The sequence below is a fragment of the Neobacillus niacini genome, from assembly GCF_031456445.1.
GTDB lineage: Bacteria > Bacillota > Bacilli > Bacillales > Cytobacillaceae > Neobacillus > Neobacillus niacini_I.
In genome coordinates this window covers 1-57,340 of record NZ_JAVDUQ010000036.1, presented here as the reverse complement: position 1 = coordinate 57,340, position 57,340 = coordinate 1, and the positions used below count along the sequence as shown (strand labels likewise).

The following is a 57,340-nucleotide window of genomic DNA, read 5'->3' as shown; positions in this document are numbered from 1 at the left end:
TCGACTTGCATGTATTAGGCACGCCGCCAGCGTTCGTCCTGAGCCAGGATCAAACTCTCCAAGAAAGTTGATGTAGCTCGAATGTTACGTTGGCTCGTGTTCTCTATATAATAGAAGAAACACGATTATTATTGTTTGTTGACGTTTTTGTTTGTTTAGTTTTCAAAGAGCAATTTTTCGAGAAGGTCTTTAGCATACCATCTCACTTACAAAAGTGTCAATTGCTTTTTAAGAATTTTTCTCTTAAATCAGCAGCGTTTATTATCATAACAGAAACAATTAATTAAATCAACTACTTTTTTGAAGTTTAATATTTTCTGTTGGTGACAAGAAGTAATATTACTAGATTATTTTACTGATGTCAACAGTTTATAAATAATTTATTCCCATTCTTAAGGAGCCTTTTCTGGTTTATTACGATTACCTTCGAGAAAAGCTGCCAAGTGTGAAGGACCGTAGACCCGAATTTTGTACAACAGTTTAATTTATTAAAAGGATACGTGAATTTCCCACGTCATTTTTATATTCGTTTTTCCTTCCCCTCTCCTTTGAGAATGACATTGTTTTCAGATTGTTCAACTATTTCCGACATAATCCTGCAATATAATTGCCACGAAGGTAAACGAATTAACATCTCTCTGTTCTTTGTTTCAGAAAAATTCATGTTACGATTATGAAAAATTAGCAACCAAAGAAAACGGAGGGTAAAAGAATGCTTAAAAAAATGATAACAATGATAGCAGTTGCTGTACTCTCAGTAACTGTAAGTGCTAATGTACAAGCTGCAACGATTACGGTACAAAAAGGGGATACCCTTTGGGATCTATCCCGCGTACATAATACATCAGTAGAAAATATCCAAAAGTTGAACCATCTTACTACAGAACTTATTTATCCTGGCGATAAACTAACCGTTGCACAAGAAAAACATCATATTGTCAAACAAGGCGACACATTATGGGACATTGCCATGGAACATGATACATCTGTTTCACTTATTAAAGAATGGAACCATTTAAATACCGATCTCATCCATCCTGGATTAAACCTATTAATCTATGAAGGCATAAATACGAATAACACGGTTGTTACAGAAAAAGCAGTGAAACTTTCTGCACCTTCAGTAAAGGCTGAATCAACACAAGAGGAAAGTGCACCTGCCGTAAAAGCTGCATCCACAAGTAATTCGAGTTCAAAGGAAATTACCGTGAAAGCCACAGCCTATACAGCCTATTGCGAGGGATGTTCCGGTACTACCGCAACTGGAATAAACATTAAAGCAAATCCAGATAAAAAAGTCATCGCGGTTGACCCCTCTGTAATCCCGCTTGGCAGTAAAGTGTATGTTGAAGGCTATGGTGAAGCAATCGCCGGAGATACTGGTGGAGCCATTAAAGGAAATCGAATTGATGTCTTTATTCCTTCTGAACAAAATGCGGTTAATTTTGGAGTAAAACAATTAAAGGTAAAAATATTAAACTAAAAGGTATATCCTGAGAGATCTCTGAATACAAAACACTGCAACCCCAATATATAAAGGGGTTGCAGTGTTTTGCATTTTTGCCGTATCACTTGAAAAAGTTATATATGACACAGGAAAAACGTACCCATATCCCCCTTTGTATATTGTTGAATAAAGAAAAACCTTGAAAGGCATATAGCCAATCAAGGATAAAGGTTATTTTTAATTTACAAACAAACCAAGTCATAATTATCATTTTCTTCTATTTTTCTTAAAAATTTGGTGAAATAAGCCGCATAAAGCAAAAATTCTTTACCGAACATATCTAGTATATGTCCACCAAAGTATGTTCTTGCTCCTGCGCCCAACGGGCCATTTCGAAGAAATCTAACCGGCACAGGGTATGAACATATATCCATCCATACTTGTTGACGTTCACGATCCGTATTCCACGGATAGGTTGCTGGCCAAAAAATACGTGTCACCCCAATCATTCAAATATTATCCAATCAAGGGGAAATATAATTCCACTGAACTATGAATGGCGATTATCTTTAGTACATTTCGCGCTAATATAACAAATTTTGTAATTTATTTACCGTCTTTAGAAGGAAATTTAAATTATACATAAGAAAAGCGCAAGCGCCTTGGTCAGCCCCGATATAGTAAGACTAGTCGATGGTAAGCGTAGCGACCTAGAGGGGCTAGGCGCTGGAGCTGGACAATTCTCAAAGTCGAAATTTTCTTTCTTATCTTTAAAATAAAAAGCCAGGATTTCTCCTAACTTGTACTTTCTTACTGTCCAGAAGTTATTTTCACACCAACAGCTCCTATTATAATACAAATAATTAGTAACAAAACACTTCGAGTGTATACCCTCCAGGTGCCTCAAAAAACTCTTGTTACACAACTGACATATTCAAAATAACGATGACATATAATTTATCAATCACATAGGAAGGAGGAGGAACCAATGGATAATCGGATTTTCTTATTTCTTGCTACAATTTTATCTGGTTTTGCACTTATAAAAGTTCCGTTAGCTGATTCATTTCTTGAAAGCGTTTCACCGGTTACAGATATTATTGGCATTCTAACCGTTATCGTCTTCTCACTCGTCCTAATTTATAAGGGTGTAAAAAGCTTGTTCTCTAAGTAAATCGGATGAATACGGAAAGCACCCTAGATGGGTGCTTTTCTCTTAGGAATTAATAAAATAAGATTATATGGATTACAAACATTAACAAAACAATGGAAAAAAGACTTGCTTCGAAGCAAAAAGGTTCATGTCATTGAATATGAAGCGGAATATAGTAAAGCGGTAGAGGAAGGTCGAATCCAAGCGGAGCGGGATCCTAAATGTTATTTTGTGGATGATGAGAATTCACATGACTGGCGGAAATATGGTTCCTGAAGAAATGATGATGGAATATTATCAAAAAGGATTGGATTATCGTTAGGAGAACCTAAAGGAAAGTAACACGGGGTAGGTGAACCCTGTGTTTCTTATGCTCCCTCTATAAAAGCGAACCATACAAAAAACGCTCATCTCTGAGCGTTTTTTTATGAATGGATAGGGAATTTCTGCCTGTGACTTCCTAAAGTTGAATTAAGATCGTCTCCTTCGATTGCGCAAAAACGATGGAACATCCAGAGAGTCTTTTGACTGTGTGGAGTATCGATCATAATCTTCCTTCGGAGGTTCGGAGTATCGGTCGTAATCTCCCCTCGGAGGTTCAGAGTATCGGTCATAATCTTGAACGGGTTCGCTTCGGTATCTCGGCTCACGTTGTCTCCCCTGTAACCGCTGTTCCCTTTGATATGGATGAGATATTTCTTCCATTGAAGGCTGGGAAGAAGGTTGTTCAAATGGAACCTCCTCCTCCTCATTAAATCCTGTGGCAATGACCGTTACGATAATTTCTTCATTAAGGTTTTCGTTAATGACCGACCCAAAAATCATATTTAATTCTTCGTGAGAAGCAGATGCAACGATGTCGGCTGCTTCCTGTACTTCAAAAAGACTTAAATTACCGCCGCCCGTTATGTTCATGATTACACCCTGAGCTCCATTAATAGAAGTTTCCAATAAGGGACTATTTAAGGCTTTCTTTGCAGCCTCAGCCGCACGATTACTCCCTGTGGCAATCCCAATTCCCATTAGGGCAGTACCTTTATGGGACATGACCGTTTTCACATCAGCAAAATCAAGGTTGATTAAACCCGGCACTGCAATTAAATCGGAAATCCCTTGAACCCCCTGCCTTAGAACATTATCTGCTTCACGGAAAGCTTCTAGCATGGGGGTATTTTTATCAACAATCTCCAATAAACGATCGTTTGGAATAATAATAAGGGTGTCCACCGCTTGCCTGATGGCGTTAATTCCAATTTCAGCGTTTTTAGCACGTTTTTGACCTTCAAATTTAAATGGACGTGTTACCACCCCAATTGTGAGGGCACCCAGCTTACGTGCAATTTTCGCAATGGCAGGGGCTGCCCCTGTTCCGGTACCGCCGCCCATTCCAGCTGTAACGAAAACCATGTCTGCGCCTGCTAACACTTCTTCGATCTGCTGTTTGCTTTCTTCCGCAGCCATTTTTCCAATTTCCGGATTTGCCCCTGCTCCTAAACCTCTTGTCAATGCTCCACCGATTTGCATCGCGATCTCTGCTTTTGATTGATTAAGTGCTTGTGCATCTGTATTAACAGCAATAAATTCTACACCCTCAACTCCAGCTTCAATCATACGATTCACGGCGTTGTTTCCCCCGCCGCCAACACCGATGACCTTGATTGTGGCGAATTGGTCGATATTTGTGTCAAATTCCAACATAATGATTCCTCCTCCTTTATCCAAATTGCTTTGAATTCACTTACCTGGGGTGTATGATCAACATTTTAAATTTTCTGTCTATTTTGTTATATTTAGTAGTTTAAGAGATCCAAATAAAATGGCTAGAATGCCTCTCTTACCCTTTCAAAGTGGTTTAGTTTTTAGTCTACTTAACCTTAATTTTGTTGTCTAGTTAAGATAAACCTATTCAAAAGGTTAAAAAGTGGGCAAAAAAGCACACCATTCACTAATAAAAAATCACTAGGCAAGCATTTACCTGAGGTTCTGATCCGAAAGATTTTTTCCATCCCACTTTTGTAGATATCCTGCTACATTGTTGATATAACCAAAAAATATGTCGATATCCGGCCAATTTGTGTTGATATAATCGAAATCCATGTCGATATCTTTAAAAAATATGTTGATATAATCCGATTTTGTGTCGATATCCGGCTAAATTATGTTGATATCAAAATTCCCCACCTATTTAAAGGAATGAACATACGAAAAAAGCCACCAAAATGGCAGCAGAATCTTGATCTCCAGTTTTTTAACAAGTTTTATTCTCCACTCTTTACCTGAACTTTTTTATAAAAATGCCTCAATAAAATCCCGCACATATCTACAATTCATCCACTCTTACACAAGACATTCCTCGGCTTGATAGTTCTTTAAAGACATCTTTTAAAGCATGAATGGTATTGATGGGAGCATGGGCATCCGCTCCTAAGGTTTCTCCGCAATCATGCAAGAGGATGACATCCCCACTTTTTATCTTCTGCATCAAGATGTTTTTCACTTTTTCACTGCCACCTTTACTTTTCCAATCTTCCGCCATGACTGACCAATGGATAATCTTATACTTTTTCATGAGGAAAAAATCAAATACGTTCATTAACCCCCACGGCGGACGATAATAGATTGTGCGTTCCCCGGTAATTTTTTCAATGATGGAAGCACTCTTCCGCAAATCCCGCCGAATCTTCCAAGGGCTCATGACCCAGTTGGCTTTGTGCACGTAATTATGAATTCCAATTAAATGTCCCTCTGCATGCATTCTTGCGATTAACTCAGGGTATTTTTCCGCTTTCGAACCAACAACAAAAAAGGTCGCTTTGATATCATTTACTTTTAACAGGTCCAATAGCTGCGGTGTGAAAATACGATTGGGACCGTCATCAAAAGTAAAGGCAATTTTTGCGGAAGAATCCTTCCGTTTTAATACCCCAATACCTAAACGGGCTGTAAGAATAAAAGGAATGAACCAGTAAAATGCCAGCAACAACAACACAAGTAAAATAAGCTTAACCATATCCTTGATTCTCCCCTTTAAAGACTTAATCCACTTTTCTCCGTAGGACGATGCTTAAAATAGAAGACAAGATAAAGAGTCCGCCGCCGACGATAAACGGAAGGAATTTTCCATATCTTAACCCGGCAAATAACATACTTACCGATATCGTATACGGCAAGATCCCTAAGGCGGTTGTCCAGATAAAAGCCCTTCTGTTCACTCGCAATAGACCTGCCGCATAATTGATGAAATGGTAGGGAACCAATGGAACAAAACGGATGAACAAAAGACCCAAATCTCCTTGTTTTTGCAGCCAACGGTCTATTTTTTCCAGGTAAGGCTTTGCTAATGGTTCAATGATGGGACGGGCGATCCAATGGGACAAATGATACGCAAGGACTGCGCCTAAGATCCCGCCAATCCAGGAATAGAGTCCGCCTGCAACGGGACCATATAGTTCAATAAGAAAAACAGAGACAAATTCGCCTGGCGCAGGGATTACATTGACAAGCGTTTGGATCAAAATCCCTAAGAGGATCCCGAAAACACCTAAGTGACGAATGGATGCAAGCCAGACTTTTGCCGTTCCGGTATGAACAAAGTACAAATAAATTCCTGTAAGGAGCAAGAAGAAAATCAAACTCCCAATCGAAAGAGAGCGGGCTGTCCGATTCTTTGAGTTAGATGACGCAAACATAGAATTTTCCATCTTTCACCTTCCTAAGGACTTATGAGCCAAATGAATACATGAGGTCCTGTATACGGCTATGGGACTCTTTTGTATCCTTAATAATTTCAACGGATGCAAACGCAGATTCCTTCGGATGAAATTGTTTTGAATTCTCCTTCATCTGTTGAAGCAGTTCTCTATTGCTTAGTAATTTGGCTAAAAGATCGGTTAAATCACGGTCCGTTTCGGCTTGAATCGCCACTCCTGAACGAACTAAAAATTTAGCGTTATCCTGTTCTTGGCCAGGAATCGGTTTGTAAAGAAGCATCGGCAATTCCATGGCAATCGCTTCAAAGGTAGTGACTCCTCCCGGTTTGGTAATCATTAAATCGGAAATCGCCATTAACTCGTGAACATAATTGATATAACCAGTGAGATGGATGCGATGTTTGGAGTCCTTTAGATTTCCCTCTAATTCCATCCGAAGTTTTTCATTATGCCCACAAACAATGATCAATTGAATGGGCTGCGGTAATGCATCCAACTCCTGAAGGGTGGAACTTCCATCTCCAATCAAGCCACAGCCTCCTCCCATCACTAAAACGGTAGGTAAATGCGGTTCTAGACCATGTTTCGCAAAAATTTCATCTCGTTGAAAGGACTGAGAAAATTGCTGTCGAATCGGAATCCCTGTATCAGCAATACGATTCTCTTCAACGCCTAAGTCAATTAAAGAATCACGGACACTCCTTGAGCCGACGATATATTGATCGGTACAAGGATAAATCCAGCAGCTATGGTCGGTATGATCCGTAATCGTTGTAACGGTAGGAACATCGGTTAAACCATAGGATTTCAATTTTGACATCACGGCAGCTGCCAATGGAAACGTACTGACAACAACCGTCGGCTCCACTTCTTCAATTAATTTAACCATTCTTCCGATCCCTGAAGAGAAAATCGTCTTCATCATCCTGGAAAAAGTGTTCATTCTCCGTGTCTTTTGATAAATATAACCATACAGCTGAGGGAACTTTTTTACCCCTTGAAGATAAAGGAAACGGCTTACATGATTAGAATACGGATGGACCCATTCCATAAAATCAAATATCACAGGTTCTAAGGATGGAAATCGAATTTGTATCGCTTCATGTATAGCTTGTGCTACTTGAATATGACCATCTCCATAATTTCCGGTAAGAATTAAAATTTTTCCTTTATTGACTGCCTTCATGGATCTCCACTCCTTTTAAATGTTCTCTATAGGTTTCAAATGCCCACCAGCGGTTCCTCTTTAGGCTATCTTGGCTAGACTGAAAAAGATTTCTCCGCAACAGGTTTTACTTTGCGTTTCGGTACGGATAACCAACGATAAACGATCTCTACCATCTTAAATAAACACTCAACCAATAAAATGGCGGCTAAAACATCGATGATTACATGTTGTTTGATAAACAAGGTGGCAAGGATTATGGAAGTCGAAAAACATCCTATCATCCACCCGATCCACTTGTTTTTCCACGAACGGTTTCGAATCGCCCGTATCAGTAAATAACTGCTCAAGACATGAATGCTTGGAAAGCTATTGTACGGTTGATCCATTTGATATACATACGCCAACATTCGTGATAGAAAGTCATGACCACTGATCACAGGGCGTACGGGCCCTACCGTTTGATAAAAATAATAAATAAGAAAGCAAACCAGTAATCCAAGGTCAAAAACAAGAATCGTTTTGAATCCAAGCGTGCGATCTTTAAAACAAAAGTAAATCAACGTAATCGATATATAAGCAACCCAGGCAACGTAGGGTATCACAAACCATTTCACAACAGGAATGGCGTTATCTAAACTCGTAACAAGCGAATGAACACCACGAGTCGGTGTATTCAAGTATGGATAAACCAACATCATCGCTGGTATACTGAGCAGAAAACAAAGAACACCAACGGTTTTCCATTTTTGATTCATTCCGAATACCTCCTCGTCTGCATGTATGTATCGTACAAAAAACTTCTTAAGGAAAAATATCTTTCTTTCTGAAGAATTTCTTAAGAGTTAAGGGAGAACTTCAGAAAATCTTCAGAATTTCTATCGTTTTTTCTTAAGAGGATTAGAGTAAACTTTAGGCATTAGAAAGGAGAGGTTTACATGTCACAAGAAACCATTCTAATTATTGATGATGAAAAAGAAATTCGTGATTTAATTGGGATTTATTTGACGAATGAAGGATATAACGTGTTGAAAGCAGCCGATGGAATCGAGGGGTTAGAATACCTTGAAAAGGAAAATGTCCATTTAGTCGTGTTAGATATCATGATGCCTCGTTTAGATGGAATTCAAGCCTGTATGAAAATCAGAGAAAACCGAAATGTTCCTATTATTATGTTATCGGCAAAATCGCAGGATATGGATAAAATCATGGGGTTAACAACCGGAGCAGATGATTATGTAACGAAACCGTTTCAACCTTTGGAATTAGTGGCAAGAATTAAGTCGCAGCTTCGCCGTTATCTCCGATTAAATCAAAGTGACGGAAACCCGCAGGCGAATATCGGCGGGCAGATGGATGTGATTTCAATCGATGAGCTTATGATCAACATTTCTACACACGAGGTCACAGTCGAAGGGAAAGAAATAAAGCTAACGCCAAGGGAATTTGCCATTTTAGAACTTTTGGCTCGCAACCCCGGTGTCGTGTTTAGTACGGAAAAAATCTATGAACGGGTATGGAATGAACCCTTTTATGAATCAGAAAACACAGTAATGGTTCATATTCGTAACTTGCGCGAGAAACTGGAGAACAACCCGCGTACACCTCGATATATCAAAACGGTTTGGGGGGTGGGCTATAAAATTGAACAATAAAAAACCTCTTCTTAAAGGGAGCTATTGGGATAAATTAATTTATCCCGTGGAGACAAGCATCCGAATTCAGGTGATATTAGCCTTTGCATTTTGTATTCTGGTTTCACTGCTTGTCGGTTTCGCCTCAAGCCCTTTCTTTGTGAATCAAGATCGGAGGCTTGATTTTACGGAAGGTATTGTCACCATTGATGAAAGTGCACGAAATATGGCTAGACAATTAAATCAAATGAATCAAGATACGAGCGGGCTTGTAAATGAATTAGGGGACGAAGATCCTGTTTTTAAAAATAAGTTTCTCAACCGTCCTCTCCCTCCCTCAAAAGGGAATGGGGAGTGGTTATCCGTTCCAAACGCTGCGAATTCCGTCTATCATTTAACAAAAAATGAATTAATTCAATATGTAATCAATAAAAATAAGCTCCATACCGTCATTACAAATTTAGATGGAAAAGTCCTTTATCAATCGAAAGGCAGGAGCGATACACAAGTAGATCTTCATGATGTGACGGCAGATGCCCAAAAGGCTTTCGTTGGAAAAGAACATGAAGAGCATCCATCGATTACAAGAATTTATCCGATCACCCTTAATGGAGGAAAAAATTATTTAATTGTAAAGGGGGTTCCGAAGTCTACGGCATTTTATGTAGAAGAACCCGGAGTGACTCCCTATCTTCTTGGACTTGTTACGTTTATTCTCTGTTTTTATTTGATCACCCAACGCAAAATGAAAGAAATCGAGGAGATCGCATTAGGGTTAATGGAAATCGCAAAGGGAAAATTACACTATAGGATTCGGGAGAAAAGCAAAGATGAATTGGGAACGCTCGCAACCAATATTAATTACATGGCTTTTGAATTGAACGAAATGATTGAAAGACAAAGACAAACCGAAAAACTAAAGGATGAACTGATCACCAATGTTTCCCATGACTTACGTACACCGCTAACTTCTATTATGGGTTATTTAAGGCTGGTGAAAGACCATCAATATAAGAACGAAACACAATTAGACGAATACGTCGATATTGCCTACGGAAAATCAGAACAATTAAAAAAATTAATTGAGGATTTATTTGATTTTACTCGTTTAAATTATGAGGGTGTACAGCTCAAAAAAGAAAAAGTCAGCCTAAACCAAATGCTGAGACAACTAATGGATGAACTCGATCCCATCGCGAAAGATCACAAAGTGATGTTTCGGGACGAACTTCCAAAAGAACAATTCCTGATGGAGGTGGATCCGAATCAAATGGTTCGGGCATTGGAAAATGTATTGACCAATGCAATCAAATATAGCACGTCCCCTGGAAACATTCATGTGAAAATGGTTAAAAGTAAACAATCGGTTCAAATTTCTGTAGCAAATCCATGTGAATCCCTCTCAGAAGAAGAAGTTACGAGATTATTTGATCGTTTTTATCGAGTCGATCCTTCTCGTTCTTCTAATACATCTGGAGCAGGATTAGGATTAGCGATAACAAAAAGCATCATTGAATTGCATCATGGATCCCTCCAAGTGGATTACAAAAATCAAGTCATTCAACTATCGATTATTTTGCCCTATAATGAAAAACATGACCCCGGTTCCAGATAAAGAACCGGGGTCAATGGATGATTTTACTATGTTAAAAGCAATTCCGGATGAACAGAAAAAGCAGCTTCTGTTTTTTCCTTTACTTCTTCTACCGAAACTCCCTCTTGTGTATCTACTAGGACCATACCTTCCGTAGTAAAATCAAAGACGGCCAGATCCGTGATTAAGCGGTGGACCACCCCTTGTCCTGTTAAGGGAAGAGAACATGTCCTTTTTACTTTTGATTCTCCATGTTTATTGACATGTTCCATGATCACAACTACGCGTTTGGCACCATGGACAAGATCCATTGCACCGCCCATTCCTTTAACCATTTTACCTGGGATCATCCAATTGGCTAAATCCCCGGTTTCAGAAACCTCCATTCCACCAAGAATGGCAAGGTCAATATGCCCGCCCCGAATCATCGCAAACGATTCGGCACTATCAAAATAGGAAGCACCCGGCACAATCGTGACAGTTTCTTTTCCTGCATTGATCAGATCAGGGTCTTCATCCCCTGCAACCGGATAGGGTCCAATCCCTAATAATCCGTTTTCCGATTGAAGCAATACTTGATAATCGTTCGGTATTTCATTAGCTAAAAGCGTTGGCATTCCAATTCCCAGATTCACATTCATCCCATCCTGGATCTCTTGTGCTGCCCGCTTTACAATTCTTTGTCTCGTTTCACTCATGCGTTTTCTCCTCCCAAATAGTTTCTCTATGCGTGGCTAACCGTAAGCCTTTCAATTCGCTTCTCATAGTTCGTTCCGAGGAAGACCCTTTGAACAAAGACACTAGGGGTATGAATTTGATCGGCATCTAACCCGCCAATCGGAGTGATTTCCTCCACCTCCGCAATCGTGACCTTTCCGGCCATCGCGGCAAGTGGGTTAAAATTGCGCGCTGTTTTTCGATAGACTAGATTTCCAAGCGGATCTGCCTTCCATGCTTTTACAAACGCAAAATCTCCGACAATTCCCTCTTCCAAAATATAGGTTCTTCCGTTAAATACTTTATGCTCTTTTCCTTCCGCAATCGGTGTCCCTACACCGGTCGCCGTATAAAATCCCGGAATTCCAGCACCACCGGCACGAATTCTCTCAGCGAGTGTCCCTTGTGGCACTAATTCTACTTCGATTTCACCACTCAAAAATTGGCGCTCAAAAAGCTTGTTTTCCCCGACATATGAGGAGATCATTTTTTTAATTTGCCGATTCTCTAATAAAAGACCAAGACCCCAATCGTCTACCCCACAGTTATTGCTGACAATCGTTAAATCCTTTGTTCCTTTATCACGTAAAGCAAGAATGGCCTTTTCTGGGATACCGGATAGACCGAAGCCGCCAACAATGATTGTTGCCCCATCTTGTATATCGTGAATGGCTTCTTCTATTGAATCGATCGTCTTATACTTTTCCATCAAGTATCATCACCTTTGAAAATAATTTATTTTCTTCTAAACTTTGCCACGCCTTCAGATTGTTCATTGCGTTTAAACTTTAGCCTGTTGTGGAATACCCTCGGCTTTCATTTTTCCAAGTTTAATAAAATTTCGGTCTCGTTCATTCAGCTTTTGGGAAACAATTCGATCATCATATGGATAAATGCCTTCGCCTGATTTTGTTCCAAGCTTTCCCTGTTCAACCAATTCCCGAATGATTTTAGGGGCTTCCACACTTTGATCCAAATCAGGAGCTACATTTTCAAACACTCGCTGCCAGGTATCCAGTCCGCCGAAATCGGCAATTTCAATCGGCCCTGTAAATGCCCAGCGAAATCCTGGTCCGCCCGTGATCGCGGTATCAATATCCCGTGCACTGGCAACACCTTCTTTAAGCAAGTAAAAGGCTTCACGCATTAAGGCCGTCTGCAACCGGTTGGCAATAAAGCCGGAAATCTCTTTCTTTAAGAGAATAGGTGATTTACCGATCCGGCGAATCAGATCCAATGTCGCATCCACAACCTCCTCTTTTGTTTGAGGATGCTTCACCATTTCAACTAAAGGGACTAAATGACCGGGATTAAAGAAATGCGTAATCATCATCCGCTCTGCAAAGGAGACCTTTTCCATTAAACGTGAGATGGGAAACGTCGATGTATTGGAGGCCACGATAGCATCCGCTTTCATGATTCGTTCCAATTTTTCATAAAGCTCCCACTTCCACTCAATGACTTCCGGAATCGCTTCAAGGATAAAATCCGCTTCTTTGACCGCATCTTCTAAATCTGCCGTATAGTGAATATTCGCTAAAACAGCTTGCTTTTGCCCCTCATCCAGACCTGCTTCTTCCACCATCAGTGAAACATTTTCATGAATCCGCTTCTTTGATTTTCGTAACAACTCTTCATTTAAATCATGGATCAGGACCGAATAACCACTAGCCGCAAAAGATTGAGCAATGCTACTCCCCATTACTCCTGAACCAATAATGGAAATATTTTTAATCACTTTGACTTTCCTCCCCAGGCCTTTTCCATCTAGGTGGCATGGCTATTTGATATCGTATAATTTGCATTTTTCATAAAAACTGGTTTTACTAATTCCAAGCTGCTTGGCAGCTTCTAATTTATTTCCATTCGTAACGGCCAGTGCCTGTTGAATGGCTTGTTTTTCAACTAGGGCTAAGGTTTCTTTTAATGGTTGAACAGGTGAAGAAGATAAGTCTGCCATAGCGTTGATCGTTGGTTTTGGTAGGTTTGGAGGATTCCGCTTGGGCTCTTGGTCCCGTAAATACAATGGCAAGTGATTTGGTTGAATCGTTTTGCCGTCCATCACATTAATGCAGCGCTCCAGTACATTTTCCAGCTCACGAATATTCCCTGGCCATGTGTGCTCCATGAGTCTTTCCTGCACTTCATCCGATAGTTCGATTCCTTTTCGGTAGAACCTTTTTTCCAATTTTTTTAAGAGGCTCATCGAAATCAATGGAATATCCTCGTTTCGTTTTCGAAGGGGAGGAATTTCGATCTTTATAACATTTAAACGATAGTATAGGTCCTGACGAAAGTTTCCTTCCTCTACCATCTTTTCTAAATCTCGATGGGTGGCAGCAATGATTCGGACATCCACTCGAATGGATTTATGTCCGCCCACACGCTGCACCTCTTTCTCTTGCAGAACCCTTAAAAGTTTACTTTGCATAGAAAGAGGCATGTCTCCTATTTCATCCAGAAAAAGAGTTCCCCCATTCGCATGTTCAAACTGTCCCATCTTTCCGCCTTTTTTTGCTCCAGTAAACGCTCCCTCCTCATACCCATAAAGTTCTGATTCGAGTAAATGCTCTGGAATAGAGGCGCAATTGATCGCTACAAACGGGGAGAAACAACGAACACTATTAGCATGCATCGCATGAGCAAATAATTCCTTTCCGGTTCCAGACTCGCCAATCAGCAAGACGGAGGAATTACTGTCGGAAATTCTTTTCGCAAGTTCTTTTGCTGCAAGGAACGTGGAATTGGTCCCAATTAAATCATGAAAGCTGTATTTACTTTTCAAGTCCTTTTGAATCTTGGTTTGATAATACTTCAGTTCTTCAACAAGATGCTGAATTTTACTTTGATACATCCGCCATTCTTCAGGGCTGCGAAACATCACGGTCCCCAACGCCCCTACTACTTCCCCTTTTTCAAAAAGCGGAAAACGGTTGGCGATCATTTCACTGCCGTTAATCGGTTGAAGCGCTGCCAGTTCCTTTTCGCCTGTTTTAGCCACGAGGTGCATTCGTGAGTTTTCAATCACATCCCTTGCCGGACGTCCCAGAGCGTTTTCAACCGTTGTTCCGATAAACTCACAATAGGCTTCATTGATATAGAGGATAATGCCCTCCCGATCGACGATGACGACTCGTTCAGCTAATAGATTAATAATTTGCTCATGCCAACTGGAAGGGACTCGTTCAAATCCTTGATTCACTTTCTTTCCACCTCGTCACCTTTTTTACCTTATTATAGCAAAAAGGAAGAACTTCGAAGATAGGAAGAAACGCCATGCATTCATTGCAAACTTTTCACTTAAACACCCGTCCAGCTACAGGACGATAACCGAGTGATTTTCTGAAAAGATAAGAAGGCATAAATTTTTTGTCTTTGAAAATTGTCCAGCTCCAGCGCCTAGCCCCTCGAGGGAAAAAATGAACTGCTTTTTTCCTAGGTTGCTTCGGTCCTGCCGATGAAGTCAAAGAACGACTTCACCGTCAGGACCTCCAGCACTTGGCTACAGAAAGCTAACGCCTTCTGTACGCATTAAGTGCGACTAAGTCTCTGGCTTCGCTACGCTTACCATCGACTAGTCTTACTATATCGGGGCTGACCAAGGCGCTTGCGCTTTTCTTATTGCGCTGTATACCCTCCATCCAAGATAACAGCTTGCCCTGTTACGCCTCTTCCTTTATCACTAGCCAAAAAGACGGCATAGTCTGCAATTTCCGATGCAGATAATAGCCTTTTTTGCGGGATAAGCGGCAAGAGGACTTCTCCGATCACACGGTCCAAGCTTACATTTCTTGTTTTGGCTAAATCAGCTAATTGATTTCTGACCAGCGGTGTATCCACATAGCCCGGGCATAAAGCATTGACCGTAATTCCATGCTCGGCCCCCTCCAATGCTGCCACCTTTGTCAAACCAATCACACCATGCTTGGCACTATTGTAGGCCGCCTTTCCAGCAAACCCGATGACCCCATTAATGGAGGCCATATTGATGATTCTGCCAAATTTTTGCTCCTTCATGAGCGGGAATACGTGTTTAATTCCGATAAATGGAGCCGTTAGCATTACTTCGATTAGTAATTTAAATTTTTCCGTAGGGAATTCCTCAATCGGTGCAACATACTGCATCCCGGCATTATTGACTAAAATATCGATCTTTCCAAAAGTCTTCTGTGCCAAATCAATCCCATTCTTAAAAGCTTCCTCGTCGGTCACATCACACGTTGCAGCCAATACTTCAAATCCCTGCTCCTTTAATTCCAACACCGCTAGTTCACTTTTTTCAGCATTCAAGTCTGAAATCACTACATTTGCTCCTTCTTGGGCAAAGGTTTTGGCAATTTCGAGCCCAATACCACTTGCTGAGCCGGTAATAAAGGCTGTTTTGCCTTCCAATGCTTTTGTCATGCTTGCTCCTCCTTGTAAATTTGAGTTTACGAGTATAATAGTCTTCCCCTTAAACAATGCCGAAGAAGGTGTAAAGGGCAATAATAAAGAAGACAGCCACTGTTTTAATAATCGTTACGGCAAAAATATCTTTATAAGATTGCTTGTGTGTTAACCCTGTTACAGCAAGCAAAGTAATAACCGCTCCGTTGTGCGGCAAGGTGTCCATACCGCCAGATGCCATTGCTACAACACGATGCATAACCTCCGGTGGAATATGGGCAGCGGCAATCGCCTGGTTATATTTATCTGCCATTGCACCAAGTGCAATCCCCATCCCACCGGATGCCGACCCCGTTATTCCGGCAAGCGTACTCGTGGTCACGGCGCCATTGACAAGCGGATTATGGAAGGTCCCTGAAATACCTCCACTAATCTTAGCAAAGCCTGGAAGTGCGGCAATAATTCCACCGAACCCGTATTCCGCCCCGGTATTCATGGTGGCCAAGAGGGAACCACTAATAGACGTGTTTAGTCCCTCCTTCAAATTCTTCGTCACCTTTTTCCAATCATAAAGAAGCGAAGTGAGAATCCCCACGATTAGTGCCATAATAATCGCCCATATCGCTGCAGTCGTAGTCACATCCACTGTATACGTTTTCAAACCAATCGCTGAAAAATCAAATCCGTTTGGATACCATTTCGGGATATAGGTAATAAACACTTTATTCATGACCCCGACAAGGATCAGCGGTACAAAGGCAAAGATCTGTTTTCCAAGTGGCTGCTTTGCCGTTAAATCAGGAACAATCGCTTCGTTTAGATTCTCTTTCGCGCTTTCCAATGCAGCTGCGTTTTCAGCATCAAATCCGTAATAACCTTCACCCGCTTTTTCCGCTTGTTTTCTTCTCATCTCCAAATACAACAGACCGATAATAAAAACAAAAATGGCGCCAATCGTCCCTAGGGTCGGTGCTGCATAAATATTGGTTTTAAAGAAAGCGATCGGGATAACGTTTTGAATTTGAGGTGTTCCTGGTAACGCATCCATTGTGAACGTAAAGGCACCGAGCGCGATCGTGCCCGGAATAAGCCGTTTCGGAATATTTGCCTGTCTGAACATTTGAGCAGCAAATGGATAAATGGCAAAAACAGCGACAAACAAGCTTACACCGCTATAGGTTAAAATGGCTCCCAATAGGACAATCGCTACGATCGCCCGTTTGGCTCCAAGCAGGCGGACAATCGTCTTGGCGATGGATTCGGCAATCCCCGACATTTCGACGACCTTTCCAAAAATAGCCCCCAATAAAAAGACAGCGAAATACGACTTAATAAAGCCCACCATTTTTTCCATAAACACACCGGAAAAGAACGGTAAAACATGACTCGGAGCAACGAGAACAACCGCTAAGAGTGCGCAGATTGGCGCAAATAAAATAACGGAATAACCCCGGTAAGCAACAAACATTAACAGCCCGAGCGCTAGTAAAATGACGAATAAATCCATATAAATCCCCCTTTTAAAGTTCGTTCCTTCTCTTTACGAATTCTTCATCAACCCGTAATGATCATTCTTGTCAATCATAGACCCCACCCCAGTTTCTATGAAAGCGGTATCATTTGGTTCAAAGGAAAGGCTCATCTTCCTTAAGAAAAGCGGACACCAAGTTCTTTGCTGTGATCCCCCATAAATCCATCTGCTCCCTCTAAAAATGGACGAAACTTCTTCCAGTGAAACATGTGTTTCCTGCATGCACCTCCTAAAATGTTCATCAGTCCGTCCGCTATCCCATTAACTTGCAAGTATCGTGCCAATGTAAAAAAGTAGATTTTCAAGGAAACAGTTTCCTATAGCCATTCCGAAAAAACGGAAAATTCCTGTAATCTGGAAATATATTATAAACATTCCTTATTTTCGGAATATTTATAATATAAATTTTGCATATATCGTTTATGGAGGTTGATCGAATCAATTGGTTCGGGCATTGGAGAATGCATTTAAATGGAGATTTCAACTCATAATAAAAGTAGGGAGGTATCCAAACGATGAATATAAATTGGTTGCTTGGACTTATCATTTTATCTCAACAAGTGAATATGCCCGGAAGTTTATTACTCACGAACCATGGGCAGCCTTTGTCTTACATAAACCGTTCAGACCTTTCAATGAACCTACCTGGCCTACCCATTAATATAGAAAAGTTTGAAAAATTTATGGATGAAATCGACAAAAATATTTCGAAACAGCCTAAAAACGCGATGATGAATCATCAAGGGAATATCATCCCTGAACAAGTCGGATCCATTTTAGATCGTAAAATTTTTACAGAACAAGTGTTTTCCTATTATTTTAATAATGGTTCATCAAAATTAGAGGTTCCCATACAGAAAGTATATCCTAGAGTGGACAGTGAATTACTTGGAAACATTCGAAGTGAAAAAATCGGGAGATATGTAACATTCTTCAACCATTATCATAAAGAACGCAACAAAAATATTGTTCTTGCTGCAAAAGCAATTAATAATTTTGTACTATTCCCTGGTGAAACCTTTTCCTTTAATAAAGTGGTTGGAAAAAGAACGGCAGGAAAAGGATATATGGCTGCTCCGGTAATAATTAAAGGGGAATTTTCAGAGGATATTGGTGGTGGAATTTGCCAAGTATCAACTACCCTTTTTAATGCAGTGGACAATGCGGGACTAAACGTTCTTCAACGTCAATCACACAGTAAAGAGGTTTCCTACGTTCCACCTGGACGAGATGCTACCGTTAGTTGGGATGGACCTGATTTAGTCTTTAAAAATAAATACAATCAACCGATTCTCATTCAAGCAAAAACGGCAGAGAACAAACTAATCATTGAGATTTTTTCTTCAGATGTCATTACTTATACACCTAAAAAGGTTCCATACCTTCCCAATGAACAAAATCGCCTGCCCAAGTAAGGGCCCTTACTCTGTTTTACTTATTTGCCAGATTACGAAAAGGAAAAAGCAGAAGGTGATTGAGCCTTCTACTTTCGTCCGTGCCTATCTCGCACTCTTCATTTTATTGCTTGTGAAATCCGCAATCCCACGAGAAACGTCTTCCATTAAATGAGTAAGATAGGTGGGATCCGAAAGATTTTTATCCTCGATTGGGTTTGTCATGAATCCCATTTCAATTAAAATCGCCGGGACCTGAGACCAATTTGTGCCGGACAAATCGTCACGAAGGGAAATTCCATTTACTTGGACATCCCTAGCTTTTTTTACCTCATCGACAATTAATTGGGAAGCCTTTAAACTATCTTTGTAAATAGTTGAAGTATAAGAATTCTTGCTTGAAGGAGTGAGAATCGAAAAACCTCTGACATTCCGATCCGTTGACCCGTCCGCATGAAGGCGAATAAACAATGCCGCCTTATTCCGATTGGCCATTTCAGCTCTTTCTTTATTACTTACATTCACATCGTTCGTGGTTCGTGTATACACGACTTTAAAGCCTTTTTCTTTTAACATTTCACCTAAAATCATAGAAGCCTTTAAGGTCAGTTTATATTCGGGTGTGCCGGTTGTGATTCCCCTCGTTCCCCCTGTTACTTTCGGTTTTTGCAGGTTGGATCTTGGTCCGATTTTTTCAGTCGATAAATCAGCCTTCTGTTGGTGGCCAGGGTCAATACAGATGATGAGAGATTTCCTTTTAGGTTTTGCTGTTATCGGTGGTGCTGGCTTTTCCTTTTTTTCAACTCTAGCTGACGGTTCTTTTTTTTCAACCATTCTAAAACAAACAAATGTGATGAAAACCATCACAAGGATGAAAAAGATAGAACCATATCTTTTAAAAAACGAGTGCACTACAGATGATTCTCTCTCGACTTGATGATGGCTACATTTTGTTTTTCCACTTCAGTTAAAGAGCCATCAAAGGAAGGGTTTGGATGATACCATGATTTATTGGCAAAATATTTTTGTAAATCCTCTGATTTAAAAATATAGCCATGACGGGCGTAAATCTCATTTCTAGCTAAACGCAGCTGCCCTTTTGTAAGAGTTGCAAGGTCTTCTTCCTGCATCACCCTCTTGTCACTAGCAGGCAAAATTGTATCTTTTGAAGAAAGAGTTGAACTTTCGTCCTTTTTCGGCTGTTGATTCTGACTAGGTTTACTTTTATTTTCTACATCTTTATTTTTTGCTGGAGTAATCGTTTTTGTGGCTGCAACATTCGTATTAGGTTTAGGTTTATGAGAACCTTTAACCATTGAGTAAGTAACGCCACTGACGAGCAGCAACGCCATAATCGAGCCAACCCCTGCCATTAATCTCGTTTTGGAACGGGATTTCTTTTTTTCCATGCGCGTTTTTGGGGTTGGGGACAGGTTGTTATCTTTTACCTCTTTTGAACCGCATTTCGTACAAAATCTACTAGATTCATTTATTTTTTGACCACAATTTGTGCAATAATTCATGAAAGCATTCCCCTTTCTATTAAATATTCCTTATCGATCTATTCGGAAAGGACATCAAAAAACGATAATCATACAATATTATAGAACAAAAAGAGGAGTTATTTTTTTCAAATAGATTAATTTGATGTGACATTTGAACTAACGCCAAACCAGTTTTGTAGGTAAGAGTTGCAATATCTTGTAGATATCTTGCACCCACGTCGATAAAATCGAATTTTCTGTTGATATCCGGTCAAAAAGTGTTGATATATTCCGAATTTGTGTCGATATCCCACTAAAAAGTGTTGATATATTCCAAATTTGTGTTGATATCCAGCTAAAATATGTTGATATCCTTAAACCAGACCCGCTTCTCATCCGAAAAATAAGCCTTAAAAACAAATAAACCCTTATCGATCTTTGATAAGGGCTAATGCTTTTTTGTTTTTGCCTATAGTTTGACGTTGTTTTTGTCGATTTCTTTGTAATTCGCTTTGTTTCCATATGTATTTTTGCATATACAGCCTAAGGACATCTTTCATTGACTTCCCATTTCTCTCCACGGCATCCCGAAAATCATCACGAATATTTTCCGGAATTTCAATACATAACCGAACGGTTTTGGTGTTTACTCCCTTTTCCCTTTTTTCTTGACCATTTTGGTGCATGAATGAACCTCCTGTAAGATTTAAACAGTTTTCAAATTAGTTGCTGAAGCGTAAATATTATAAATATTTGACCGTATTCATCTTAACAATTGAAAGCGGATACAAAACTATATACTTTTCGACAAACTTCGACATTTATCCATGTTCAAATAAAAGTAGAATTCTCCTCTTTATTTCAAATGAAAAATTCATTATGTCTAAATAAAAAGAGGCTTTTCAAAAGGTCATTGAATACGACTCTTTTGAATCAGCCTCTATATAACAATTAATCTATAATGGATTGTTTTAATGACTCTAGATTTTTTTTCATCACATCTATATAATCAAGACCTTTTTCTTGCTCGTCTTTTGTTAATCCTTCTAATGGATTTAAGACTTCTGTTTTTGCCCCTATTTCATTGGCTAATGTCTGAGCCACTTTAGAAGAGGTAAGTCCCTCAAAATAAATGATCTTTATATTTTTCTTCTTCGTTAATTCGGCTAATTCAGCCAATTTTCCTAGAGTTGGTTCCACATCAGGAGATAATCCTGCGATTGGGATTTGCTTTAAACCATATTGTTTTGCCAAATATCCAAATGCAGCATGCTGTGTAACAAATTCCTTTTTCTTTGCCTTAGCGATCGTTTCTTTGAATAAATGATCCAAATCGACGAGTTGGGATTTAAAAGCTGAAGCATTTTTTTCATACTGCGCTTTATTTTTAGGGTCTTTCTGCTCTAAAGCCTGTGCAATATTGTCAACCTCTTGCTGGGCTAACACAGGCGAAAGCCAAACATGTGGGTCCTTGGAAGAAGAATTTTCATTAGATTTTTCCTCTTCTGAGTCTATTGCATTCAATAATGGAATTCCTTTCGCTGCTTCAACAACAGTTAAGTTTGATTGATCAAGGCTATCCAGTACTTTCGAAACCCATAATTCAAAGTAACGGCTATTATAGATAAACACATCTGCGTCTTGAATTTTAGCCATATCCTTTGCCGTTGGTTCCCAGTCATGAGGTTCTACACCATTCGGTATTAATAAGTCAACGTCTGCTGAACTGCCAGCCACTTTTTGGGCAAAATAATACATGGGATAGAATGTCGTGACAATATGCAGTTTTTTGGTTCCCCCACTAGCCTTCTCCCCATTTGTGTGAACTGCACTTGAGCAACCACTTAATAACATAGCCAATAAAATTATTGGGTAGACTATTTTTTTCATGCTCTATCTCCCTTCAATTATATCAATTAGGAATCATTACGATTTAAATCGGATCATGAATTAGTATTATTTGAGTTTTTTAGTAAAAGATAAATCGTAAACATTACGAATTGTATCATATAATGATATTTTATTTATGTCAAATTAAATTTACTTTAAGGAACGAAATCTAATAAACTGCTCTTCCTGCGTTCCGGATTAAACTAATAATGTGGTTAGATCTTGATGTAGGTATAAAGACCAAAGGAAAATAGAAGGATTTACTTTCCTCTTTCATACCTTAAAATACATAGATGGAGGTATGTAACCATGTTTAAAAGAGCTATCATTCTTGTTGTGCTCTCATCTATTTTAGTAGCATTAATATTCGTAAAGGATCACACAGCTAATCCTGTTACCAATACCCTTTCTAAGAACAATGACTCCTCAATGTACATCACAAAGGTTTACAAGATTAGCAAGATTAAAGGGGAGAACTACTACGGAAAAGGAGCTGACGGGACCGGGATTCGTTTTTCTTATAAAACAATCGTTTCGGGTGAAAAGATAAAAGTTGATGATGAGGTCATATGTTATTTTGAAAAAAATAATTTGGGTAAGGGCATAGTAAAAGTTGAGAAGAAATAATATCATAAGATGTCTCCTTGAATCGTTCTTACATACTTAATAAAGATGGATTAGAAGACTAGCCCTACTTTTTTCAGGAGTAAAGAAAATGAAGATTTCTATTTTTGACCTTTTATTTATTTGTATCGGGTGTATATACGGTACGTATGAATTATTTATAAACCAGACACATCGAATTAGTTATAAAATTACTGGAATACTATCCATCGTTTTATCCATATGGATGTCTATTTCATGGGTAAAGTCTCTGAAATCTAAAAATAAATCAAAATAAGAGACTCATACAAGATATATGATAGAAAGGAAAATGAATTTGAAGGAATTTACAGTTTGCTATACTTTTGATCATGAAATTATCACTGAAAAAGTGGTGAAAGAATTGGATGTTAGAAAAGAAGAGGTTGAACAAGAGATCATTGAAAGGATGGAACGTTACAAATTCTTTAATGTAAAAAATGATAACGGGAATTATGTGATAAATTCCTATTTAGTACGGTATGTACGGATTATAAATGAAAGGATATTAGTCTAATCAACAAATAGAAGAATACCTTTTATTTTTTTTGTCCATTTAATTGCTCCGCGTTAAAGAATTTAAAAACCATTACCATATCCTGCCCCTTGCTTTCCCATGGCAGTATTAAACTTAAATCCCTCTTGATCGTTTTAGCAATTAAGAAAGTTGTTAAAATGAGTGGCATTTTCAGCCACTCAACACTTCAGACCTTTTATATTGTCTATTTTTGATGATGATAATCAACTTCCATCATATTAATGGTAGCTTTTTTGATTTTTCTTCGTGTATTAAAAAAAGGGATTGAATAGAAAATTTCTATCTTTGCTTCATTATTGCAAAATGAACAGGTGCAATGATTATACTGCACTTTTTTTACATGAGGGACAATAAGAGAATTCAAAGCATTTTTCACATGGTTATAACAAACTAACACTTCATCCCACTCCCCGCTTTTATAAGTATTGATTTAATGCCATTCATGATATAAAGATTTTTTATTTTTCTTATCTCGAAAATTCATTAGATTACATTGTTTATTCAAGTGACATTTACTACATTCATCACTTTCCTTATTCCAATAATACTCTGACTTTTTTATGGAGTCTTTTATAAAATCAAGGTAAATCAAACCTTTTGAAAATTCCTGCTCGTTGGGGTAAAAGGTGAATTTTTCCCCTTGCAATAAAGATATTATTTCTATTTTTTCAGGGAAAACGCCAAATGCTTTAAAAGAAAAAACAGTCATTAAATATTGAAATACTTTAATCATGCTCTCATCCGTATCCAAAAGATACTTTTTAATCATAAAAGCATCGTTCGACCATTCTCCAATGTCAAATGTCAAAGATAGTTCTGTTTCAATTTCCTCAACAAAAATATGTAATTTTTCAAAAAGAAATAATGGGGGATTCTTTTTTGGTGTTAAAGATTGAAGCAAATAATCAGTCACTTTCGCCAACACAGTGTAATAGTGAATCTGATCATCAAAGATATTCATTTTGATGTTTCGCCAATTTTGATCAATTAAATGTAGTAAGCAAATTTTATTCTGTTTAGTAATTGGCAAAGAATAATATTCTTTTATTATGAGATTAATTGATTTCTGAACCTCTTGTCTCCAATGAAACGGGCTATGATTTTTACTTAGAATATACTGATAATAAAATTTATAAGGACAACTTATAAAGGCTTCCAAATGGTAATCAGTTAAAGTTTTTATCCTTACTTCAAGGTTATTTTTAAACATCTCAACCCCCCCTTTTTTTAAAAAGAATTAGCTTTGGTTATATTTATCGGTCAACTTTTTGATAATTCAGTTCTTATTATCAATAATAATTGAAAATGATTATCATTGTCAACAAGATAAAAAATAACATTTTCCACTTATTGGATCTTAAAAATGATGATTGGATACTACCGAGTGCTTTCGTTGAAGACCGCTGGGCTGTTTATGCAGCTCTTTTTTTATAAACGGGCAGGATAACAGAATGAAGCTCAAGAATTTATGAAGATAGGATAAAGAATATAAGCTAAATGGCTACAATGAAGTAGGGATGATCATAAAGGAAGGAAGTGCAAAACGATGGACTTCGAAATGGTTATGCAAGAACTGGAAGCGCTCGGCAAGGAACGAATGAAAAAGACTTACATAAGCAATGGCGCACACGAGCCGCTTTTTGGAGTGGCTACAGGCGCAATGAAGCCGATCGCAAAGAAAATCAAGAAAAATCAGCCTTTGGCCGAGCAGCTTTACGCCACCGGGAACTACGCTGCCATGTATTTTGCCGGCATTATTGCGGACCCAATGGCAATGACGGAGGCGGATTTTGAACGTTGGATGGATACGGCGTATTTTTATATGCTGTCCGATTATGTGGTTGCCGTAACTTTGGCTGAGACCGATATTGCACAAGCGGTTGCCGATAAATGGATCGAAGGTCAATAATAAAATTGGCCGATTGGAGGAAAAATTTAATCACTCGATCGTTAGTCAAGCATTAGTTCAAATACTCTCATTAAGTGAATCCGTTGAATCAACAAGAATTGAAGGAACTCAAGTTACATTTACAGATATGGTCGAAGAGCAAAATGAAAAAAACCCCCGTTGGGAAATTATTGAAGTTAGGAACTATCAACAAGCTCTTATTGAGGGATATGAACGAATTAAAAATGGGTATCCTATTTCCTCTAGATTAATAAAAGAACTTCACGAGATTTTAATGATTGGTGCACGAGGTTCTACACAAGCCTCTGGTCAATTTCGAAAAATACAAAATTTCATTGGGCCGAATAACCGCATTGAAGATGCATCTTATATTCCAATTTCTGCAGATAAAATTGATGAGTATATGCAAAACCTGGAGTATTTTATTAATTTGCATCCATACAATGAACCATTACCTATTAATCATTTAAAGAATGGTGATTATATTTTCAATGAAAATTCTGATCCTTTAATAAAGACAGCCATCATACATGCACAATTTGAATCGATTCACCCATTTCTAGATGAGAATGGAAGATTAGGCCGAATATTAATAGTATTAAACCTGGTTCAGTCAAAAACAGTCACACACCCCTTTTTCTTTGTTAGTGAAGAACTTGAAAAAGAACGACCTCGATATTACGATATGTTAAATGGGGTAAGGGGCAGTAATCCTAATTGGGCAGATTGGATTTTGTTTTTCTTAAATGCATGTAATCGAATGTCGGACCGAATCCACCGTAAATTAGTTGAGGCTGAACAATTAGCTAAAAGCGGCTTGGCCCAATGTAATACGGAATCCGAGAAAAAAGTTTGGGTTTATACTTTTTCTGACCCTTTTACAAACGCAGCAACGGTTTCAAATAAACTTCGTATTTCACCGAATACTGCTCGTAATGCACTTAATTCTTTAGCAGAGAAAAAATTAATATATTCAGATACTGAAGTAAAAAGGAATAAAAAGTATCGCAACTATGATTTAATGAGAATTCTAAGAGACTAAATTATAAAAGGTGCATCAGCACCTCCCTTCTACAGCATTAAAATTTGGTTTAAAAGAAGCGGTCGTCCTGAAGCAAATCCATCATATGGTCATACAAATAGTTAAAAAACAAAAAAGTTGCCCATTTTTTTATAGGCAGCTTTATTTTTCTGATAGATTGGAAATGATCTTCTCAAAAACGTCCAATTGATCAGTCACAATGAAAACAGGGAGAAGCATCATCGCAAGAAATACAACAAGATTCGAGCCAATCCCTATTTTAAAAAAACTAGTTAAAAACTTCATAAAGGTCCCTTCTTAGTTTTAGTGATAGTACATGCTATGCAGAACGATTGAAAGGGATTGGACAACTTGACAAAAATGATGCCACTGAGGTAAAAACTTTTCTTGGGCACTCTCCCCTTTTTCTAAATCCACAGTGGTTTAAGTGAATCATGATGAATAAAATCAAATATTTAAACCAAACTATACTTACCAATTAAAGGGAGGAATTATTCTTGCGTGATAATAACAATTTCGTCGTAATAATCTTTTTTTCAATCTTAAGCATTATTGCAACAACCATTTACAGCGCTATCATCATTTCTCAAAACAACAATATAAAGTCTCAACTTGAAAACAACAAACAAACGTAAAAAACCTTTCAAGGATCCTCTTGAAAGGTTTTTTCCATCTTTCGCCTTTTTATCTATAGGTATACATCATCCAGAATCCAATATCTTCAAAACCAATTCGCTTATAAATGGCCCCAGCTTCCGGGTTATCGTAGAACAAACATAGTTCCTTCCCTTCGTATAAAAGCTGGCTGCAAAGCCTAAGCATACACTTGGTTGCATATCCCTTTTTCTTATAGTTTTCTAAAGTAGCAACACCAACAACCATTGCGGACATTGAATTTTCTGCAGCCGTTGAAGCAGTCGATACCATTTTTCCATCGACCTTTAGAAAAAATGACCTTGAACTTCCATCTTTCAATTCACGATGTTTTCTTTCTAATGTAGTGGTTGAATCACCAAACTCTGGAACGGAGGTTAACAATTCAACAAGTGCTGCTGCATCCTCAGGTGTTGCTTGTTGAATATTTGAAAAATCAATATTAAAAGCATCAACATTTAGTTTAGTACACTTGGCATAATGTGTTTGTCTTTTCCTTTTATAGGATTGATTTAAGAAAGGCTCAATTTGCTCCGTGATTTCCTTTAGTCCGGACATCATCTTAAAAGCAGAATCTATTGACATGATTTCGGCAAATCCTTGGGCATTAAATGAATCTGTCGCAAATGGTATATAGTTTTCCTCGAACTTTAACAAGACAGCAATCAATTCTCCATTTTCGTTAAACTCTCCCCAAAGCTTTTGAAATTCTTGCTCATATCCGTATGACTCAATATCACCAATAATAAACAAGTTTTCTGCAGGTCTGGTCTTTAACAATCTTAGACAAGCCTCATGATCTCTTTTATCTAGTCTTCTTATCATAATTCTCCTCCAAAAATTATATTTTTCTTCATAAAATTTTCCACCTCTAGATTATCTTGTTTAGAGCTATTTTCCAAATATTTAATCATTAATTCTTGACGTCAATTTTTATGAAATAAAGATAAAGGGGAACTCAATGAAGTTCCCCCTTATCTTTCTGGTAAACCAATAGTCGATTTTCTTCCTATTAAAAATTACTAGGTTAAATTTTAGATATTGCTTCTTTAATATATTGGTAAAGATCCCTGTCTACCCCATTTTGCATAGGATTACCTGGATTCTCCCAATAAAAACGTTCTGCTGTTTTTACAATTTCTTGGTCCCCACCAGTAAATTGATGTGTCATCCGCTTCCACTTCTTGGCTAACTCTATTACCTTTGGGTCTTCAGATGGAGTATTTTTCTCTAATTCTAACCGAATATCTGCAACCAATTGAGCCCACTGATTATCCATTTGTTCTTTTTCTTCTGCACTAAATTGATCTGTTTGACTTTTCATTTTTTCTAACTGTTCTTTAGTGAAATACTTTTCAATCATTTGAGTCACCTCGATTAATTGAATCAATTCATTTGCACTTACATTCTTTTGGGAGTTCAAGAGGTGATAGATGGTTTCTAACCTATGGTATTGTCCCTTTTGAACCTCCATCTGTTTCTTAACAATTTGCATATGCATTTTAATGATTTGGATACGATTTAGGTTTTGATTTTCAATCATCTCTTTTATTTCGTCTAACGATAATCCCAATTGTTTTAAAGAGATAATTTGTTGAAGCTTCTCTATATCCGATTCGGAATAAATTCTGTGTCCTGAATCTGAAACCTCTGATGGAGTAAATAACCCAATTTGATCATAATGGTGCAATGTTCTAACGGTAAGGCCGGTAAGTTTAGCTAACTCGCCAATTTTCCAAGTTCGTTCGCCCATAATCATCTCCTCATTTCGTACGAAAGGTTTTGTCGACAATTCCACTATAAAACATGACGTTACGTCAGATTCAAGCCCTTTTTCACTTTTTTTTCAACTTTATCAGCTTTTAGCCGCTAGGTTTGCCTACCTCAATATCATCTTCCCTATTCCCATTTATTCCTTACAATCCGACAAGTTTTGATGCTTATTTGGAAATAGATTGGTAAATAAGGCTTTCTCCCCTCACTTTAATAAAAAGATTGTCAAAATGTGCAGACAAAGAAAAAGGCAAATCATGCGAATATGATATTAAGGATCATCCATCCAGATTTGCTGGGTCAAAAAGAAAATTTCAAACTATCTTTTTACTGCTCCAAATAAGGAGATAAGAAATCTTCAACATATAAACCCGATTCTTCAACCTTTTGGCAGGCTTTCAGACATTCATTATCCGCACCAATGTACATATAATAATCGTATCCGAAATGGACAAAAAACTTCTTTTTGAATCTCAATTTGCACCAAATAACCTCTCGCAAGGTTAATTTTGCTAACTCCTGAATTTCTTTAAGGGTTACGCATTTACCAACCCACATTTTTGATAAAAAGGGAGAAGCATTTTGATTTGGAACTCCATCAGACCATATTTCTAAAGCATCTATATAACCCCGATTCAAACCCATCTCACCCATATAAATAGTGATTGCATTAATATATTTTGATTCTATTCGTAAGTATTCTTCTTCACTTACTTTAGTTCCTACCTCTAAAAAAGATGTCCATTCATAGGCACAAAGGTAATTACCTCTTTCATCTCTGTTTTGGGGATTATATTTTGTTATCCTCCAAGAAAACAATGCCATCACACCCACTCTTTTTATCTTTATTATGTATAAGGAATTTCCCCTTTATGGATGTCCTCCTAGATATCGAGCATTATTGTAAATAGAATCCCAAATTGTGTTGATATAATCAATATCCATGTCGATATCCTCAAAAAGTGTGTTGATAATCTCGCAAACAACCCCAAAACTTGAAAATAACTGCTACCTAATGTATTTTGAAGAGAGCTAAAATTACGTTTTACCTCAGAATAGGAAGTGAAGATCATGATAAAAATTGAAATACCTAATCCAGATGTTGTATTAACGAAACAAAAACAATTGGGTGAAAAAGTAGAAGCAGTCATTAGCAGTGAATATGGTTTTACCGATTATCATCGAATTCCTCGTGATAAAGGCGGGATCATCCTACTTTTTAACGCAGAGGATGAACTGTTATATGTCGGCAAAGCGCGGAAGCTACGTCCAAGGGTAAAGAAACACTTTGAGGATACGGTTTCTCCAATAAAAGCACACCGCGATGAGGTATACAAGATTGCGGTATCCATCGTCGAAGATCCAATGGAAAGAGAAATTTACGAAACCTACATCATCAACAAACAGCAAGCTAAATACAATATCGACAAAGTGTTTTATAAATAAAACCCGTCAACATAAAATCACCTTGCACCATAGGTGCAAGGTGATTTTCACATTTTCTAAATTCCTCATTCGTGCTCAACCGCTTTAAACTTTTGCTGAGTGGGGGTCAGACCCCCGAATTCAGGCCAAATAATAGGTGGATTCCAACTGTAGATCAGTACAAAGATTGTAGATTGTTGCTGACATTCCCAAGGTTTAAATGATTACATTTTTTTTCAGATTTAATTGCATGTCCGTTATTATCCGTACACCAGGATTGAGATTGGAAGGCTAAAAAAATCCCTGCCCATCGATTCTCTTCGGTAAAATGAATAAGGATCCCACCGTCTTGCCAGATTCCATCATCATTTTTCCATCGCCCCACATTCCCCTGATTCATATGAATATCATGGATCCCGTTACCAGGTAAAAAGTGAAAATATTGATCCGGATGATCCTCTTCCGGTCCCCATCTCTCACCATAAGCATAGAGAGTTGCATTTTTCTCCATGGCTTCCTTGATGTAGTACTCTACTTTTTCTTTTAAATCATTATTGAGACCGGGTTTAAAAGGCGGAAGGGCAACCATTTCCTTGGGATCGAATAATCCTCCGCGAATATAGTCGAGGGCAATATCCCGATGGTCGTTCGTGATGGGAATAAAGCCAGAAGGGAGTGATGGCAATTTTGTGATTTGTTCGGAGTTAAAATTCTCGCTAACATAGTAAAGAACTTCCGAGGGGCGCGTTCCTGACTGGATGTTAACCGCGATTCGATAATTCGTCTCTCGGTCATCTTTAAGATGAATTTCAAAATGAGGGTTTCCGGAGCGACCGATGGCAGTGTTCACAACTTTTCCTTTTAAAACGGTATAATTTCGTAAAGGCATTGGCAGATCCTCCTCTAGTAAATTTAATTACTTGATTCTATTTTAGGTCATACTCTTTTTCATCACCACATTCTATTTCCTTATTTTTCTATTACTAGGTTAATACTTTTAGATTATATTAGCGTTCCATTTGGCTGCTCCCCTTAATAAAACTTCAAGAAAACCGTTAATGGAGGTAAGCGTTGTTCGCAGCTCATGAGAGGCATCCGCGATGAAACGTCTCATTTGCTCCTTCGTTTCTCTTTCATACTCAAAGGATTTTTCCAATCTCCCTAACATGTCATTAAACGACTCAGCTAAACGATCAATCTCTTCCTGCCCCTGTTCAACCGGAAGGCGCTCTTCTAAGTTTCCGGCATTGGTTTTCTTCACCGCTTTCACAATCCTTGATAACGGGACAAGTGTTTGGTTCAGCACACGCAGGTAAATTCCTAGTCCACCGGCTAAGACTTTTCAGGAAACCTTCAGCTTTCCTTCAAGTCTCATTCAGGTTGGAGGTGCACAATACAGTCATGGACTAAACAAAACATTTATAACGGGGAGGAGTCATGAAATGGGGAAAAGAAAAATACATCCTTGTGAGTAGAGAAACGATGCGGACGAATAAAAATATAAAAATACTTCTAGTAGATGATGAACGATCCATTTTGCAGTTTTTAGAGCTTGGACTAATAGAGGAAGGATTTGAAGTAAGGAGCGCACAAGACGGTGTTTCAGCCATCGATGTAGCCAAAGTTTTTAAACCACATGTGGTCATCCTGGATGTCATGATGCCGGGAATGAACGGGTTTGAAGTTTGCCGGATTCTTAAAAAGCCGGGAAATATCGCTGTTATTATGCTTACGGCAAAGGGGGACGAGGAGGATCGAATGAAAGGACTCGATCTTGGCGCCGATGATTATATGGTCAAGCCTTTTAGCTTTGGAGAACTTGTAGCGCGAATCCATGCAAAAATAAGAAATCAATTTCCCATTCTATCAGAAGATATCGTTATCGGTCCTTTTAAAATTGATGACCGTCGAAGGGAAATTCGTTTCAATGAAAATAGTCTTAAACTATCTCCAACGGAATATGAACTCCTTAGATTATTAGTGATCAATCACGGACTGGTCCTAAGCAAATCAAATATTTTAAATAAGGTGTGGGGCAATGACTTTAACAAAGAAGAAAATATCGTGGAAGTGTATATCCGATTATTGCGAGAAAAGCTAGACGATCATAAGCGTACTTTAATCCGGACAATTCGCGGAGCGGGTTATCGGCTGGATATAGCATGATAAGCAGATGAATTAAAAATGATTGCAGGTCCATAAAAGGGCGGCAAGAATGAAAGGAATACGAATATGGAAAAATCAAATCTAACAAATCGTTCAGATACATCGCAGACGAATAAAAGAAACATCACTACTTTAAGAGATCAGCCGGGGAGTCCGCCATGGGAACGGCCTGCACTAATGACGTTATTGGTATTAACTGCCATCGCGTATATATGGGGCCTCGGCCAATCCGGCTGGTCCAATTCCTTTTATAGCGCCGCTGTTCAGGCGGGGACGAAAAGTTGGAAGGCGTTCTTCTTTGGTTCGATTGATGCATCCAACTTTATTACAGTCGATAAGCCTCCTGCTTCCTTGTGGATCATGGAATTGTCGGCTCGAATTTTCGGCCTGAATTCCTGGAGTATGCTTGTTCCTGAAGCACTTATGGGGGTAGCTTGCGTTTGGGTCCTTTTCCTAACCATTCGCCGCTGGTTTGGTGCCGGTGCAGCACTGATTGCGGGTACAGTCCTTGCGATGACACCGGTGGCCGCCCTCATGTTTCGTTTTAATAATCCTGATGCGCTCCTAGTTCTATTACTTACGGCAAGTGCCTATGCCTTTACACGTGCCCTTGAGGAAGGTAAGACAAAATGGCTCGTGTGGGCCTCTATCTTCATTGGCTTTGGCTTTTTGACCAAAATGATGGCCGCATTCCTGATCATCCCAGTGTTTGTAGTCCTCTATCTATTGTTTGCTCCTGTATCCGTACGCCGTCGTATCGTGCAAATGGTGATTAGTGCGATTAGCGTTGTGGTATCGGCAGGCTGGTGGGTGGCGATTGTCCAGCTTATCCCGGCTGCGAACCGTCCGTATATCGGAAGCTCTCAGAAAAACAGCATTCTTGATTTGATTTTTGGATACAACGGTGTAGGCCGGCTTACCGGGAATGAGTCCGGGATGAGCCGGCCAAAAGCTTCCAGTGATATGGTAAATCAAGCGGCCAATATGGGCAGACCCGGCGGCGGCTTGGGCGGCAGTTTCAGTGGAAGCACCGGACTGACACGCCTATTTAACTCCGAAATGGGAGACCAAATTTCTTGGTTGATTCCCGCAGCACTCATTCTTTTAATCGTTTCGGTTTGGCTTGTCCGCCGGAATTGGAAAAGTGATCGCACCGTTCCGGCGATGCTTTTATGGGCTGGTACGTTCTTCGTAACCGGTATTGTGTTCAGCTTTAGTCAAGGAACGATTCACCCGTATTACACAGTTGCCCTGGCTCCATCCATCGGTGCCATCATAGGGATTGGCGTCGAAGTTCTTTGGACTAGACGTGAACAATTAGCTGCCCGTTTGGGATTGACAGCAACCATTGCAGCAACAGCAGTTTGGTCTTATGTCTTACTCGACCGTGCATCAACATGGTACCCATGGCTGCGCATTTCCATCTTAATGATCGGCGTTGTTGCCGCTATTGCGATGATGATGGCACCAAAGCTTGGACGAAATCTACTGGTGGGTGCTGCCGCAGCTGGGTTGACTGCCTGCCTGGCTGGCCCGTTTGCCTATACAGTCCAGACCATTGCTACACCACATACCGGATCGATGCCTTCTGCAGGCCCTGCGACAAACGGCGATGGCTTCCCTGGTAATCAAAATGGTTTTCCTGGTAATTTTCAAGGCGGTCCAATGCCTCCCGGAAGCAATTCATCCAATTCGACCACAGGGCAATCTGGGAACTCCAGCTTCGGGGGGCAAATGCCGCCTGGAAACAATTCAACGAATTCGTCATCAGGACAATCCGGGAACTCCGGCTTGAACGGTCAAATGCCGCCTGGGGCAAATTCATCCGCAGGAGGATCCGGAAACTTCAAACAGGGCGTCTTTAATGACAACGCCACACCTGGCAAGAATATCGTTAAATTGTTGAAAAAGGATGCCTCGAAATACACCTGGGTTGCTGCAACGGTAGGTTCACAGTCTTCGGCTCCATATCAGCTTGCAACGGATAAGCCAATCATGGACATCGGGGGCTTTAACGGTAGTGACCCAAGCCCTACACTTGCCCAGTTTAAACAATATGTGAGTGAAGGAAAGATTCATTATTATATTAACGGTGGCAGAGGCGGTATGATCGGTAAAATTGCCAATGATAATAATAATGATGATAAAAATGGAACTACTTCTGAAACTAACTTCCAAAGAGGTCCAATGGGCAGTGGTTCGAATTCTGAGATTAGCAGTTGGGTTCAGAACAATTTTAAATCAACCACAGTCGATGGAGTCACTGTCTATGATTTGACACAACCAAAATCTAAATAACGAAATGGATCAAGCAATTATTGGCTTCGAAACAACAGCAATGTGAGATTCAATGGAAACTCCCACCCTAAAAGTTGGACAATGAGGATTGAACTCTGTATATACAGGGCTCAATCCTTTTTCTTTTGCTTTTTTTGAGCTGTTTTTCGTAAATATGGTTGTTTTTAACTGGGTATTTACGCTAAGAAAGGCTTCTGTAAATGAAAAATTGCAAATTTTTAGCGCATTGAAATCTTTTTTTACAAATCTAGCCCTTTTATCCGCGAATTGAAAGGGTTTATTTGCAAATTGAAAGGGTTTATTTGCGAATTAAAGGGTTTTATTTGCGAATGGGAGGGGTTGCAAATTGCATGGGCTAAATCCTATTCTCTATATACTCGTAACGCTACACGGTTTATGGAGTGGTACGGACTTTCAGGGAACGATTTTGGCAGCTGTGAATATCGCCCCCATCATCCTCTTCGGGGGACTACTTTTTTTCAGTAAGAAAAAGCTTGCAGCTGTAAATGGATAAAAAAAGGGTTTACATTCTAACGGGTTCCGTTATGAGGTGCAAACATTATATTTAGCAGTACAATCGGAGGATAAAATCGCAAAGGTTTTATCCTCTTCGTCTTTGTGGAATTAACACCTTTATTAGCATACTTCTAACAGGAAAACAATAGCTGTTGTCAAGACTTCCGTTTCGATACTAAAACAAATAACAATATTAAAAAAAAGGAAAAATACAGATGGATTGAAAATTATTGAAAAGGCAACATTATCATTATGGATTTTATTTTTTCTAAACTGGAACCAATAAAATTCTAAACCGAAAGAAAAGTTAATCGGAAATTATAGGTTGTAAAACTTCTATCTACTCTTCCTACCTCTAAAAAATTGGAGACTAGACGGATTCATTACATAAACAGTTAAAAAATTCATTTAAGCGGTAAACAACCATTACAGAATTGAGAGGATGTTAAAAAGTGGAGAGAAAGTTGTTAAACCTACTATTATCCCTATGTATCGCATCTTTGCCATTTTTATTTAAAGGTACAAAAATGAGAGAAAATCTCGTCATTTTTTTCTCAAAAGGGGTACTAGCAACTCTTATTGATGCTTACGTTGTTGGAACAAAAAAAATTGAATATCCAGTTCGTCCTATTCCAAAAATTTTTAAAACAAATATTATTTATGACATGTTATTTTTCCCCCTTTTAAGTGTTATATGGGCTAAGATCTCATACAACGATAAATTTTTAAAAATATTACTTAAAAGTTTAATTTTTAGTGTTCCTATGAGTATTGGTCAATGGTTTATGGAAAAGAACACCAGATTATTTAAATGGAATAAATGGTCACCCTTCCATACATTTGCCAGTGTTAGCTTTACTTTATTTACGATTAGAGGGTTAGTTGGTTTATTAAAAATAGTGGATAGGTTTAAAGGTAAGCAAAATATAACCGAAAATTAAAGGTTGATTGTATGAAGAAAACATATAAGTTAGAAGCTGTACTCTGGAGTATCGCTTTTCCAGGCTTCGGTCAACTGTTAAATGGTCACCTAATTAAAGGGATATTGTTTATCGTTTTGGAATTCATTATTAATGTTAATAGTTTATTTAACCAGGCTATTATGCTTAGTTTTCTTGGAAAAATAAACGAAGCAGCAAACGTGGTGGATCACCAATGGCTTATGTTTTACCCTTGTGTTTATATGTATGCCATGTATGATGCTTATAAATTTGCAGAAGGAGAAAATCCCCGGTTATCGTTTGTCCCATTTGCTTTTGGAGCCTATTTTGTCACTATTGGTCTTATGTACTCACCAAATGAAATTTTCGGCATATTTTTTGGGCCAATTTGGCTTCCGATGATGTCTCTTTTTCCTGGATTAGGAGTTGGATTTATCATTCGTCATATTTTATTAAAAATAACTAGTAAACCTAATTATAGTCAGAGATCTTCCTAAAAGGACAAGTGCTGGCTACCTATTGCGAAAATTCGATCTAAAGGTAATTTTACATATTACATTATCTAGAAAAAGCCGACCCTTAAGTCGGTTTTTTTCTTTCTATTGTCATTTCCCTCTAATCGGAACCTGTTATGCGACATCTCCCCTAATTTCAGGAAACCTTCAGCTTATCTTAAAGCTGATTTCAGGTTGCTGGCCCATAATGAATCCATAATCAATGAGATGTTTAATGAAGGAGTGACAGAAATGAGTCAACCTGTTCAATATTCAATTGTCGTGCCAGTTTACAACGAAGAAGCAGTCATTCACGAAACCTACCGTCGATTAACTGAAGTGATGAGATCGACGGGAGAATCTTATGAGCTTCTCTTTGTGAACGACGGCAGCCGCGATCAAACAGCCGACATCATAAAAGAATTCAGCGAAAGAGACCCCGCTGTTATTTTACTGGATTTTTCACGAAATTTCGGCCACCAAATTGCCATCACGGCAGGAATGGATTATTCAAAAGGGCGGGCCGTTGTCGTAATTGATGCCGACCTGCAGGACCCGCCCGAACTTATTTTGGAGATGATTGAAAAATGGAAACAAGGATACGATGTGGTGTATGCCAAACGGACGAAGCGTAAAGGAGAAACACTTTTTAAAAAATACACCGCTAAGCTGTTTTACCGCTTTTTACATTCGATGACGGATATTGATATTCCGCTGGATACCGGAGATTTTCGTTTATTGGACCGTAAAGTATGTGATCAAATGAATAACCTGCAAGAAAAAAATCGATTCGTACGCGGGTTAGTGAGCTGGGTTGGCTTTAAACAAATCGCCGTTGAGTATGAACGGGACGAGCGTTTAGCCGGTGAATCCAAATACCCGCTCAAAAAAATGTTGAAATTGTCGATGGATGGCATTACATCTTTTTCCTATAAACCATTAAAATTAGCAAGCTATGCTGGCGGAGTGTTATCCCTTATTGGATTTTTCTATTTGTTCGTCGTCCTTTATTTAAAAATATTTACCAACACTACCATCACGGGTTGGTCCTCTATTATTGTGATTCAGTTGCTTTTTAATGGGTTTATTTTATTTATTCTCGGAATCACGGGCGAATATATTGGCCGAATCTATGACGAATCGAAACACCGCCCACTCTATATCGTTCAAGATATCTATCAGAAGGAATCAGAAAAGAAAATGATGTACCGATGATGAGGAAATGGCTGTCATTCATCAAATTTGCCCTTGTGGGTGTCGTCAACACCTCAATTGATTTTATCGTCTATGCCATCTTGACTTGGTTCAACGTGAACTACATCCTGGCTCAATGTATTTCCTACAGTGCCGGGGTTTTAAACAGCTATATCATGAATCGGAAATGGACATTTGAACAAAAAGGAAAAGGAAGGAAGCGTGAATTCATCACGTTTATTGGAGTGAATCTGATTACCTTGGTGATGACTTCATGTTTATTAACTCTGTTTTATAAGCATTTGGGGCTTTCATTATGGATTAGTAAGTTACTCGTCACAGCCGTATGCATGGGTCTGAATTATATCGGAACAAAAAAACTTGTATTTACTAAATGGAAGGAAAGAAGGACTAGTCTATGAAAATTAAAAAAGCACTGACCCTCACCCATCCATTTATAAATGGAGGGGGTTCCACCTTTAAATAACTCGGGCACTTCCTTCAAAAAATTTTAAACGAATGAAAAAAATCTCTTCGGCTTCAAGTTGAGGAGATTTTTTATATAGGAAAAAGGAAGAGCTGGATGAACAATTGGAATACGGCCCCTTCAGCCGAGTGGATGCTGACCTCGCATTCCACGATACACATCCGGTACAATAGTCCCGTATCGTTCATCTCCCTTTCCATTATTGGATTGGTGAAATAAATAGGAAATAACCTCTCCTCTTTCCTCTACTAGCCTACTTGTCTCTTTTTGACAATTTTTGTCGAATCTATTCTAATACGAGACATTTTCCCTATAATAGTCTTTGTGCGCCTTTTTATAAATAATACTTACTAGGAGTATTCACCTATCATGAATAATGAATTGTTTGAATTATTACTGTTAAACCAAATAGACGTATTGAAAGAGAAAATGGTTAATCTCGCCAATAGCACTGGTATGAATAGCTATGAAACTTTAAGATGCAGCCAAGAGTTAGATCACTTACTAAATCTTCATATGAAGCATAATTCTAATAAAAATATATTAAGAGATATTTCTTGAATGAAAAATATTTAGCCAGGAGGCTCCTGGCTGTTCTGCTTGAAACAATACGAACAAAAAGCTGGAGAAAAACGAAACGTCTTTCACCAGCTTCTTTATTTTAGGGACTTTTTCCACACCCCATTATTTAATTCGATAATTCAATCAACAAATCACCAGGCTCAATGATATCGCCATTATTGATATAAATCTCTTTAATCGTACCACTAAATGGAGCCTGAACGGTTGTCTCCATTTTCATGGCCTCTGTGATCATAAGATGATCCCCTTTTGATACCGTTTGTCCTTTTTCCACAAGAAGCTTCAAGACGGTGCCCGGCATGGTTGCTCCGATATGGCTTGGATTACCGGGAGCGGCCTTCAATCTTGCTTGAACTGTCGTTTTAATATTCTCGTCTTTAATCAGAACTTCACGCGTCTGACCATTTAATTCAAAATAGAGAACCCGCGTTCCGTCTGCTTTCGCCTCACTAATGGAAACGAGTTTAACAATAAGGGTTTTCCCTTTTTCAATCTCTACCTCAATTTGCTCTCCTAGACGCATTCCGTATAAGAAGGTTGGTGTATCAAGAACGGAAATATCTCCATATTTCTCGACGGTTTGATGGTATTCCTTGAACACTTTTGGATATAAGGCATAGGCCATCACATCATGGCTTGTCACAGGACGATTTAATAACCCATACAGCGTCTCTTTAATTTCCTGAAAATCCACTGGCTCTAATAGTTCTCCAGGACGAACAGTGATTGGTTCTTTTCCTTTTAAAATAATACGTTGCAGCTCTTTAGGAAATCCTCCATGAGGCTGGCCAAGGTAGCCTTCAAATAATTCAATCACCGAGTCCGGAAAATCAAGTATTTCACCGCGCTCAAAAATATCTTCTTCTGTCAAATTATTTTGTACCATATAAAGAGCCATATCTCCAACCACTTTTGACGATGGGGTTACTTTGACAATATCGCCAAACAATTGGTTCACACGGGAATACATCTCTTTTACCTGATCCCATTTGTCCCCGAGTCCTACTGCTTTTGCTTGTTGCTGCAGATTACTATACTGGCCGCCCGGCATTTCGTGAACATATACTTCGGTATGAGGAGCATTCATGCCGCTCTCAAAATCAGTATAATATTTGCGAACATCTTCCCAATAGTGAGAAATTTGCTCCAATCCCTGGATGTCCATCTTTGGTCTCCGGTTATGCCCTTCTAATGCATAATGGAGAGAATTTGCACTTGGCTGTGAGGTTAATCCAGCCATGGAGCTTGCCGCAACATCCACAATATCAACACCTGCTTCAATGGCCTTTGCATACATAAATAGGCCATTGCCGCTTGTATCGTGGGTGTGTAAATGGATCGGAATGTCAACCGTTTCCTTTAAAGCGGAAATCAAGTCATAGGCTGCTTGCGGTTTTAACAACCCAGCCATATCCTTAATTCCTAAAATATGCGCGCCTGATTGTTCCAGCTCTTTTGCCAGATTTTTATAATAATGTAAATCATATTTTCTTCTGGACGGATCCAAAATATCTCCCGTATAGCACATGGCTGCCTCGGCAATTTTTCCATTATCCCTTACAGAATCAATCGCCAGCTCCATCCCTTTTACCCAATTGAGACTGTCAAAAATACGGAAGACATCAATTCCAGCCTCAGCAGACTTTTTAACAAATTCCTTGATCACATTGTCTGGATAATTCTTATAACCGACCGCATTGGATGCACGAAGAAGCATTTGGAACAGCGTATTCGGCATGGCTTGCCGCAGCTTTAATAAACGGTCCCATGGATTCTCTTTTAAAAAGCGGTAGGACACATCAAATGTTGCGCCGCCCCACATTTCAACAGAAAATAAATGAGGAAGTAAACGGGCAGTCGGCTCAGCAATGTGCATCAAGTCATTTGTACGCACACGAGTGGCTAACAAGGATTGATGGGCATCACGGAAAGTGGTATCGGTCAATAATACTTCCTGTTGTTCTTTAATCCAATTTACGACACCCTCCGGACCCTTTTCATCCAGAATTTGTTTGGTTCCGTTTGGAATTGGTTCTAATGGATGAATCTTCGGTACTCTTGGTTTTTCAAATAGAGGCTTGTCCTTTTTAGCCACTCCCGGAAATCCATTTACCGTAACGTTTCCAATATAGGTGAGCATTTTCGTCCCGCGGTCTTTGGAAGTAGGGAAAACAAATAGCTCCGGTGTGGAATCGATAAAGGATGTATTATATTCCCCTTTTAGGAATTTCTCGTGTTTTACTACTTTTTCAAGGAACGGAATATTCGTCCTGATGCCGCGGATCCTGAACTCTTTTAAGTTTCGAACCATTTTCGCCGCAGCCTGATCAAAGGTTAAAGCCCATGTTGTTACTTTTACAAGAAGGGAATCATAATAAGGGGTAATGACGGATCCCTGGAATCCGTTCCCTGCATCCAAACGTACCCCGAACCCTCCACCTGAACGGTAGGCCATAATTCTTCCTGTATCCGGCATAAAATTATTCAACGGATCTTCTGTTGTAACCCGTGATTGAATCGCAAAACCGTGCACCTGGATCTCTTCTTGCTTTGGAATTCCCACTTCATGACTATGAAGAGAATAACCGTCCGCAATTAAGATTTGGGACTGAACAATATCAATACCGGTAATCATTTCTGTGATCGTATGTTCAACCTGTACCCGCGGGTTTACTTCAATAAAAAAGAATTCATCATCCGTAACGAGGAACTCTACGGTTCCGGCATTTAGATAGGAAACGTTTTTCATTAAATGAACCGCCGCTTCACAAATAGACTGGCGCAAGTTTTCAGGCACGGAAAGGCTTGGTGCTACTTCCACGACTTTTTGGTGGCGGCGTTGCACGGAACAATCACGTTCATATAAATGGACGATGTTTCCATCATGGTCACCTAAAATCTGTACCTCAATATGTTTAGGATTTTCCACAAACTTTTCAATATAGACCTCATCGTTTCCGAATGCCGCTTTTGCTTCCGATTTTGCGCGGTCATATGATTCTTCTAAACTGTCTTCACCTCGTACAATCCGCATTCCACGGCCGCCTCCGCCAAGAGCTGCCTTAATCATGAGCGGATATCCATGTTTTTGCCCAAAGGTTTTCGCTTCTTCGAGGCTTTCAATCGGTCCATCAGTTCCAGGAATAACGGGAATATTGGCCTGAATCGCTTGGTGGCGGGCCTTCACTTTATCCCCGAACATCTCTAAATGTCTTGATTTTGGTCCAATAAAAATAATCCCTTCATCCTCGCAACGTTTTGCAAATTCGAGATTTTCTGACAAAAATCCATAGCCTGGATGGATGGCGTCCACTTCATGGGCCTTTGCAATTTCGATAATTCCTTCGATGTCGAGGTAAGCTTCAATTGGCTTTTTTCCTTCTCCCACTAGATAGGCTTCATCTGCTTTATACCGATGGAAAGAGCCGCTATCCTCTTTTGAGTAAATGGCAACGGTTCGAATGTCTAACTCGGTACATGCACGGAAGATACGAATCGCAATTTCTCCGCGGTTTGCAACTAGAATTTTTCTAATTTTTCTGGTTGTTAAACTCAAAAATTATCAATCCTTTCCCATATAAAAAGAATATATAAACAAAAGTTGAATGAGTATGGCTGTTTCTGGTTGTACCTATTGTAACATACTTGATTGTGAAAATTTATACATATTTCACATTAATCAGTTATTTTTTTGTTAGGTAAATAGAGGGATTTGTTAATAATTAGTTATGCCGGTTCGTATTTTTATGTATACAACTTAATAGTTAAGAGTGCGAGGTACCTTTCACCAAGGAAGATACCTCGCACTTTTTTATTTTCTCTGTCAGAAGGTATACCCAAAGATTATCGCCTTATTAAAAAGCATGTCCGTTGTTCTTTAGTTTTAATAAAAAAAGATTTCATTCTTTTCTCTAAGTGTTTTTTCAAGTCTTTTCAACTTTTTAATCGATTCTTCTGATGACCGTTTACCAATTTCAATTACCAATGCCTCGATCAACGCAATAGTAGGTACGACTGAAAATTGTTCTTTACTCACTTCTACTTTCAGCGTTGCAAACGCATATGAAATAATTGGACAGGAGATATAGTCTGTTATCAATATAATTTTATTGCCTAGCTCATGGGCTAGCTTAACGGCTTCGATAATTCGATTCGTGTAGGGTTCGAAGGCAAAAACCACTAAAATTTCATCCTTTTCAAATTGTAAAATCCGATCATAAATTACTTCCGTATCATTGCTTAATTGTCTTATTTTAGAATAGAATTCTCCAAGCAATTGTTCAAAATATAATGCAGTTGCTTTGTACGGTCGAGTACCTAAAATATTGATATAACTTGCTTTTTCAATGATACCAATTACAATTTCGAAATTTTCCATTAATTGAGAGTCTAATGATTTGTTTAATAAATGAACGGATTCTTTCCAGACTTGTACTAAAGTTGGAGCTTTCCCTCCTTCTTTTTGAATTTCTGTAATAGACTTCTTCAATGTCCAAACTGAGTCGGTGGGAAGCGATTCATCGTAGATATCTTTTCGTAGGTCATTAAAATTCTCATACCCTAAGGCATTTATCGTACGCATCACAGTTGAAATTCCAACTTTGGCGTTATCAGAAAGCTCTTTAACTGTTATCAATCCTATTGACTGAAAATTTTTTAGAATATAATCGCATAATTGTCTTTGTTTTTTCGGTAAAGAGTCTTTAATATCAACTATTTTATTAATGGTTGTTTTTGGATTATCTAAACTCATTTAAATCCCCTTTTCACCTTTGATTATCCGTCAAAATGGACCCTCTTTACGTCCATTATATCTCATATTCGAGAAAATGACCCAATTCAAAAAGGACGCCTTCTAAATGGCGTCCGTTCGTATTGTAATCATTTGATTTCATCACTTTATCATCATGTTCAAAATTATGACGACGAAATTTTTATGATGGAAACAGGATTATGGATCGAATCAAGGTATCTTCTAAAGTCTTGGACTGAAAGGTTGACTGTCGCTGTGTTTACATTTGGATGAAAGTTAATGGTGTCTTTATCAAGTAAATCATCGTCAACTACAACCTGCACATGGTTATCCGTATCATTTATTAATCCGAAAGCGCCGACTGCTCCAGGGTAAACGCTTAAATATTTATTCAGTCTTTCCGGAGAACCAAAGCTCAACGGAGTGCTTTCAATAAGCTTCGATAAACTTTTCAAATCTACCCCCTTATCTTCTGATACAATCACTAAAAAATGTTTATCTCCCTTTCGATTTCTTAAAAATAAATTTTTAGTATGTGCTCCGGGAATCGTGATTTCCAAATTACGTATTTCTTCGACGGTGAAAACAGGTACATGCTCATACTCTTTAAAGGATATGTTTAGTTGTTCTAAAACATCATATACACTTTTTTCCTCCTCTAACAATGTCATGTTGTGCTTTCCTCCTTCCACTTGCGACAAGAATGGCTGAATACAAAACCAATGCGATCCCTAACACCTGCCACCCCCTTAGGTGTTCTCCAAGAAAAAATACTCCAGTTAATACTGCAACGATTGGTTCAATCGTTGCTAAAATGGAAGCCTTACTAGCTTCTAAATGTTTTAGTCCTGAAGTATACAAAACAAAAGCTGCAACCGTTGAAACTAACGCTAACAATACTGCAGACATCCATACATCTACATGTTTAAATTGATCAGTCTTTCTTATGATGTCACTTGTCAATAACATGAAAATACTCGTATAAAGAAATGTGTACGTTGTAATGGTCAAGGCAGAATACCGTTTGGTTACAGGTTTACTGAAAATACTGAACAAAGCATAACAAAATCCAGATAGAATTCCCATTAACAAGGTTTTCATCGGTATCCCTTCTTGGCCGAAGGGCAGTATACCTACAACAAATGCACAACCCGTAATAGCAAGAGCAAGTGCAAAGCCTTTACGAATGGTCAAGGGCTCCTTAAAAAAGAACCGAGATAGGATCGTTACAAACAGTGGACCTGTATATAAAAGGGTTACGGCAAGAGATAAACTCGATTGAGAAAAAACTTCAAAATAAAAAAAATTAAAGAAGGCGATACTAAAAATTCCCGCACCAGCGAAAAAAATATGATCTTTTAATCTGGTACGTAACTGATCACGATAAAACGCTGCCATAATTATAATTAAGATAACAAAGGTAAAAATACCCCGAATAGCAACTACATCCCACGCCGTGAAGCCGTGAGCATACAATGGAGCAATAAATAAACCAATAAGTCCCCAACATACCGCACCGGCAATTGTAAGGATGTAAACTCTTAGACTCGACCGTTTTTCCATATTCCTTCACCTCATCTTTAAATGTAGCATCGTTGGCCCCCTTTCCACAAGGCATGGCAAAATTTTTAAAAAAAGGGAATGACGCCGATTAATCACTTTTCCACTAACCGGGTCAAATCCCCCTAGAATTCAATTCGACAAAGATTCTATTTAACCGTTTTTCCTCGCTGCGATGCTTTCCGTCCTTAGTGCAGCTCCTTTGTTTATAGAACTGGATTCTATTAAACTCATATTTTTTGTTTCAGGAGCCATGAATAAAGAGAGTAAGAATCCAATGAAAAACAACGCCCCACAAATATACAATGTTACTGACAATCCATAATTCGTCAAAATGACCGGGAAGAGAAATGTACCAACGGAAGAAGCAGCACGGCTTACGCCTGTGGAAAAGCCCACTGCCGTACCCCGAATATGGGTTGGGAAAAGCTCATTCGGATAAATCCATTCATGCATTCCCATCGCATTATTAAAAATTCCATAGATAATAAAGAGAACCAGGATGAAAATAAATGACATATTCGATCCTGAGAATGCTCCCAATATGAATAAAGAGATGGAAGATATAAAAAATGGCCAAATAAGTGTCGGCCTTCTTCCCCATTTTTCAACCAAATAAAGAAAAGGGACCAAGCCTACAAGATAGAACATATTCATGATCGCGGATCCTAGGAATTCCTTCGTTCCATTAGCAAAACCAAATTGTGCAAGGATCTCAGGGGTATAGGTTCCGATTCCAAAAGTGGGTATGACTTGAAGGGACCAGAAAACCGACACGAAAATGGTCCATTTCCCATTACCATTTCGAAATATATCGAGAAAAGTAGTTTTCACCTTAGTCTCTGGTTCAGCCGACATAACGACATGATCCCCGAATATTTTCTGAATAATAGCGTTTGCTTCTTTTTCCCTGCCATTGTTGGCAAGCCAACGAGGGGATTCTGGCATATTTAAACGTGCGATAAGCAAAAGAAGTACTGGGATAGCACTGCTTGAAAGCATCCATCTCCAACTTGTGTCACCGATGGACAGCATAAAGTATCCGACCAAAAAAGAACTGGCGTAACCGATATACCAAAGTGAATTAATTCCTCCAAGCAAGGCACCACGATTTTTTTTCGGTGAAAATTCCGCCATCAAGGCTCCTGCAATCGGGTAATCTGCCCCTACTGCAATACCTAAAATAAATCGTAAAATAACCAATTGTATAGGATCGTTGATAAAAAACTGAAGGATTGACACAACAAGCATGACAAGCATATCGATGAGAAACATCTTCTTCCGGCCAATAAGGTCTGTAAGATAGCCTCCTATTATTCCACCAAAGAACATTCCCGCAAGAGTAGCCGTTCCAAGCAGACCCACCATGGTTACGGACATATCGAATTGTTTCTGCATGACATAAAGGGCTACGGCAATAATTCCGATAATATACCCATCGAGGAATGCACTCCCACTGGAATAGGTAAACATTTTATAATGGAATCCACTTAAAGGCATTTCTTCCATCGTGCGGACTTTACTCATGAAATTCCTCCTGTTATTGAAATAATTTTTTATTTCAAGTCATCCGTTCTGAAAAGTGTAAAGTAAACGCTTGCATTTTTGTCATTGATCCCCAGACACAGCCTTAAATTTCTTTTCTTTTTGAGATTCATGAAGCCTGAATTCCAGTAAGCTATTAATATTTTGTGCTGCAGTGAATCCTGTCTGAATGGCTGTTTCAGTATATTTAGAGCCTAAATAATCACCTGCTAAGAACAATCGACCCGCAGATTTTGTTAAAATTGGCTGTAGTTCTGCACGACCTGGGAAAATATAAGCGGATCCGAATGGAAATTTCATGACGTGAGCCTCCACTACATGATTACTAAATCCAGGAAAAATTTCATTTAAATCCTTCAATTTCATTTGAATAATTTCATCATCCGATTTATCCATTAGCCGACGTCCACTTTCCCCCGGTGAAAAGGTCATAAAGCTACTTCCTTGTTTCCTCTCCGTTTCCCAAGAACGGACTAGATTCGATTGATGAAGAATAATGTCAAATGATCGTTTAGGCGTAGCAAACGAATATACATTATCCCAAACTTGAGGTCCTGTTTCATTTGTTAAAAATGCTGCACTAACATGTGGACCATATTGAACCTGACCAAGAGCGTTTGTGATTTCTGGGTCAATGTTTCTCGCTATTTTTTTTGTAATGGTGGCAGGAGTCGCGAGTACTGCATAACGTGCTTCCACCACATGTTTCACGCCATCTTGAGTATAGGTTACGACAACACGGTCTTCTTTCTGAAGAACTTCTGAAACGTTTGCATTTAGTTGAACCCGTTCGCCTAATGTTGTTGCAATCGTGTTCGTAAGCGTTGATGGTCCCCCAACAATATTTCTCCCTAACCCATCATCTTTGTTCCATACAGTGTGGAAATATCCTACACCTGATCCTGCAGTCATGGTCTCAGGACTACCAGTCGAACGGCTAACGGTAGGTCTAAAGATGGCATCTGCATCTGGTGGTAATTTACCAGTAAATTCGGCAAAAGTTCGATCATCCATAAATTCTAAAATTCGCTGTTGCTGAACTCTATAGTCCTCTCCCGGACGTTTTTTTGCCATTTTGCCATACCTGATAACGGCTGCCCGCACTTTAGCACCTGCACGTATCATAGCAAATCTAGATTTCCACGACATAGGGGCCCTAAATGGATACAGTTCAACCGGACCATCTAAAAGCAACTTCCCATTCAAAGACATGGCTGTTAAAATTCCAGGTACAGGTAATGCCGTGATTCCTACGGATTTAAATAATTCGTCTGTAGCTGAACCAGGTCCAGCATATAGATGTCCGCCCCAATTTAACCAATAATCTCCTCGGCGTTCAGACCGTACACGCCCACCAATACGATCATCGGATTCTAAAAGTAAAATATCATGGTGTTTAAGCTGCCAGGCAGCAGACAAACCAGCAAGTCCACCGCCTATGATAATTACATCTTTCATTGGATTTCCTCCTATCTCGTGTGTATTTATCATTCACTCAGGTTCAATTAATGTTGTTTCACTCTTAATTCCCCTAATTCATTTAATATGGTTTCAATCTTTGATTTGAACTGTTCGGAAGCAGGCACTAGTGGCAATCTGCTTGGTCCTCCTGAAAATCCCAGCACTTCCAAGCCTGCCTTTAATGTTCCTGGAATCGTTTCTTCTTCAATCGCATTATATAAATCTAGCAGTTCCTGATTTAATTTCGTCGCTTCTTTCAAGTTGTTTTCATTTACGATTAAATCATATAGTTTTGCTATTTTTTTCGGAGCCAAGTTATGGACTACTCCAACAGCACCATGTCCCCCTAATGCTAATGTCGGTAAGATTAAATGCTCAAATCCAGTAAGTACCGCGAAGTTTGGATTGTCTTTTGTCAATGCAATGAGTTTAGAAGTATGGATTCCATCAGCAGTATTTTTAATACCGACAATTCCATCAATTTGACTTATTTCATAGATTAGTTCTGGATCAAGTTCAACGCCCGTAGCATCTGGATAATGATAGATAACAATTCCGATGCTAGAGTTTTCTGCTACTGCCTTGTAATGATCAATAATTCCTTGTCTACTCGTTGTCATATAATAAGGATTAATGACCAAGGCACAATCTGCACCAGCTTCAGCTGCGTACCCCGTAAGTTCAATGGTATCTTCTGTTCGATGACATCCTGTACCCGCCATAACAGGGATTCTACCGTTTGATGTTTCACACACAAATTTAATGACTGCTTTTCGTTCTTCCATGCTCATGAGCGAGTATTCTCCCGTACTTCCTCCCACTAAAAGACAGTGCATTCCTCCATCTATTAAATGTTCAATTAGCTGTTCAATCCCCTTATAGTCGATACTGTTATCCTCTTTCATCGGTGTCGGTAAAGCTGGAATCATTCCAAAAGGTTTAAACATATTTATCCTCCTCAAAAATGTGAATTAAAATGGAATTTCTACAAACAACTTAATAAAAAGATTCGCTATTTTCTGAAATATTTAATTAAGCAATATTCTGAATTATCTTTCAAATAGATAGTATCAGGAAAACGAATTATTGTAAATCATTTTTTTAAAAAGGGAATATTTATTTTCATATTGCATGATTATAAAATTTTCCGGTCTACTTTTGTTTAATATTCACATATACACTTTTCACTTCCGTGTAGTTCTCTAAGCCATACTCTCCGCCCATTTCACGTCCGATACCAGATTGTTTGTATCCGCCGAATGGCATTGTTTCCCACTCTAGACCAACGTCATTAAGCCAAACTGTCCCCGCTTGTAGTTTACGAGCAATATAATGGCCAGTTTTTATATTTTCCGTCCAAACACTCGCTGCCAAACCATAATCGCTGTCATTTGCTCTTTTAATGACTTCTTCAACCGTATCAAAAACGAAAACCGACATGACTGGACCAAAGATTTCTTCACGTGCAATCGTCATGTCATCTTTTACATCCGCAAAAATCGTTGGTTCAACAAAATAGCCTTTATCAAATGTTTTTTCTCCTCCAGCAACAAGACGTGCACCTTCTCTTATTCCTTGCTTGATGTAGCCAAGGACCGTTTGCTGCTGTTTTGCTGAGACGAGTGGGCCCATATCTGTTTCCGGATCCATTCCTGGGCCCAGTTTTAACCTGTTTACACGTTCTGCCAATACTTTTACTACCTGATCGTAATGTTTACGATGAACGTAGATGCGTGTACAAGCACTGCAGTTTTGTCCATGGTTATACATCGTACCATGTAATGCCCCTTCAATGGCTTCTTCCAGGTTGGCGTCCTCGAGGATAATGGCAGGTGATTTACCACCTAGTTCGAGCGTGACTCCTTTGATTTGATCTGCAGCTTTCTTCATGACTTCTTTTCCGACACCTGTTGATCCAGTGAACGACACTTTGTCCACCATCCTATGGGTGATAATGGCTTCACCAGCAACGCGACCGGAGCCAGGGGTGATGTTCACAACGCCGTCTGGAAAACCAGCTTCTTTGAACAGTTTTGCTATATAAAGGAGAGAAAGCGGTGTTTCACTTGCTGGTTTAATCACAACCGTACATCCAACAGCGAGAGCCGATCCCAGCTTCCAAGCAGCCATCAAAAGAGGAAAGTTCCATGGAATAATTTGGCCTACAACGCCGACAGGTTCATGCACCGTATAGTTCACATATTCCGGTGATACTTGTGTCGTTTTTCCTTGAATCTTCGTTGCAAAACCCGAATAATATCTGAAATGTTGGATGGATCCATCAACATCATCTGTTAATGCAACTTTATAGGGCTTACCGTTATCAAGAGCCTCGAGTTGGGCAAGCTCTTCACGGTTTTCTTCCAAAAGGTCTGCGAATTTATAAAGAAGATGCGAACGTGTAGCCGCTTCCATTTCCGGCCATTCACCTTCATCAAATGCTTTTCTTGCAGCCCGGACGGCAAGATCAATATCTTCCGTTTGTGCTTCGCTGACTTGTGCAATGACTTCTTCAGTAGCAGGGTTCAGACAATCGAATGTTTTCCCGTTAACCGCTGGTACGTATTCCCCATTAATATAAAGACCTATAAATCCTTCCAAGAATTCTTTTACTTTTGGTTTTAATTGGTAATCAGTTGCTTGCACTTTCTACACCTCTCCTTTTTTAGTTTTAATATTTTCTGTTTCGAAAGTATAAATAACCAAATTTTTTGAATTATTTATTTAAATAAATACTACCAGCAATTTGATTGATTGTAAATCATTTTTTAAGAAAGGGAATATTTTAGTTCATTTATTAAAATTTATGAATTACACAAATGGCGTTTCATTGCCCGCATGAACTACATTTACATCTAAAAGGGAAAACAAATAAAAAAAGACAATCAAAATAATAGACATTTTGATTGTCTTTTCCTTTACATTCCATTTATAGGCAATATCACTTCAATGTTCGTACCGCTTTCGGTATTCCAAAAATGTAAATTCCCTTTATGATTCTCGATAATTTGTTTAGAAATCATTAATCCTAAGCCTGTACCCTTTTCCTTTGTACTAATAAAGGGCTCACCAATCCTTTTGATAATATGGGGTGGGATCCCTTCACCCGTGTCTTTAAACAATAACCTAATTTTTTTCGTACAGCACTCTTCAACAGTAATCGTGATGTTTCCACCATTCGGCATCGCTTCAATACTATTTTTCAATATATTAATAAATACCTGTTTTAACTGATTTTCATCACAAATAATCGTATCCACTTTTGATTGGAATACAATTTCAACTTCAATATTTTTCATAATCGCTTGAGTATCGATCAGTGACTTTACATGTTCAAGTAATTGCTTTAAGTTGTTTTCTTTCACTTTCATATCTTGTGGTTTGGCAAGGGTCAATAGTTCAGATAAAATAAGTTCAATTCTATTAATTTCTGAACCAATAATCTTAAAATAACTTTGATTATAATTCTCTTCAGAATCCATTAGTTGAAGAAATCCTTTGATAGCTGTTAATGGATTACGAACTTCGTGTGCAATACCAGCGGCAAGCTGCCCGGCTACGGATAGCTTTTCTGAATTCAAAAGAAGCTCTTGTGTTCGTTTTCTCTCCGCGATATCTCGAACAATTAAATGTACAGCTGTTTCATTTTGAAAAATCGTTGGGATTCCCGTTACTTCTGCTTCCAACACATTCCCATCTAATCTATGAAACTTTCGCTCTGAAAATTCCACTGTCATGCCATTACTAATATCCTTCATCCGTTTATGAACCATCTCAACATATTCCGGAAATAGAAAATCGAACACGGATTTTCCAATTAGTTCTTCCTTTTCCGAAGCCCCAAAAAGCTTAATACCTGTGTCATTCATATATACAATCTTACTATCTTTGGCTATGATTACGGCATCAGGCGATTGTTCTACTAGGTTCCTATATCTTTCTTCGCGAATATTCAACTTATCTTCAGCCAGTTTCCTCTGTGTGATATCCCTAACCACACTAATAACTTCTTTTACACATTGAGTTTTAGGGTCTATTATCGGCTTACATTTTGCTTCGATCCAAATAAAACTGCCATCTTTTTTATTTAACCGATACTCACCTGAGTCATTTTGTTTTCCATTTATCGTGGATTGATAATATTGGGATACTCTCAGTTGGTCCTCTTTATGGATTAAATCAAAAAGGATAGTCCCAATTAATTCTTCTTGGGACAGTCCAAGAATAGGTTCACAAGCAGGAGTAGCATACAGGAGCTTCCCTTCTAAATCGGTTCGAATAATGATATCAAGGCTATTCTCAATAAGTAAGCGGTGAATTTCAGTCTCATTCCTATGTATCTCATTCTTTTGTTTTATAGCTGTTATATCCTTAACCACTCCATAAATTCCCAAGATTTCATTATTGGCAATGATGGGAGCATAGGTAATATTGATATCAATCTTTTGGCCATTTTTATGGATGATTTTACAGTCAAAATGATTAAAATGCCCCTGAATAGCATTATTAAACGTGTTATATACTTTCTCCAAATCTTCAATGGGAGTAAGGGTTTGAAGTTTCATTTCCATGAGTTCATTAGAAGAATATCCAAGAATTCTTTCGCAAGATTCATTTAGTTGGACAAAATAACCATTTAAATCCAATATCATAATAGCTTCTAAATTAAAATCATATATGGTTCGATACGCACTATGACTATCCATTAAATATCTTTCTAATAAAAATCTTCTTTTTTTAAAAAGTGAAATAGAACTTTCCATTTAACTCATTTCAGTTCCTTTCCAAAATAGTTTTAGTGCTTTTTCATTCATACCGTCATTTTTTACACAGAATTTCCACAAATCACAATATGTAGTAGATTGTCAAGTATAAGTATACTATATACAACCTTCGAATGAAGTGGTAGTTTGTTCCTATTCATTAAATTTTAATCGAATAATGGACAAAGAAATGACACAAACGGCATGCTTCCTATCGAATAACGAGGTAAAATACACGTCAACCATACACCTGATCCTCTACAAACTGACAAGTTCCGATACTTATTTTTTCAATCAAACGTTTGATTAGAAGCCGAGTAATCCCTTCTAAAATATAGATTTCTTAATAGAAAGATGCAAGAATGTTGTCGTAATATCGGTTCATTGTCACTACGGTACATTTTTATCATAAACTTCAATAATCTTAGTATGAAAGAACTATTGTTAAATAGATAATTTATCCTATAATGATGTTATATTCCATAAATCGTACGACAATGGCAAAACCATTGAAAAATGGTGACGCAAAACTTTAGGGGCTAAAGTCATGCTCATGACCATGCCAGCCAGTTTCCGAATACGGGCCTTACGATTTATGATAAATCAAAAGGGGAGAAAGTTTTTGGGAATCAAGAGGATCATTTCAACAATCAAAATTGAGTGGCATACAGGAAGGAGAAACTACTTTGAATTATTGCAGCACTCCTGTCTTGATAATATGTTAAGAAGAAAATTTCAAAAAAAAATAAACTACCATAATTTAAAATTAAATGACCTTTCTTAAATCGTAAAGAATTGTTTGACAATTCACTATCCCCTTGTTACAATAAATTCCAATAAAAGCACACAAATTCGTTGATGAGAAAAAGTAGCGTTTCGTCTTGATCCACAGAGAGCTGACACTTTGGTGCAAGTCAGTGTTCGAGTGTTGCGTGAATATCCTCTCTGAGAAGTTAGGCTGAACCATTTAAGTAAGCCTAAACGGAAATCCACCGTTAAAAGGAACACGTATGATTGTACGTTGCTAAGTGCTACTCGAGCGAATCAGTAGAATTAGGGTGGTATCACGGTTAACCCCGTCCCTTACTTGGGATGGGGTTTTTGTGTGCTTTTAAAATTATTTATAGGAGTGATTTATATGAACTCTAATGAAAGTAAAAAAACCGTTGTCCACCGTGAAGAACAAATACGAAATTATTGGGGTGAAAATAATACCTTTATAAAATCGGTTCAATTGAGAAACGGTAAAAAACCGTTTGTCTTTTTCGAGGGTCCCCCAACGGCAAATGGATTACCACATGTCGGTCATGCCTTTGGAAGAACGATTAAAGATGTGGTCGCACGGTACAAAACCATGCAAGGCTTCCTCGTTGAAAGAAAGGCCGGATGGGATACACATGGGCTTCCAGTGGAACTTGGTGTAGAAAAACAGCTGGGTATTTCAGGTAAACAAGAGATCGAACGATATGGTATTGAGCCCTTTATCAAAAAATGTAAAGAGAGTGTATTCACATACGAGCAAAAATGGCGTTCATTTACAGAAGAATTAGGTTATTGGGTAGATATGGATCATCCCTATATGACCTTAACGAATGATTACATTGAAAGTGTTTGGAATATTTTAAGTAAAGTTCACAAAGATGGGCTGTTGTATAAAGGGCACCGAGTATCTCCCTATTGCCCTAGTTGTCAAACCACTTTAAGCTCTCACGAAGTGGCACAAGGCTACAAAGATGTAAAAGATTTATCGGCGACGGTTAAATTTAAACGTCTCGATGCCAACAATGAATACTTCTTAGGTTGGACAACGACACCCTGGACATTACCTGCCAACGTAGCACTCGCCATAAACCCAGAATTAACTTATGTGCGTGTAAAAAAAGAGAATGAAGTGTACGTTGTTGCTAAGTCATTAGTCGAAAAAGTACTTGGTAATTCTGTAACCGTGCTAAGTGAACATAGTGGTCGTGATTTTGAGGCAATCGCTTATACCCCACCCTTCAATTATGTAGAAGTTGAAAAAGGACACCATGTAGTCTTAGCGGATTACGTCACTGAACAAAACGGAACTGGAATCGTTCATATTGCCCCTGCTTATGGAGAGGATGACTACAAAACCGTTCAGCAGAATGGTTTATCCTTTATCAATGTTGTTGATCAAAAAGGATGTTACACATCAGAAATTACAGGACTCTCAGGCAGGTTTGTGAAGGACTGTGACCTAGATATTATAAAAATGCTTTCTGATAACGGCACGCTTTTTCATAAGGAAAAATATGAGCACAGCTACCCTCATTGTTGGAGATGCGATTCTCCTCTACTTTACTACGCAACGGATAGCTGGTTCATTAAGATGTCGGCTTTAAAGGATAAGATGCTTGTTAGCAATGCAGCAGTTAACTGGTATCCTGAGCATATCAAACATGGTCGCTTCGGAAACTTCCTTGAAGACCTTCTAGATTGGAATATAAGCAGGAATCGCTATTGGGGTACACCATTAAACGTTTGGGTATGTTTTAATTGTCGTCATGAAGAAGCACCAGGCAGTATCGAAGAACTACAAAAATTAGCTAGAACGTTGATACCCTCTACTATCGAATTGCATAAACCATATATAGATGAAGTCCAGCTCACTTGTCCGCAATGTCAAAGTGTTATGCAACGAACATCTGAAGTTATTGATGTTTGGTTTGACAGTGGTTCCATGCCATTTGCACAGTATCATTATCCATTTGGAGATAAAGAAAAATTCAAGTCACAATTCCCTGCAGATGTTGTCATCGAGGGTATTGATCAAACAAGAGGGTTTTTTTACAGTTTGCTTGCGGTGTCAACACTTTACACTGGAATGGCACCTTATAAAAACGTTTTGTCACTCGGACATGTACTTGATGAACATGGTCAAAAAATGTCTAAAAGTAAAGGCAATGCATTAGATCCTGCCCGGCTTATAAGGGAATTTGGTGCTGATGCCCTCCGCTTCGCTTTCTTAGTTGATAGTTCACCTTGGAATCCTAAACGCTTTTCAAAAAAAATAGTGCAGGATGCTAAATCAAAGTTAATCGACACTCTAGATAATACATGTAAGTTTTATTCCATGTATGCAAAAATAGATGGCTTCGTATATGACAGAAATCAAACTGGAAAGAGAACAACCCTAGATGAGTGGATCCTTTCACGGCTTCACAGTACAATCAAAAAAGTTGAGAATTACATGGAGCATTTTCAGTTTACCCAGGCAACCCGTGTACTGGCTGCACTGGTGGATGAATTAAGTAACTGGTATGTGCGACGGTCGAGAAATCGTTTTTGGGCTAATGGGCTTTCGGAAGATAAACAGGCTGCATATTCTACACTCTTTGAAGTGCTTAGTACAATCAGCCTTCTTTTGGCTCCGTTTGTACCGTATATAGCTGAAGATATTCATTTAAAGCTCCATAGACAGAGTGTCCATCTGCAAGACTATCCCAAATATGATGATTCAATGATTAATGAAGACTTAGAACGAGATATGGAAACAGTCCTGAAAATTGTTGAACTTGGTCGCAGTATTCGGAATGCTCACAACTTAAAGGTTAAGCAGCCTTTGAATCAAATTGTTGTTTGGAGTAATGAAGGAGAGCGTTATTTAAGCCGTTATTCCAATATTATTAAAGATGAGCTAAATCTAAAGAATGTTATCTTCACAGAAGATTTATCACGTTATGAATCAACTATTGTTAAGTTGAATTTTAAAACGGCTGGTGCCGCATTCGGTAAGTTGGTAAACGCAGTAAAAGAATTTGTAGACCATATTCCTGAAAACTTAACAAAGGCCTTATTAGAAAATGGCCAACTACAAATAGTCGTTAATACCCAAACGATAACATTAAAGAAGGAACATATAAATGTCGAGTACCAAGTTCAATCTGGATACGATATGGCTGGAGATCAACAATTGAAGGTGATAATAGATTTAAAACTTACTCCTCAGTTAGTGAACGAAGGCCAAGTTAGAGAATTAATTAGAGCCATACAGGACACCCGTAAAAAACTTGATTTACCAGTTGAGAAATATGTGGGGATTACTATTTCTGCAACTGATTTTAGTAAAGAGATCATTCAGCATTTTGAGGACCTCATTAAGGATAACGTACTTGTTAACCAATTAAGGTTTAGAACACTAGACAATACCGATAAACACTTAGAAGTAAAATTTGGGGATGAGATATTAAAGGTCTCATTAGAATACTAGTTTAACAAATAAGCACTACCAGGAATTGAATTTATAATCTTTGGCAGTGCTTTTTTTAAAATTCTGCTTGTAGCGACCCCACCTTTTGTACCTAAATGCTCAAACCCAGCTTGGCATAATCCACGTTAGTGGAACAAGAAAAAGGGCTGCAGCGACCCTTTTGTTCATACAGATAGGTAAGGGTTTGAAGTTATCGCTCCCTTTTCCCCCCGTCCACACCGTACAAGCGACTTTCACCGCATACGGCGTTCCAACTAT

At 38.6% G+C, this 57,340-nt stretch carries 49 protein-coding genes, 1 rRNA gene, 5 pseudogenes, 1 riboswitch and 1 other annotated feature; of the genes and pseudogenes, 20 read left to right on the top strand and 35 right to left on the bottom strand.

Annotation, left to right across the window (positions count from 1 at the left end):
* Positions 1-65: ribosomal RNA gene (locus J2Y67_RS22730) — 16S ribosomal RNA — on the bottom strand; the annotation flags it as partial.
* A 647-nt stretch (positions 66-712) separates the two neighbouring features.
* On the opposite strand from J2Y67_RS22730, the gene J2Y67_RS22725 reads away from it, so the two are divergent.
* Positions 713-1,483 carry a LysM peptidoglycan-binding and 3D domain-containing protein gene (locus J2Y67_RS22725; protein WP_310177691.1) on the top strand — a complete coding sequence of 257 codons (771 nt, stop codon included), beginning with the start codon at positions 713-715 and terminating at the stop codon, positions 1,481-1,483.
* Positions 1,484-1,761: 278 nt separating this feature from the next.
* On the opposite strand, the pseudogene J2Y67_RS22720 reads toward J2Y67_RS22725, so the two are convergent.
* Positions 1,762-1,950: pseudogene (locus tag J2Y67_RS22720) on the bottom strand (hypothetical protein); the annotation flags it as partial.
* A 485-nt stretch (positions 1,951-2,435) separates the two neighbouring features.
* Between J2Y67_RS22720 and J2Y67_RS22715 the strand changes: the two are divergent.
* Both J2Y67_RS22715 and J2Y67_RS22710 read left to right on the top strand, forming a co-directional pair.
* Complete coding sequence (locus tag J2Y67_RS22715; protein WP_310177690.1) at positions 2,436-2,621, top strand: hypothetical protein; 186 nt, start codon at positions 2,436-2,438, stop codon at positions 2,619-2,621.
* An 87-nt stretch (positions 2,622-2,708) separates the two neighbouring features.
* Positions 2,709-2,855: pseudogene (locus J2Y67_RS22710) on the top strand (D-serine ammonia-lyase); the annotation flags it as partial.
* 216 nt (positions 2,856-3,071) lie between these two features.
* On the opposite strand, the gene ftsZ reads toward J2Y67_RS22710, so the two are convergent.
* The 5 genes from ftsZ to J2Y67_RS22685 form a co-directional block, all read right to left on the bottom strand.
* On the bottom strand, positions 3,072-4,298 hold the full coding sequence (gene ftsZ, locus J2Y67_RS22705) for a cell division protein FtsZ (RefSeq protein ID WP_310177689.1): 1,227 nt from the start codon (positions 4,296-4,298) through the stop codon (positions 3,072-3,074).
* Positions 4,299-4,920: 622 nt separating this feature from the next.
* The gene (locus tag J2Y67_RS22700) at positions 4,921-5,610 is read right to left on the bottom strand and encodes a polysaccharide deacetylase family protein (protein ID WP_310177688.1); all 690 of its coding nucleotides are present in this window, start codon (positions 5,608-5,610) and stop codon (positions 4,921-4,923) included.
* Between the two features lie 25 nt (positions 5,611-5,635).
* Positions 5,636-6,301 carry a TVP38/TMEM64 family protein gene (locus J2Y67_RS22695; RefSeq protein ID WP_310177687.1) on the bottom strand — a complete coding sequence of 222 codons (666 nt, stop codon included), beginning with the start codon at positions 6,299-6,301 and terminating at the stop codon, positions 5,636-5,638.
* 19 nt (positions 6,302-6,320) lie between these two features.
* Positions 6,321-7,496 carry an MGDG synthase family glycosyltransferase gene (locus J2Y67_RS22690; protein ID WP_310177686.1) on the bottom strand — a complete coding sequence of 392 codons (1,176 nt, stop codon included), beginning with the start codon at positions 7,494-7,496 and terminating at the stop codon, positions 6,321-6,323.
* A gap of 74 nt (positions 7,497-7,570) precedes the next feature.
* A complete protein-coding gene (locus J2Y67_RS22685; RefSeq protein ID WP_310177684.1) occupies positions 7,571-8,233 on the bottom strand; it encodes a phosphatase PAP2 family protein in 663 nt (220 codons plus the stop codon).
* A 180-nt stretch (positions 8,234-8,413) separates the two neighbouring features.
* Between J2Y67_RS22685 and J2Y67_RS22680 the strand changes: the two genes are divergently transcribed.
* Both J2Y67_RS22680 and J2Y67_RS22675 read left to right on the top strand, forming a co-directional pair.
* Entirely contained in the window at positions 8,414-9,130 is a 717-nt protein-coding gene (locus J2Y67_RS22680; RefSeq protein WP_310177683.1) for a response regulator transcription factor, read from the top strand.
* Positions 9,120-10,724 carry a sensor histidine kinase gene (locus tag J2Y67_RS22675; protein WP_310177682.1) on the top strand — a complete coding sequence of 535 codons (1,605 nt, stop codon included), beginning with the start codon at positions 9,120-9,122 and terminating at the stop codon, positions 10,722-10,724. Before J2Y67_RS22680 ends, J2Y67_RS22675 begins: the two co-directional genes overlap by 11 nt.
* 26 nt (positions 10,725-10,750) lie before the next feature.
* Here the strand turns inward: J2Y67_RS22675 and J2Y67_RS22670 are convergent, their stop codons facing one another.
* From J2Y67_RS22670 to J2Y67_RS22640, 7 genes are all read right to left on the bottom strand, one after another.
* Entirely contained in the window at positions 10,751-11,401 is a 651-nt protein-coding gene (locus J2Y67_RS22670; protein WP_310177681.1) for a 3-oxoacid CoA-transferase subunit B, read from the bottom strand.
* A 26-nt stretch (positions 11,402-11,427) separates the two neighbouring features.
* Positions 11,428-12,129 (bottom strand): CoA transferase subunit A, encoded by a 702-nt coding sequence (locus J2Y67_RS22665; protein WP_310177680.1) that lies wholly within the window; start codon positions 12,127-12,129, stop codon positions 11,428-11,430.
* A 72-nt stretch (positions 12,130-12,201) separates the two neighbouring features.
* Complete coding sequence (locus J2Y67_RS22660) at positions 12,202-13,158, bottom strand: 3-hydroxyacyl-CoA dehydrogenase family protein (protein WP_310177679.1); 957 nt, start codon at positions 13,156-13,158, stop codon at positions 12,202-12,204.
* Between the two features lie 42 nt (positions 13,159-13,200).
* Complete coding sequence (locus tag J2Y67_RS22655; RefSeq protein WP_310177678.1) at positions 13,201-14,622, bottom strand: sigma-54 interaction domain-containing protein; 1,422 nt, start codon at positions 14,620-14,622, stop codon at positions 13,201-13,203.
* Positions 14,623-15,038: 416 nt separating this feature from the next.
* Positions 15,039-15,824 (bottom strand): 3-hydroxybutyrate dehydrogenase, encoded by a 786-nt coding sequence (locus tag J2Y67_RS22650; RefSeq protein ID WP_310177677.1) that lies wholly within the window; start codon positions 15,822-15,824, stop codon positions 15,039-15,041.
* A gap of 49 nt (positions 15,825-15,873) precedes the next feature.
* The gene (locus J2Y67_RS22645) at positions 15,874-17,313 is read right to left on the bottom strand and encodes a GntP family permease (protein WP_310177676.1); all 1,440 of its coding nucleotides are present in this window, start codon (positions 17,311-17,313) and stop codon (positions 15,874-15,876) included.
* Between the two features lie 140 nt (positions 17,314-17,453).
* Entirely contained in the window at positions 17,454-17,642 is a 189-nt protein-coding gene (locus tag J2Y67_RS22640) for a hypothetical protein (protein ID WP_310177675.1), read from the bottom strand.
* Between the two features lie 210 nt (positions 17,643-17,852).
* Here J2Y67_RS22640 and J2Y67_RS22635 point away from each other — a divergent pair, with 210 nt between their 5' ends.
* Positions 17,853-18,752 (top strand): VanW family protein, encoded by a 900-nt coding sequence (locus tag J2Y67_RS22635; RefSeq protein ID WP_310177674.1) that lies wholly within the window; start codon positions 17,853-17,855, stop codon positions 18,750-18,752.
* Between the two features lie 84 nt (positions 18,753-18,836).
* On the opposite strand, the gene J2Y67_RS22630 is transcribed toward J2Y67_RS22635, so the two are convergent.
* From J2Y67_RS22630 to J2Y67_RS22610, 4 genes are all read right to left on the bottom strand, one after another.
* Complete coding sequence (locus tag J2Y67_RS22630; protein ID WP_310177673.1) at positions 18,837-19,565, bottom strand: N-acetylmuramoyl-L-alanine amidase family protein; 729 nt, start codon at positions 19,563-19,565, stop codon at positions 18,837-18,839.
* A gap of 77 nt (positions 19,566-19,642) precedes the next feature.
* Positions 19,643-20,254 carry a YARHG domain-containing protein gene (locus J2Y67_RS22625; protein WP_396954126.1) on the bottom strand — a complete coding sequence of 204 codons (612 nt, stop codon included), beginning with the start codon at positions 20,252-20,254 and terminating at the stop codon, positions 19,643-19,645.
* 389 nt (positions 20,255-20,643) lie between these two features.
* Complete coding sequence (locus J2Y67_RS22615; RefSeq protein ID WP_310177672.1) at positions 20,644-20,901, bottom strand: hypothetical protein; 258 nt, start codon at positions 20,899-20,901, stop codon at positions 20,644-20,646.
* A gap of 265 nt (positions 20,902-21,166) precedes the next feature.
* A complete protein-coding gene (locus J2Y67_RS22610) occupies positions 21,167-22,105 on the bottom strand; it encodes a metal ABC transporter substrate-binding protein (protein WP_310177671.1) in 939 nt (312 codons plus the stop codon).
* Positions 22,106-22,414: 309 nt separating this feature from the next.
* Here J2Y67_RS22610 and J2Y67_RS22605 point away from each other — a divergent pair, with 309 nt between their 5' ends.
* Together J2Y67_RS22605 and J2Y67_RS22600 are read left to right on the top strand one after the other, a co-directional pair.
* The gene (locus J2Y67_RS22605) at positions 22,415-22,732 is read left to right on the top strand and encodes a hypothetical protein (protein ID WP_310177670.1); all 318 of its coding nucleotides are present in this window, start codon (positions 22,415-22,417) and stop codon (positions 22,730-22,732) included.
* Between the two features lie 313 nt (positions 22,733-23,045).
* Complete coding sequence (locus J2Y67_RS22600) at positions 23,046-23,264, top strand: hypothetical protein (RefSeq protein WP_310177668.1); 219 nt, start codon at positions 23,046-23,048, stop codon at positions 23,262-23,264.
* A gap of 451 nt (positions 23,265-23,715) precedes the next feature.
* Here J2Y67_RS22600 and J2Y67_RS22595 read toward each other — a convergent pair whose 3' ends face one another.
* Positions 23,716-24,495 carry a hypothetical protein gene (locus tag J2Y67_RS22595; RefSeq protein WP_310177667.1) on the bottom strand — a complete coding sequence of 260 codons (780 nt, stop codon included), beginning with the start codon at positions 24,493-24,495 and terminating at the stop codon, positions 23,716-23,718.
* Between the two features lie 336 nt (positions 24,496-24,831).
* Here J2Y67_RS22595 and J2Y67_RS22590 point away from each other — a divergent pair.
* Together J2Y67_RS22590 and J2Y67_RS22585 are read left to right on the top strand one after the other, a co-directional pair.
* A pseudogene (locus J2Y67_RS22590) lies at positions 24,832-25,182 on the top strand (DNA alkylation repair protein); the annotation flags it as partial.
* Positions 25,166-26,236, top strand: a complete 1,071-nt coding sequence (locus J2Y67_RS22585) for a Fic family protein (protein WP_310177666.1) — start codon at positions 25,166-25,168, stop codon at positions 26,234-26,236. The pseudogene J2Y67_RS22590 and the gene J2Y67_RS22585, both read left to right, overlap by 17 nt.
* A gap of 141 nt (positions 26,237-26,377) precedes the next feature.
* Here J2Y67_RS22585 and J2Y67_RS22580 read toward each other — a convergent pair whose 3' ends face one another.
* From J2Y67_RS22580 to J2Y67_RS22565, 5 genes and pseudogenes are all read right to left on the bottom strand, one after another.
* A complete protein-coding gene (locus J2Y67_RS22580; RefSeq protein ID WP_310177665.1) occupies positions 26,378-26,521 on the bottom strand; it encodes a hypothetical protein in 144 nt (47 codons plus the stop codon).
* Positions 26,522-26,920: 399 nt separating this feature from the next.
* Complete coding sequence (locus J2Y67_RS22575; protein ID WP_310177664.1) at positions 26,921-27,715, bottom strand: GNAT family N-acetyltransferase; 795 nt, start codon at positions 27,713-27,715, stop codon at positions 26,921-26,923.
* Positions 27,716-27,917: 202 nt separating this feature from the next.
* A complete protein-coding gene (locus J2Y67_RS28105; protein WP_396954127.1) occupies positions 27,918-28,364 on the bottom strand; it encodes a TipAS antibiotic-recognition domain-containing protein in 447 nt (148 codons plus the stop codon).
* Positions 28,365-28,435: 71 nt separating this feature from the next.
* A pseudogene (locus tag J2Y67_RS28100) lies at positions 28,436-28,643 on the bottom strand (MerR family transcriptional regulator); the annotation flags it as partial.
* A 347-nt stretch (positions 28,644-28,990) separates the two neighbouring features.
* The gene (locus J2Y67_RS22565) at positions 28,991-29,497 is read right to left on the bottom strand and encodes a hypothetical protein (protein ID WP_310177661.1); all 507 of its coding nucleotides are present in this window, start codon (positions 29,495-29,497) and stop codon (positions 28,991-28,993) included.
* A 237-nt stretch (positions 29,498-29,734) separates the two neighbouring features.
* Here J2Y67_RS22565 and J2Y67_RS22560 point away from each other — a divergent pair, with 237 nt between their 5' ends.
* Entirely contained in the window at positions 29,735-30,109 is a 375-nt protein-coding gene (locus tag J2Y67_RS22560; RefSeq protein ID WP_310177659.1) for a nucleotide excision repair endonuclease, read from the top strand.
* A gap of 154 nt (positions 30,110-30,263) precedes the next feature.
* Here the strand turns inward: J2Y67_RS22560 and J2Y67_RS22555 are convergent, their stop codons facing one another.
* Both J2Y67_RS22555 and J2Y67_RS22550 read right to left on the bottom strand, forming a co-directional pair.
* Entirely contained in the window at positions 30,264-30,977 is a 714-nt protein-coding gene (locus J2Y67_RS22555; protein ID WP_310177657.1) for a YukJ family protein, read from the bottom strand.
* A gap of 132 nt (positions 30,978-31,109) precedes the next feature.
* Positions 31,110-31,424, bottom strand: a pseudogene (locus J2Y67_RS22550) (HAMP domain-containing protein); the annotation flags it as partial.
* Positions 31,425-31,570: 146 nt separating this feature from the next.
* On the opposite strand from J2Y67_RS22550, the gene J2Y67_RS22545 reads away from it, so the two are divergent.
* From J2Y67_RS22545 to J2Y67_RS22510, 8 genes are all read left to right on the top strand, one after another.
* Complete coding sequence (locus J2Y67_RS22545; RefSeq protein WP_310177692.1) at positions 31,571-32,254, top strand: response regulator transcription factor; 684 nt, start codon at positions 31,571-31,573, stop codon at positions 32,252-32,254.
* Between the two features lie 66 nt (positions 32,255-32,320).
* The gene (locus J2Y67_RS22540) at positions 32,321-34,552 is read left to right on the top strand and encodes an ArnT family glycosyltransferase (protein WP_310177656.1); all 2,232 of its coding nucleotides are present in this window, start codon (positions 32,321-32,323) and stop codon (positions 34,550-34,552) included.
* Between the two features lie 346 nt (positions 34,553-34,898).
* Positions 34,899-35,066 carry a hypothetical protein gene (locus J2Y67_RS22535; protein ID WP_310177654.1) on the top strand — a complete coding sequence of 56 codons (168 nt, stop codon included), beginning with the start codon at positions 34,899-34,901 and terminating at the stop codon, positions 35,064-35,066.
* A gap of 454 nt (positions 35,067-35,520) precedes the next feature.
* Positions 35,521-36,009, top strand: coding sequence for a CBO0543 family protein (locus J2Y67_RS22530; protein ID WP_310177653.1), 489 nt, complete (start codon positions 35,521-35,523; stop codon positions 36,007-36,009).
* A gap of 11 nt (positions 36,010-36,020) precedes the next feature.
* Complete coding sequence (locus J2Y67_RS22525; RefSeq protein WP_310177651.1) at positions 36,021-36,506, top strand: hypothetical protein; 486 nt, start codon at positions 36,021-36,023, stop codon at positions 36,504-36,506.
* A 249-nt stretch (positions 36,507-36,755) separates the two neighbouring features.
* Complete coding sequence (locus J2Y67_RS22520) at positions 36,756-37,718, top strand: glycosyltransferase family 2 protein (protein WP_310177649.1); 963 nt, start codon at positions 36,756-36,758, stop codon at positions 37,716-37,718.
* On the top strand, positions 37,718-38,119 hold the full coding sequence (locus tag J2Y67_RS22515) for a GtrA family protein (RefSeq protein ID WP_310177647.1): 402 nt from the start codon (positions 37,718-37,720) through the stop codon (positions 38,117-38,119). The genes J2Y67_RS22520 and J2Y67_RS22515 overlap by 1 nt, the downstream gene beginning before the upstream one ends.
* Positions 38,120-38,553: 434 nt before the next feature.
* On the top strand, positions 38,554-38,745 hold the full coding sequence (locus J2Y67_RS22510) for an aspartyl-phosphate phosphatase Spo0E family protein (protein ID WP_310177646.1): 192 nt from the start codon (positions 38,554-38,556) through the stop codon (positions 38,743-38,745).
* Positions 38,746-38,872: 127 nt separating this feature from the next.
* Here the strand turns inward: J2Y67_RS22510 and pyc are convergent, their stop codons facing one another.
* The 9 genes from pyc to J2Y67_RS22465 form a co-directional block, all read right to left on the bottom strand.
* The gene (gene pyc / locus J2Y67_RS22505; RefSeq protein ID WP_310177644.1) at positions 38,873-42,322 is read right to left on the bottom strand and encodes a pyruvate carboxylase; all 3,450 of its coding nucleotides are present in this window, start codon (positions 42,320-42,322) and stop codon (positions 38,873-38,875) included.
* Between the two features lie 327 nt (positions 42,323-42,649).
* A complete protein-coding gene (locus J2Y67_RS22500) occupies positions 42,650-43,519 on the bottom strand; it encodes a MurR/RpiR family transcriptional regulator (RefSeq protein ID WP_310177643.1) in 870 nt (289 codons plus the stop codon).
* A gap of 164 nt (positions 43,520-43,683) precedes the next feature.
* On the bottom strand, positions 43,684-44,190 hold the full coding sequence (locus tag J2Y67_RS22495) for a prolyl-tRNA synthetase associated domain-containing protein (RefSeq protein ID WP_310177641.1): 507 nt from the start codon (positions 44,188-44,190) through the stop codon (positions 43,684-43,686).
* The gene (locus tag J2Y67_RS22490; RefSeq protein ID WP_310177639.1) at positions 44,156-45,082 is read right to left on the bottom strand and encodes a DMT family transporter; all 927 of its coding nucleotides are present in this window, start codon (positions 45,080-45,082) and stop codon (positions 44,156-44,158) included. Before J2Y67_RS22490 ends, J2Y67_RS22495 begins: the two co-directional genes overlap by 35 nt.
* A gap of 150 nt (positions 45,083-45,232) precedes the next feature.
* Positions 45,233-46,606 (bottom strand): MFS transporter, encoded by a 1,374-nt coding sequence (locus J2Y67_RS22485; RefSeq protein ID WP_310177638.1) that lies wholly within the window; start codon positions 46,604-46,606, stop codon positions 45,233-45,235.
* 81 nt (positions 46,607-46,687) lie between these two features.
* A complete protein-coding gene (locus tag J2Y67_RS22480) occupies positions 46,688-48,082 on the bottom strand; it encodes a protoporphyrinogen/coproporphyrinogen oxidase (protein WP_310177637.1) in 1,395 nt (464 codons plus the stop codon).
* Positions 48,083-48,129: 47 nt separating this feature from the next.
* Positions 48,130-49,032 carry a 4-hydroxy-tetrahydrodipicolinate synthase gene (gene dapA / locus J2Y67_RS22475; protein WP_310177636.1) on the bottom strand — a complete coding sequence of 301 codons (903 nt, stop codon included), beginning with the start codon at positions 49,030-49,032 and terminating at the stop codon, positions 48,130-48,132.
* A gap of 205 nt (positions 49,033-49,237) precedes the next feature.
* Complete coding sequence (locus J2Y67_RS22470; protein WP_310177635.1) at positions 49,238-50,731, bottom strand: aldehyde dehydrogenase family protein; 1,494 nt, start codon at positions 50,729-50,731, stop codon at positions 49,238-49,240.
* Positions 50,732-51,003: 272 nt separating this feature from the next.
* A complete protein-coding gene (locus J2Y67_RS22465; protein ID WP_310177634.1) occupies positions 51,004-52,791 on the bottom strand; it encodes a PAS domain S-box protein in 1,788 nt (595 codons plus the stop codon).
* 546 nt (positions 52,792-53,337) lie between these two features.
* A riboswitch (cyclic di-GMP riboswitch) is annotated at positions 53,338-53,426 on the top strand.
* A gap of 268 nt (positions 53,427-53,694) precedes the next feature.
* Positions 53,695-53,935: a binding site (T-box leader), on the top strand.
* A gap of 51 nt (positions 53,936-53,986) precedes the next feature.
* On the opposite strand from J2Y67_RS22465, the gene ileS reads away from it, so the two are divergent.
* Positions 53,987-57,082: an isoleucine--tRNA ligase gene (gene ileS, locus J2Y67_RS22460; protein WP_310177633.1), complete on the top strand. Its 3,096-nt coding sequence runs from the start codon at positions 53,987-53,989 to the stop codon at positions 57,080-57,082.
* The last annotated feature ends 258 nt before the right edge of the window (positions 57,083-57,340 follow it).

What these genes read in the sequence shown, in the direction of transcription:
- J2Y67_RS22725 (WP_310177691.1), top strand. Translation starts at nt 713, where the DNA reads ATGCTTAAAAAAATGATAACAATGATAGCAGTTGCTGTACTCTCAGTA.
- J2Y67_RS22715 (WP_310177690.1), top strand. Translation starts at nt 2,436, where the DNA reads ATGGATAATCGGATTTTCTTATTTCTTGCTACAATTTTATCTGGTTTT.
- ftsZ (WP_310177689.1), bottom strand. Translation starts at nt 4,298, where the DNA reads ATGTTGGAATTTGACACAAATATCGACCAATTCGCCACAATCAAGGTC.
- J2Y67_RS22700 (WP_310177688.1), bottom strand. Translation starts at nt 5,610, where the DNA reads ATGGTTAAGCTTATTTTACTTGTGTTGTTGTTGCTGGCATTTTACTGG.
- J2Y67_RS22695 (WP_310177687.1), bottom strand. Translation starts at nt 6,301, where the DNA reads ATGGAAAATTCTATGTTTGCGTCATCTAACTCAAAGAATCGGACAGCC.
- J2Y67_RS22690 (WP_310177686.1), bottom strand. Translation starts at nt 7,496, where the DNA reads ATGAAGGCAGTCAATAAAGGAAAAATTTTAATTCTTACCGGAAATTAT.
- J2Y67_RS22685 (WP_310177684.1), bottom strand. Translation starts at nt 8,233, where the DNA reads ATGAATCAAAAATGGAAAACCGTTGGTGTTCTTTGTTTTCTGCTCAGT.
- J2Y67_RS22680 (WP_310177683.1), top strand. Translation starts at nt 8,414, where the DNA reads ATGTCACAAGAAACCATTCTAATTATTGATGATGAAAAAGAAATTCGT.
- J2Y67_RS22670 (WP_310177681.1), bottom strand. Translation starts at nt 11,401, where the DNA reads ATGAGTGAAACGAGACAAAGAATTGTAAAGCGGGCAGCACAAGAGATC.
- J2Y67_RS22665 (WP_310177680.1), bottom strand. Translation starts at nt 12,129, where the DNA reads ATGGAAAAGTATAAGACGATCGATTCAATAGAAGAAGCCATTCACGAT.
- J2Y67_RS22650 (WP_310177677.1), bottom strand. Translation starts at nt 15,824, where the DNA reads ATGACAAAAGCATTGGAAGGCAAAACAGCCTTTATTACCGGCTCAGCA.
- J2Y67_RS22645 (WP_310177676.1), bottom strand. Translation starts at nt 17,313, where the DNA reads ATGGATTTATTCGTCATTTTACTAGCGCTCGGGCTGTTAATGTTTGTT.
- J2Y67_RS22635 (WP_310177674.1), top strand. Translation starts at nt 17,853, where the DNA reads ATGAATATAAATTGGTTGCTTGGACTTATCATTTTATCTCAACAAGTG.
- J2Y67_RS22630 (WP_310177673.1), bottom strand. Translation starts at nt 19,565, where the DNA reads ATGGTTGAAAAAAAAGAACCGTCAGCTAGAGTTGAAAAAAAGGAAAAG.
- J2Y67_RS22625 (WP_396954126.1), bottom strand. Translation starts at nt 20,254, where the DNA reads ATGAATTATTGCACAAATTGTGGTCAAAAAATAAATGAATCTAGTAGA.
- J2Y67_RS22615 (WP_310177672.1), bottom strand. Translation starts at nt 20,901, where the DNA reads ATGCACCAAAATGGTCAAGAAAAAAGGGAAAAGGGAGTAAACACCAAA.
- J2Y67_RS22610 (WP_310177671.1), bottom strand. Translation starts at nt 22,105, where the DNA reads ATGAAAAAAATAGTCTACCCAATAATTTTATTGGCTATGTTATTAAGT.
- J2Y67_RS22605 (WP_310177670.1), top strand. Translation starts at nt 22,415, where the DNA reads ATGTTTAAAAGAGCTATCATTCTTGTTGTGCTCTCATCTATTTTAGTA.
- J2Y67_RS22595 (WP_310177667.1), bottom strand. Translation starts at nt 24,495, where the DNA reads ATGTTTAAAAATAACCTTGAAGTAAGGATAAAAACTTTAACTGATTAC.
- J2Y67_RS22580 (WP_310177665.1), bottom strand. Translation starts at nt 26,521, where the DNA reads ATGAAGTTTTTAACTAGTTTTTTTAAAATAGGGATTGGCTCGAATCTT.
- J2Y67_RS22575 (WP_310177664.1), bottom strand. Translation starts at nt 27,715, where the DNA reads ATGATAAGAAGACTAGATAAAAGAGATCATGAGGCTTGTCTAAGATTG.
- J2Y67_RS28105 (WP_396954127.1), bottom strand. Translation starts at nt 28,364, where the DNA reads ATGGAGGTTCAAAAGGGACAATACCATAGGTTAGAAACCATCTATCAC.
- J2Y67_RS22560 (WP_310177659.1), top strand. Translation starts at nt 29,735, where the DNA reads ATGATAAAAATTGAAATACCTAATCCAGATGTTGTATTAACGAAACAA.
- J2Y67_RS22555 (WP_310177657.1), bottom strand. Translation starts at nt 30,977, where the DNA reads ATGCCTTTACGAAATTATACCGTTTTAAAAGGAAAAGTTGTGAACACT.
- J2Y67_RS22545 (WP_310177692.1), top strand. Translation starts at nt 31,571, where the DNA reads ATGCGGACGAATAAAAATATAAAAATACTTCTAGTAGATGATGAACGA.
- J2Y67_RS22540 (WP_310177656.1), top strand. Translation starts at nt 32,321, where the DNA reads ATGGAAAAATCAAATCTAACAAATCGTTCAGATACATCGCAGACGAAT.
- J2Y67_RS22525 (WP_310177651.1), top strand. Translation starts at nt 36,021, where the DNA reads ATGAAGAAAACATATAAGTTAGAAGCTGTACTCTGGAGTATCGCTTTT.
- J2Y67_RS22520 (WP_310177649.1), top strand. Translation starts at nt 36,756, where the DNA reads ATGAGTCAACCTGTTCAATATTCAATTGTCGTGCCAGTTTACAACGAA.
- J2Y67_RS22515 (WP_310177647.1), top strand. Translation starts at nt 37,718, where the DNA reads ATGAGGAAATGGCTGTCATTCATCAAATTTGCCCTTGTGGGTGTCGTC.
- J2Y67_RS22510 (WP_310177646.1), top strand. Translation starts at nt 38,554, where the DNA reads ATGAATAATGAATTGTTTGAATTATTACTGTTAAACCAAATAGACGTA.
- J2Y67_RS22500 (WP_310177643.1), bottom strand. Translation starts at nt 43,519, where the DNA reads ATGAGTTTAGATAATCCAAAAACAACCATTAATAAAATAGTTGATATT.
- J2Y67_RS22495 (WP_310177641.1), bottom strand. Translation starts at nt 44,190, where the DNA reads ATGACATTGTTAGAGGAGGAAAAAAGTGTATATGATGTTTTAGAACAA.
- J2Y67_RS22490 (WP_310177639.1), bottom strand. Translation starts at nt 45,082, where the DNA reads ATGGAAAAACGGTCGAGTCTAAGAGTTTACATCCTTACAATTGCCGGT.
- J2Y67_RS22485 (WP_310177638.1), bottom strand. Translation starts at nt 46,606, where the DNA reads ATGAGTAAAGTCCGCACGATGGAAGAAATGCCTTTAAGTGGATTCCAT.
- J2Y67_RS22480 (WP_310177637.1), bottom strand. Translation starts at nt 48,082, where the DNA reads ATGAAAGATGTAATTATCATAGGCGGTGGACTTGCTGGTTTGTCTGCT.
- dapA (WP_310177636.1), bottom strand. Translation starts at nt 49,032, where the DNA reads ATGTTTAAACCTTTTGGAATGATTCCAGCTTTACCGACACCGATGAAA.
- J2Y67_RS22465 (WP_310177634.1), bottom strand. Translation starts at nt 52,791, where the DNA reads ATGGATAGTCATAGTGCGTATCGAACCATATATGATTTTAATTTAGAA.
- ileS (WP_310177633.1), top strand. Translation starts at nt 53,987, where the DNA reads ATGAACTCTAATGAAAGTAAAAAAACCGTTGTCCACCGTGAAGAACAA.